The organism is Nocardiopsis codii, assembly GCF_036327455.1.
GTDB classification, from domain to species: Bacteria; Actinomycetota; Actinomycetes; order Streptosporangiales; family Streptosporangiaceae; genus Nocardiopsis; species Nocardiopsis codii.
In genome coordinates, this window is the sequence record NZ_JAUZMY010000002.1 from 345,203 (window position 1) to 401,919 (window position 56,717).

Consider the following 56,717-nt stretch of genomic DNA (forward strand, 5'->3'; position numbering starts at 1 on the left):
AGCGGCTGAGCGCCGCGGGCAGCGAGTCGAGCTGGTAGCCGTTCGCAGCCGGGTTGTTGGCCATGAAGGCGAACACGAACACGTTGCCCTCGCGGTCGTGGACCGTTCCGGCGAGGGTCGCCACCCCGTTGAGCGTGCCCGTCTTGCCGCGCACCAGTCCCGCCGCGTCGTGGGCGGACGAGCCCTCGGCGTAGCGCCCGGACAGGGTGCCGGTGGCGTGGGCCGTGGGCAGCCCGGTCACCGCGGCGCTCAGGTCGGGGCGTTCGCCGCCCGCGACCAGCTCCACCAGTTCCACCAGGGCGCGCGGCGTGATGCGGTTCTCGGTGCTGAGGCCGCTGTTGTCCGTCAGGGAGACGCCTTCGACGCCCAGGTCGGCCATGATCCGCTCGGTGGCCGCCGTGGCGCCGGAGAAGGTGTGCTCCTCCCCCGTCTCGATCGCGGTGATGCGACCCATGGACTCGGCCAGGATGTTGTCGCTGGCCAGCATCATGTACTCCACCAGGGAGGCCATCGACGCCGACTCCACCACCGCCACGGGCTCCCCGGACGCGGTGGCCTCCGAGGGCTCGCCCTCGACGGTGACGCCCGCCTCCTCCAGCTGTTCGGCGAAGGCCCGCGCCGCGTGTACGGACGGCTCCGTCGTACGCGAGCCGTAACCGCTGGCGCCGGGTGAGACCAGGCCGGAGTCGAGCGTCAGGGCGGTGACCGGGGCGGCGTTGCCCTCGGGGATGTAGTTGGGCTTCCAGCCCTGCGGGGTCTGCGGCCCGGCGAACAGCGAGTCGTCGTAGCCCAGGGAGACGGTGTCGACCCCCTCCGCGGCCAGTGCCTCAGCGGTGCGCGCCGCGAGCTCCTCCAGGGTCGCCACCTGCGGGTAAGCTGCGGAGTCGGCGGTCGCGGTCAGGGTCGTGTCGCCCCCTCCGCGCAGCACCACCCGGTTCTCGGCGGTGTCGAGGTAGGCCTCGGTGCGCAACACGTGGTCGGGGCCGACGGTGTCCAGGACGGCGATGGCCGTGGCGATCTTCGTCGTCGAGGCCGGGGTCACGGGTGCGTCCGCGTCCCTCTCGAAGAGTGTCCCGCCGGTCGCCGCGTCGACGACGAAACCGGAGAGGCCCTCCTCGAGCCCGGACGACGACATGGGATCATCGAGGATGTCCGCGATCCGATCCGGGTCCGCCGGAGTCGAGGCCGCGGGTTCCGCCGCCGCCACGCCCTCGGCGTTCGTGACCGGGTTGGGCACCGCGGGAAGCGGGCGTGCCTCGATCACGTCGAGGGTGACGAACCCGGCAATCAGCACGAATATGTTGAGCAGGGCCAGTGCGAGGAACCCCTCGCCTCGTACCCGTCGCACCCGGGGCACCTGCCCTTCCTTCGGTGTCGCGGCCTGACGTTGTTGTTATACGGCGACATTAGTCGCATTGGGAGCCGAGATCAGCATGGAATTCGACGTTACGATCGAAATCCCCAAGGGGGAGCGCAACAAGTACGAGGTGGACCACGAGACCGGCCGTATCCGTCTCGACCGCATGCTCTTCACCTCCACCACCTACCCCGCGGACTACGGTTTCGTCGAGGGGACACTCGGCGAGGACGGCGACCCCTTGGACGCTCTTGTCCTGCTCAAGGCCCCGACCTTCCCGGGCTGCCTGATCAGGGCCCGCGCCATCGGCATGTTCCGGATGCGCGACGAGGCCGGCGGTGACGACAAGCTGCTCTGCGTTCCGGCCACGGACCCGCGCCAGGAGCACCTTCGTGACATTCACCACGTCAACGAGTTCGAGCGCCTCGAGATCGAGCACTTCTTCACGGTCTACAAGGACCTGGAGCCCGGCAAGTCCGTCGAGGGGGCCAGCTGGGTGGGCCGCCACGAGGCGGAGCAGGAGATCGTGGCCTCGGTGAAGCGCGCGGAGGAGGCGGGGATGCACGGCGACAGCTCGCACATCTCCGACACCGAGGGCGACAAGTAGGCGTCGGCCACACGCGACTCGGCTTGTTGCGGCGGAGGGCCGGTGGGGGTGTCCCCACCGGCCCTCCGCCGTCGTGTGGAGGGCATGCCGGTGCCGACGGGCCCTGGGGACCCCCTGTATCCAGGAAACCGCGGTTCGAGCCGTCGCGGTAGGGGCTGTGGACGGCCCGGCACGCGCGGGGCGGAGGGCTTCTCCCCCGGGAATGGTCCCGTGCCGCTGCGGACGGCCACGCGCGGGACGGAGGGTCCCAGAGGCCGCGTCCGCCGGGGCGGGTGCGGGGCGGGACGGTCGGAGCCGCGGGCACGACGGGGCTGGAACCGGGCTCCTGTCGCGGGAGTACCGGACCGGGGGGAGCCGGGGGGGGCGGCCGTCGCGGGAGTACCGGACCGAAGGGAGCCGGGACGCCGGACCGAAGGAAGTCGGGGGTGGAGCGCCTGTCGCGGAAGCGCCGGACCGAAGGGGGCCGGGGGCGGAGCGCTTCTCACAGAACTGCCGGACCGGTGGACGGGACCGGCCGCGGGTCCGCTGGAGGGGCCGAGGCGCGGGGCCTGCCGACCGTGGCGAGGCGGGGCGGGGACCGGGGCACCGGGTTCACGGGTGCGGGGGCCACCGCAGAGGTACCGCGTCAGCGTCTGCTCTGCGGGATCGCCTCGCCGGGAGCCGACTCGGGGGCGTGGTCCCTGGCGAGCACGAACCCGGCGAACGCGACCAGCAGCAAGGCGCACACGACCGCCAGGGCGGCGGGGATCAGGGGCACCATCCCGCGCAGGCGGAGCGGGCCCTCGGGCTGCACCGGGAACCCGTTCCGGTCGAAGTGGTCGGCGCGCGCGGCCACGTGCGCCCGGTAGCCGTCGAGCTCGGGCCCGCTCATCCCGTTGAGCACCCGGACCGGCACCAGCGCCGTGTTCTCGGGCATGGACATCCCGTCGCCTCCCGGTACGAAGACCCGGTCGGCCGCGATGCGCCGTGCGCACTCCGCCTCGGCCAGGGCGTGCAGCCACTCCCCCAGGTACTCGGCGTCCGCCAGCCTGCCGATGTGCGCGCGGGCGGCGATCAGCGTGTCCCTGAGCACCACGTGCGCCGCGTCGCGGTCACGAAGGACCAGGATGCAGCGCCTGTAGAGCTCCTCCCCGTAGGCGTCGAGGAGCCTCGCGTAGGCGTCGGCCGACGGTATGCGACTGGAGCGCAGGGCGTGGAGGAGATCCTGGTCCGTCATAGACCAAGAATGTACGCGGCGTGAGGAACGGTGCCTCCCCCTTTGTCGAAAGACGTGCCGTTACCGCGCCCCGCCCGTCGAACCGAAGGAACCGGGGCGCACGAGTCCCTCAGTCCCCGTCCCGGGGGCGCCGGGGTTCCGGGGGGCGGGGGGTCCTGGGAGCGGTCGGGGACGGCCTCCGGTTGCGTACGCGCAACCACAGCAGCACGAAGGTGAGCACGGTCAGCGCGGCGACCAGGACGGACGCGCCCGGTCCGAGGAACCCGAGCGCCATCACCGCGGCGGCCGCGACGACGAGCGCGCGTACGAGCACACGCGCCCACAGCCCCGGTGTCTCGGGGTTCAACTGTGCCTTCTGGGGACGGATGCCATCACGGCCGCTCCTGTCACTACCGCTGGGGGATGGTGCCCGCTCCGGCGGTGTTCGCACGCCGTACTCGGGCTCCACATGTCACCACCGCGCGGCGCAGCCCGCAACACTCCCGGCGGAGTTCCGGGGTGAGGTGGCCGACACGCGCGATTCCCGACGATGGCTTGACTCCTCCCGGACTTTGCTGGTGTCCTTACACCTATGTATCCGCGCACCCGCACCGACGCCACGGCTCGCACGGCCCCCGGGGCCTCCTGCCACCTGGCCTGTGCGGCGTGTCCGTGTTGTCGTCGCTGAGCCGATTCTGAGGCGTCTCCGTACGCCGCCGCTCGACCGCGTGCCCCTCCGTGCAGCCCACCTCACCGTGTGGCCCGGACACGGGGCGCATCCCGCAGGGTGATTTCCGTCTCCACGCACGTGCGCGGGGACTCCGCACCTGCCGCCCGGCCCGCCGGGACCCACTGACGACATCCGCGCGTTCCCGCATACCCGGGCGCGCACACGTGAAAGATCCTCTCACGATGCCCCAGCGCACTCTCGCCGCCACTGCCGTTCTCCCCTCCGCCGACACCTCGGTGACCGCCGCGACGGCTCCCGCCGCCCGGCGCCCCTCCGAGCCCCGGACCGTGGCCGACGGCCCGGTCTCGCTGGAGGGGATCGGCGACGTGGTGGACGCCGGACGCCCTTCCGGCTACGCCCACCTGGGCGAACGCCGTCTTCCCACTCTGGGCCGCCTGGTGGCTGCCGCCCGGGGCGCCGCGTCGTCGCTGCGCCGCCCCACCCTGTGGCCGACCCGGCGGGGTCACTGGCAGCCCGCGCCCCGTGCCGCCCGCCGGCACGCGAACGGCCGGCTGCGGGTGACCACGGTGGCGCTCGAACCCAACAGCTTCGTGTCGGGTCCGGCCGATCACTCTGCCCGACCGCACGGCATGGAGGTCCTCTACCTGGTCAGCGGTCGCGCCCATCTGATCGCGTCGGCCCCCGACGGGCAGATGCGGTCGGCGTCGGAGCTGTCCGAGGGCCGGGCCCGGGTGGTCGGGGCGCACGGGGGTCCGTCCGGACGCGGGCACCACTTCCTGGTGAACACCGGTGACGAGGTGGCCGTCGTGGTCCGGGTGACCGCCTGAGCGCACACGCGTGCCCTTTGCCGAAGCCTCCGGCCCCGTGCCGCGGTTCCCGAGCCGTGCGGGCGCGGCCCCCGTGGACGGCCCCGGGCGGGATCGCTCAGTCATCCGAGCCCCGCTCGTCGGTGGCCGCGCGGAGCGCGGCGTCGACCGCCTCGACCGCCCGGAGAACCCCGGCCATGCGCTGGCCCTCCGCGAGGTAGGCGTTCATCACCTGGTCGAGCGCGTGCGGGGGCAGGTGGTCGCGCAGGTCGACCCGGGCGGTCCGGTACCCCTCCCGGGCTGCCTCCAGTGCCGCGGAGACGTACTGGCGGGCCAGCCGGGAGAGGGCGACGGGGTGACGACGCAGGACCCCGTGCAGCCGGTAGTCGGCGGGCACGTGGTCGAACAGCCACACGAGTGCGGTCTGTTCGAAGGAGTCCGACCCGGGCGGGTGAACACTCGCGGGCCAGTCCGGCGTCAGCGGCTGATCGGGCATGCTCCCCAGCATACCCTTTTGTCGAAAGTGTGTTCGATTCAGTGATGGGTCAGTCGGCGGCCTCCGACGCCTCGGTCGTCTCCTCCTCGGCGGACTCCCGCCTCTCCAACTCGACCCTGATGGCCTGCTCCGCCGCGTCGACGGCGGCTCTCGCGGTGATCGCGTTCGTGTGCGCGCGGTCGAGCTCCTCCAACAGAATGCAGTCGAAGGAGACCCTGGCGTCGTGGATCGCGGCTTCCAGCTGGCGTGATGCCTCTTCCAAACTCATGCCCCTCCCCTCCCCAGAAGAAGGCCCTCGCACACACGCGCCCCATCCGCACCGGCCTCACCGCCCCCGCTCCGACTGTCGCAGAGCCGCTCTACGATGGATCGTCGTCGCTGCTCACAGCAGTGGCGATCATCCGGCCGAGAGGAACCCATGCGCAACCGATACCCCGGGACATGCACCACCTGCCAGGTCGCCGTCGGCACCGGCGAGGGCGTCGTCATCAAGGGGGACGGCCGCTGGCTCACCTACTGCGCCGACCACGAGCCGCGCCCGGTGCCCCCCTCCCGCGGCGACCACACCGGCTGGCACACCACCCCCCTGCTGGGCTTCGACTCCGAGACCTCCTCACGCGACCCCGACACGGCCTTCCTGGTGTCGGCCGCGCTCGTGGACCGCGAGGGCAAGGCGCACACCTGGCTGGTGAGCCCCGGCGAGCGGGAGATCCCGGCGGGCGCCGTGGCGGTCCACGGCATCACCACGGAGCGGGCCCGCGCCGAGGGGCGCCCGGCCGCGGAGTGCCTGGAGGAGATCGCCCAGGCCCTGACCGGACAGCTCGCCTCCGGCCAGGGGCTGGTGGTCTTCAACGCCCCGTACGACCTCCGGGTCCTCTCGTGCGAGCTGCGGCGGTACGGCCTGGCTCCCCTGGAGGAGCGCCTGGGCGGCCCTCCGGCGCCCCTGGTGGACCCGTTGGTGATCGACCGCGGAGTGGAGCCCTACCGCAAGGGCAAACGCAACCTGGGCGCCATGTGCGAGTACTACGGGGTGCGGCTGACCGACGCGCACACGGCCTCGGGCGACGCCTCGGCCGCACTCGCCCTGGCCGAGGAGATCGGCGCCCGCCACCCGGAGCTCGCCTCGGCGGGCCTCCCGGAGCTGCACCGGCGCCAGGTCGACTGGGCCCTCGCCTACGCCCGCAACCGCCAGGAGTGGATGGACCGCAACAAGCCCGACCACGGGACCGTGGTCGACGGCACCTGGCCCTGAGCGCCCCGTCCCCTGATGTGCGGAACCCCGCCGAACGGGTACGCCCCCTGACGGAGCGCACACCTCACAGGGGGCGACATGGTCTATCTCATCCTGGTACTGCTGGCGATCTGGCTGGTCCTCACCATCCTCGGGGTGGTGGTCAAGGGGTTGGTCTGGCTCGCCGTCCTCGGCGCGATCCTGTTCGTCGCCACCGCCGTGTGGGGGTGGATCCAGAACCGGCAGCGCGTCGGATGACCCCCGTCACGGGAGTCCGCGACCGCCGCCGGGAACCCTCCGGGCCGCGCGCGCACCGGGTCTGCGGGCTCCCGGCGCAGGGCGGGCCCGACCTCTCAGGTCAGTACACCTAGGGCGTGTTCTGTGGATGCTTTCGGTTGACTCGGCGCTTGCGCCGATCGACGCGAGCGGCTTCCAGGCCATCTCTCGCAAGACGAGTAGCGCAGGTCAGCCCGGGTTTGGCTGTCCAAGCGCAGTCGGCGCGGCGAGAGGCAGCCTGGGGGACGCGAGCCCGGAATGATCCGCGGAACGCGGCCTAGCCCTCCAGGGCCGGGCGGGGCCCCGCCCCGTCGTCGCCGAACTCGGCGACGATCCGGCGGGCGCGCACATCGTCAGCACCCAGGCGTTCGCGGACCATCCGCACCGCCTCCTCGGCCCGCCCGAGGACGACCAGCTCGTGCACGCGGGTGCGCAGGGACGGCGGCAGCTCCTCCCGCGGTCGCGGCGCGGGAACGTACCCGCCGACGTGCTGATCCGGCTCCATCCGAGGCGAGCGTGCCGGAGGTTCCTCGACCACGAGCCGATCGTTCAGGTAGGACATCACACGCCGCAACGCGTAGGATCCCCCGGCCAGCACGATGATGGCTCCGAGCAGTGCGAACAGCATGAACATCAAGCTCATGGCGTGCACCTACCCACGTTTCCGGCGACACAGCCCCTCGCCCCGGGCACACGGGGTAATCATCCGTTGACCAAGGGCGGCGTCCTCGGAGCCGAAAAAGCCGACCGGGAGCGCTGCGGCGCCGCAGCCGGCGCGCGGGTGGCGAGCGCCCGGGAGCCGACCGACCGGAGCCGGCGGCCCGACCCCGGACACGCGTCAGGCCCGCCCGGGTTTCCCGGACGGGCCTGACATCGGAGCCGCCTATCGGAATCGAACCGATGACCTATTCATTACGAGTGAATCGCTCTACCGACTGAGCTAAGGCGGCACGACGCCGCGTGTCGTACGCGGCGAAGCGGTCCCCAGTCTAACGCCTTCCGACGGGTGCCGCGTACACGTTTGCGGTCATCTCGTCCTCCGCGCCGGGGCCGGGGACCGGGGCGCACGAGGCGCCTCGGTCCCGGCCGGTCAGGCGCAGGCCATACCGTCCTCGGGAACGGTCAGGTCGATCAGGTAGGCGTCCACGATGTCGTCGACGCACTGGTCGCCCATCCGGTAGGCGGTGTGGCCGTCGCCGTCACGGGTCACCAGGAACCCGGATTCCAGCTGACCGGCGAGCGCCTCAGCCCACACGTACGGGGTGGCGGAGTCCCGGGTGGTGCCCACCACCATGATCGGGTCGGCCCCCGCGCCGTCCAGTCCGGTGGTCGGGGTGACCGCCTCCTCCGGCCAGTACGCGCACGGCAGGGCGCCCCAGGCGAGAGTCGGGCCGAAGATCGGCGACTCCTCCCCGGCCTCGACCGCCGCCTGGACGTACGCGTCGACGTCGCGCGGACTCGGCGAGTCCGAGCAGTTCACCGCGATGAGCGCCGCCGTGGAGTTCTCGTAGGCTGCCGAGTCCCCGCGGCTGTACAGGTCGTCGCCGAGCTGGAGCAGCACGGTGCCGTCGCCATTGTCCATCGCCTCGGTCAGGCCCTCGCGCACCCGGGGCCACCAGCTCTCGGTGTACAGGGCGGCGAGGACGCCGAGTTCGGCGCGGGCCCGGTTGACCTCGCGGTCGTCGACGCTGTTGGACAGCGGCTCCGCCGCGGTGTCGGCCAGGAAGTCGCTCAGCGCGTCGACCCCGTCCTCCACACCGTCCCCGGAGCCGCCGAGCGGGCAGTCCTGCTGCCCCAGGCAGTCCTCGACGAAGGCCCGCAGCGCCGTCTCGAACCCGGTGGCCTGCGCCACGCTCAGGTCGAGCTGCTCCTGGCTGGGGTCCACCGCGCCGTCGAGCACGAGGGCGCGGACCCGGTCGGGGAACTCCTCCGCGTACTGGGCGCCGATGTGGGTGCCGTAGGAGGCGCCCAGGTAGGTCAGCTGCTCGTCTCCGACCAGTGCGCGCAGGATGTCCATGTCACGGGCGACGTTGACGGTGCCCATGTGGAGCATCAGCTCGGGCGCGTTGGCCTGGCAGGCCTCGACGAACCCGCGGCTGTCCTCCTCCAGCTCCGCCAGCTCGGCGTCGGTGACCTCGGACATGTCGCCGTCCCCCTCGACGTTGTCCACGCCTCCGAGGAACGCGTCGAGCCCTTCGCTGTCCAGACAGGTCAGCGGTGAGCTGCGGCCGACGCCGCGCGGGTCGAACCCGACCACGTCGAACCTCTCGCGCACCGCGTCGCTGACCGTGAAGGCCGCGTGGTCCACGTAGTCGTAGCCGGAGCCGCCCGGCCCGCCGGGGTTGACCAGCAGGGAGCCGATGCGGTCGCCGCCCTCGGAGGGGAACCGCTTGACCGCGATCTCGACCCGCTCACCGCCGGGCTCGTCGTAGTCCAGGGGCACCTCGTAGACCGCGCACTCCGCGCCGTCGGGCCCGCTGTCGCACTCGCCCCAGGCGAGTTCCTGGTCGGTGAAGTCGGCCAGTGCGGGGTCGGTGGTGGCGACGTTCCCCTCCTCGGGGGCGTCCTCCCCGCCCGTGCACCCGGTCGCCAGCAGCACCGCACCGGCCAGTGCCGCCGCCAGTGCCCCCCGAACTCTCGTCGCCACGGATGTCCGCCCTCTCGTTACCGCCGACCGGTGGTCGGCGCGTCGTCGGCGCCGCACCGGCCCGGCCGTGCGGCATGTCGTCCCACAGCCCAGGGGGCGTGTCCTTCGGAGCGTTGTCGCTCACGGCCGGGGGCCGTGTCTGCCTACGCCGGCCGCGCACTGCCGACCGGTCCCGGGGCGTCCCGCGTGAGCGGTCCTCCAGGGGTCCGGGGCGCCCGTCCGCGTCGGCCGGCGTACTGCCGGGGCGCCAGAGGCGGCCCGGGTCACGCGCCCCCACCGGCCAGGAGGGCGGAGGTCATGGCCTCCATGGCGATCTGGGGGTGCACGTTCGCCTCGATGCGCCCGCGGCACTCCATGATGGCGTCGATCCGTCGCAGTGTGGTCTCGGGGGCGCTGGATCGCGCCACGCGCTCCAGGTCTCCCGAGCGCTCGCCGGTGGACAGCTCGACCGCGGCACCCAGTTGGAGGGCCAGGACGTCCCGGTAGAAGGCGGCGAGGTCGAGCAGGGCGCGGTCGTAGGAGTCGCGTTTGATCCGGGTGGCCCTGCGCTTCTGCCTTTCCTCCAGGTCCTTCATCGCGCCGGCGGACCCCCGCATGGCCTTGGCCACGCCCTTGCCGGTGGAGCCCTCGCCGAACGCGGTTCTGAGCTCGTCCTTCTCCTTCTCGTCCAGGGCCGTGGTGAGGGCCTTGGAGTCCTCCTCGGCGATCTCGTACAGCCGGGCGGCGGAGGTGACGCACGCGCCGAGCCCGTCGAGCCGGGCGGGGATGGACAGCACCTCCTCCCGGCGCCTGCGCGCCTCGGGGTCGGTGGCCAGCTGCCGGGCCCGGTCGATGCGGCCCGCGGCGGCGACCGCGGAGGCCTGGGCGAGCACGGGGTCGATCCCGTCGCGCTGGACGAGGGAGGCCACCAGCTCCCGGGTGCCGGGGGTGGCGAGGGTGACCAGTCGGCAGCGGGAGCGGATGGTGACGAGGAGGTCGTCGGGCGCGGGCGTGCACAGCAGCCACACGGTGCGCGGGGAGGGCTCCTCCACCGCCTTGAGCAGGGCGTTGGAGGCGGCCTCGGTGGCGCGCTCGGCGTCCTCGAACAGCACGATCCGGAACCGGCCGCCGGAGGGTTTGGAGCCGGCCCGCAGCACCAGGTCGCGGGTGGCGGCGACACCGAAGCTCAGTCCGCTGGGGCGCACGTACAGCAGGTCGGGGTGGGTCCCGGCGAGGACCTGGTGGCAGGAGGGGCAGTGCCCGCAGCCGCCGTCGGGGCACTGGAGTGCGGCGGCGAAGGCCCAAGCGGCCTCCGAACGGCCCGAGCCGGGCGGCCCGGTGAACAGCCAGGCGTGGGTCATCCCCGTGCCCCGGCCCCCGGCGACGAGGTCCGACGCCCCGGCCACAGCCCTCCGGAGCTGGCCGACCGTGGCCTGTTGGCCGATGAGGTCGTCGAAGACCGTCACGCTTCCCCCCGAGAACCACCGCTGATGTCTGTTCTCAGGATAGGAGCCGCCACCGACGCCCGGGCCGTTGTCCACAGGCTCGCGCGGGTGGATAACGTGGTGCCGTCCCGGTCGAGCACGCCCGCTCCGCGTACGGCCACCGCGGCGGTCCCACCGGTCCTCCGCGATCCCACCCCACACCTTCACCCTGTCCCCGCAGAAGATCCGGAGCGATCCCCCTTGACGCATCCCCCCTCACCGCCCCCCGGCCCCGGCACGAACCCCGGCCCGGGTGGGGCTCCTCCCCTCTCCCCGACGACGGCTCCCCCTTCGGAGGGGGGTCGGGCCGACCCTCGTTCGCCCCGCCCGAACCCCCGAGAACCGGGATGCCCGCCTCCGACCGGATCGGCATCGTCGTCCTCGGCTGCGTGATCGTCGCCCTCGTCGCCCTCGTCGCGGTCGCGGTCGCCGTCCTCCTCCCGGGCTGACGGGTCCCCGGGCACGCCCCGTCCGTGCGCGCCCTCCTCCGGGGCCGGGAGCGCACGGACGCGGGGCGGCGGTTCTCGCGGCCCACCCGTGGGGCCGGGCCGGTGTCAGCGACCTCCTCGCGGATCCGGTCGGCGACGGCGCTCCCGACCGCGGGCCCGGGCCGGGCCCGCGGGCTCCCGGGCGGGCTGCGGCACGGAACGGGGGAGGCCCCGGCGGTCATCCGCCGGGGCCTCCCCCCGTCAGCGCGTCCCGGCCCTCCCGGGCCGGGCGCCGCCGCTCAGTCGTTCCTGATCACCGGGATCATGCCCGTGACCGCCTCGGCGCTGCTCGGCACCGGGTCGGGCAGGAGGGAGCGGACCCGCCGCTGGATCTCGCGGGTGACCTTGTCCTGCGGTTCGCGGGCGTCGAGCACCAGGTAGCGGTCGGCGTCGGCCTTGGCCAGGTCCAGGAAGCCCTTGCGGACCCTGGAGTGGAACTCCACCGACTCGGCCTCGATGCGGTCGGCGGGGCCGCCCAGGCGGGACAGCCCCTCCTCGGGGCGCACGTCCAGCAGCACCGTCAGGTCCGGGACGAGGCCCTGGGTGGCCCAGGAGCTGATCTCCCGGATGTCGTCGACGGACAGGTCGCGGCCCGCACCCTGGTAGGCGAGCAGGGAGTCCACGTAGCGGTCGCTGATGACGACCGCGCCGCGCCGCAGCGCGGGCAGGATCTCCTGCTCGACGTGGTCCGCCTTGTCTGCGGTGTACAGCAGCACCTCCGCACGCGGGGTGATGTGGGAGTTCTCCCGGTCCAGGAGCAGACCGCGCAGGCGCATGCCGAGCTTGGTCGCACCCGGCTGGCGGGTGCCGATGACCTCGAAGCCCTGCTCGCGCAGCCACACCGTCAGCTCGCGCACCTGGGTGGACTTGCCCGCGCCCTCGCCGCCCTCGACCACGATGAACGCGCCGGAGTGCGCGGACGGCTCCTCCTCGCCGTCACTGACCGCGACGCCCCGCAGGGCGGCGAGCAGTTCGGGGAGCAGGCCCGGGCCGGCGTCCGGGTGGTCCTTGTTCATCAGGCGGTAGCAGACCAGCGCCACGACGACGACCAGAAGGCCCGAGGCCATCAGGACGACACCGCCGCCGCGCAGGTCGTAGGTGAGCGGACCGACCGGGATCTCGTAGTCGCCGATGAGGCCGGCGGCCAGCGGGGCGAGCGCCATGGCGACCAGCAGCGCGACGCGGGCGGTGCCGTGCACGAAGGCGACCGCCGCCGCCCGGTTGTCGTCCTCGACCTCGTCGTCGATCATCGTCAGGCCGGTGGCCCAGGCGATGCCCGCCCCCACACCGAGGAGTCCGGTGAGGAGGGCGACGAGCACCGTGTCCGCGACGGCGCCCGCGAACAGCAGGGCCAGACCGGAGAGGGCGATGCTCAGGCCGAACAGGCGCCTGCGGCTGAACTGCTTGAGGATGCGGGGCCCGGAGATCGCCCCGAGGGCCATCCCCGCGAAGGCGGAGGCGAAGACGACGCCGAAACCGCCGTTGCCCGCACCCAGGGCCTCGAGGTGGACGCGCGCGACGCCGATGACGGCTGCGCCGCCCGCGATCGAACCGAGCAGGCCCGCCACGAGGCCGCGGGGCAGCGGCTCTCCGCCGGGGCGCCGGCCCGTCGCCACGACGCGCAGGATCCCGCTGTCGCGGGTGTCGCTCTCGCTGTCCCTGGAGGTCTTGTGCTTGGGGATCGGCAGCACGCCGACGACGATCGCCGCGACGAAGAAGGTGAGGCCGTTGAGGTAGAGGGCGATGTCCGCCTCGGGGCTCGCCATGGAGGGCAGCAGCGCGCCGAGCACGTTGCCGATCGAGGCGAGCGCCGCGAACAGCAGGGCAGCGACGGGGGCCGTGCCGTAGGTGGTGAGCAGGTTCAGGCGGTCGGCCTGGGCCACGAGCTTGCGGGGGACCAGGGTGGGGACGGTGGAGTCCTTGGCGGGAGTCCAGAACAGGGCGACGAGTTCCGCCAGCAACGTCGCGATGAGCAGCCACCCCAGGGCGAAGCCCGGGGAGAAGAGGCCCACGAGGGGGATCGAGACGTACAGGACGCCGCGCAGGACGTCGGTGACGACCATCGTCCACTTGCGGTCGAGGCGGTCCGCGACCGCCCCGGCCAGCGGGCTCAGCAGGATCGGCGGGGCGAGCTTGATCACCACGACGCCGCTGAGGGCCAGGTACTGCACGAGCGGGGGACCGCCGGCGGTGAAGATCGCCGCCAGGGACATCAGGGCCAGCAGGCTCAGCCAGTCGCCCAGGCTGGACAGGGAAAGCGAGATCCACAGCCTGCGGAAGGGTGTGATCGCGAGGACGTTTCGCGCCTCGACTGGCGCTCCGGGTGCAGATCTGCTCATAGCGCTCAAGATTATCGGTGAGGGGGAAAGGGAACGACGGACACGGGATCCGTCCCATGATTCGGTGGGTGACGCCAGGGAGCGCACACGATTCTGCGCCCTCGTGAGTCACGCCCACACTAGTACGGAAGATCATTTCCGAACAGGGGTGGAGACCGCACACCAGTGCGGACACGGAGATAGTACTCACCTGGGCACCCTTGCGGTGAATGCCCAGGTGATCGAGGTCTTCGGTTGTGGCCGGCGGAGATCCGCCGGCCGCTACAGGCCGTTCTCGTCCGCCGACTCCTTCGGGGAGGCCTTGGGGACGCCGGTCTTCTTGGCCGGGGTCTTCTTGGCGGCCGTCCGCGTGGTGGTGCCGGTCTTCGCCGCCGTCGTCTTCTTGGCGGCGGGCTTCTTGGCCGGGGCCTTCTTGGCCGCGGGCTTCTTCTTGGCGGGCGCCTTGGCGCGGCGTTCGGCCAGCAGCTCCGAGGCGCGCTCGTCGGTGATCGACTCCACCGCGTCGTCCTTGCGCAGGGAGGCGTTGACCTCCCCGTCGGTGACGTAGGGACCGAAGCGGCCGTCCTTGACCACCATCTTGGCGCCCGACACCGGGTCCTCGCCCAGCTCGCGCAGGGGCGGGGTCGCGGCGCGGCGACCGCGCTGCTTGGGCTGGGCGAAGATCGCGCGCGCCTCGTCCAGGGTGACCGTGAACATCTGCTCCTCGGTCTCCAGGGAGCGGCTGTCGGTGCCCTTCTTGAGGTAGGGGCCGTACCGCCCGTTCTGCGCGGTGACCTCGTCGCCGTCGATCTCGCCGACCACACGGGGCAGCGACAGCAGGCGCAGCGCGTCGTCCAGGGTGACGGTGTCCAGGCTCATCGACTTCAGCAGCGAGCTGGTGCGCGGCTTGGCCTTGGCCTTGGCACGCTTGGGCTTGGTCGCGCCCTCGGCCTCCTCCGGCTCCTCGATCACCTCGGTGACGTAGGGGCCGAACCGGCCGGTCTTGGCCACGACCGGGCGGCCCGTCTCGGGGTCGGTGCCGAGCTCGCGGTCGCCGCTGGGCTGGGCGAAGAGCTCCTCGGCCTTGGCCTCGGTCAGCTCGTCCGGCGCCAGGTCCTCGGGCACGTTCACCCGCACGCCGTCGCGGTCCAGGTAGGGGCCGTAGCGCCCTACGCGCAGCACGATGTCGGTACCGGGCAGGGGCAGGGAGCTGACCTCCTTGGGGTCGATCTCCGACAGGTGGTCGCCCACCAGCTCCTTGAGACCGGTCTCCCGGTGGCCCTCGGTGTCCTCCCCGCCGAAGTAGAAGCGGCGGAGCCAGGGCAGGCTCTCCGCCTCGCCGCGCGCGATGTCGTCGAGCACGTCCTCCAGGCGGGCGGTGAACTCGTAGTCCACGAGGTTGCCGAAGTGGCGTTCCATCAGCTGCACCACGGCGAAGGCCAGGAAGGACGGCACGAGAGCCGTGCCCTTCTTGAACACGTAGCCGCGGTCCAGGATGGTGCCGAGGATCGACGCGTAGGTGGAGGGGCGGCCGATCTCCCGCTCCTCGAGCTCCTTGACGAGCGAGGCCTCGGTGTAGCGCGCCGGCGGCCGGGTGCTGTGCCCCTCGGCCTCCAGGTTCTGGGCCTTGAGCGGGTCGCCCTCGGCCATCGCGGGCAGGCGCCGCTCACGGTCGTCCAGGTCCGCGGCCGGGTCGTCGGACCCCTCCACGTAGGCCTTGAGGAAGCCGTGGAAGGTGATGATCTTGCCGGTGGCGCTGAACTCGGCGACCTCACCGGTGGAGGAGGTGCCCTCGATCCGCACCGTGACGGACTCGCCGACCGCGTCCTTCATCTGGGAGGCGACGGTGCGCTTCCAGATCAGCTCGTAGAGCCGGAACTCGGGGCCGGACAGGCCCGTCGAGGCGGGGGTGCGGAAGGCTTCGCCCGCGGGGCGGATCGCCTCGTGCGCCTCCTGCGCGTTCTTGACCTTCTTGGCGTACACGCGCGGCTTGTCGGGGAGGTAGTCCCCGCCGTACAGGCTGCGCACCTGGGAGCGGGCCGCGTTGACGGCGCTGTCCGACAGCGTGGTGCTGTCGGTACGCATGTAGGTGATGTAGCCGTTCTCGTAGAGCCGCTGGGCGACCTGCATGGTCTGCTTGGCGGACAGCCCGAGCTTGCGGGACGCCTCCTGCTGGAGGGTCGTGGTGCGGAACGGGGCGTACGGCGAGCGGCGGTACGGCTTGCGCTCGACCGAGCGGACCGAGAACCCGGCGCCGGCCAGGCGCTCGGTGAGGCCGCGCGCCGTGGCCTCGTCCAGCTGGCGGACCTCGCGGTCGGAGCGCAGCGCCCCCTGCGGCGTGAAGTCGCGGCCGACGGCGATGCGCTTGCCGTCCACGGAGACGAGGGTGGCCGGGAAGGTCGTCGGCCCCTCGGGGACGCCCGCCTCCGTCGCGTCGAAGAGCGCCTTGATGTCCCAGTACTCGGCGGACGTGAACGCCATGCGCTCGCGCTCGCGCTCCACCACCAGCCGGGTGGCGACGGACTGGACGCGGCCCGCCGAGAGCTTCGGCATGACCTTCTTCCACAGCACGGGGGAGACCTCGTAGCCGTAGAGGCGGTCCAGGATGCGCCGGGTCTCCTGTGCGTTGACCAGGCGGGTGTTCAGGTCGCGGGTGTTGCTCGCCGCGCGCTGGATCGCGTCCTTGGTGATCTCGTTGAACACCATGCGGCGGACGGGGATCTTGGGCTTGAGCTCTTCGAGGAGGTGCCAGGCGATGGCCTCTCCCTCGCGGTCCTCATCTGTGGCGAGCAGGAGGAGGTCGGCGTCCGCCATGAGCTCCTTGAGCTTCCTGACGTGCGACTTCTTGTCCGCGTTGACGACGTAGAGCGGCTCGAAGTCGCCGTCGACGTCCACGCCGAGCCGGGCCCAGGACTCGCCCTTGTACTTGGCGGGGATCTCGGCGGCCTTGTTGGGCAGGTCACGGATGTGACCGATGCTGGACTCCACGACGTAGCCGCGCCCCAGATAACCGGCGATGGTCTTCGCCTTGGCGGGCGACTCGACGATGACCAGAGCGGTGCCCGTCCCCTGCCGTCCGCTGTCCTTCGAGCCGTTCTTGCCGGCGCTGCCCTTCGTGGGTGGCACGCTGTTCCCCTACGTCTAGCCTTACGTGATCTATCCGGCCGCGGTCTGTCGGTTCCCGTGGGACACCGACAGTAACCGAAACTCCAGGCACTCCCCCGTCGATGGGCGGGCGGGGCCCTCTCCGCGTGTGCGGGGTCCACCTCCCCGGGCAGCCGCCCGGCTCACACCCACCGGCATCCGCAGAATAAGCGCTTCGCGCACCGGTACCGGTCCGTAGCGTACGCGAGCTGTCCTGGCAACGCCCATCCGTTAACGGTCGCCGCCTTCGGCGAACACCCGGAACCTCTCCTGTAAGTGACTTCAGTCACACTTGAATACGTCTGAGTGGCGGCATTCCCCAGAATGCGGCGAGTCCTCCCGGAAATTCCCGGGAGGACTCGGCTCACGTCCTGAGCCTGCGTCGTCACCTCCACCCTCCCGCAGTCCACCGCGTTCCAAACGGAACGGGAGTGCGGAGGCGACTCAACGTGCTCTTCGGACGCACACGGCACCAGCGTGCCGGGGCGGGGGTCCCGTTCCCCGGGTCACCGTCGTCCTGTGGGATTCGGCACCTCGCAGTCCACCGCGTTCCAAACGGAACGAGGCGCCGTCATCCTCCAGGTCGGGCGGCGGGCCCGGGGGCGCTACCCCGCGCTCGTCGCTACAGGCCGATGCCCGCGGCGCCGAGCAGCTCGCCGACGACGTCGACGCTCGGAGCCGCCTCGGGCAGCTCGTCGGCGTGCTCGGGCGCGTGCTCACGGACGGCCTGCGCCGTGGTCTCGCTCAGGGTGTAGTCGACGGGCAGCATCTGCGAGACGGGGATCTCGGGCAGGTCCCTCACGACCGGGGCGGCGTCCAGCGCACCGGCCTGGTGCTCGGTCGCGCTCTGGTGCACGACCGCGGCGCCGGTGTCGGTGGAGCTGGCGCCCGCCAGGCTCGCCACGGCGGCGACGGCGTTGCCGGTCGCGTTGACGGGCACGTCCCCGTGGGCGACCAGCTGGTTGCCGCCCACCAGGGAGCCGTTGCCGGAGGTCGCGACCTCGGGCTCCTTCTCGAGGACCAGGGCGCCGGTGTCGGTGGCGGCGGCGCCCGCGACGCCGCCCACGGCGCCGATCGCGTTGCCGGAGAGGTTCACCGGGACGTCGAGGTGGGCGACCAGCTGGTTGCCGCCCAGGGCCGAGCCGTTGCCGGAGGTGGCGGCGGACTGGTGCTCACGCGGGGCCGACTGGCGCAGGATGCCCGCGTCCACGCCGGAGGTGTCGGGCAGGAGGCTGACGTTCGAGACGGCCTCGCCCAGCAGCTCCTCCACCGTGTAGTCGGCGGAAGCGGACTGGTGCTCGCGGCCACCGCCGTTGTACACCAGCGCGCCGGTGTCGGTGGCGGCGGCGCCCGCGACGCCGCCCACGGCGCCGATCGCGTTGCCGGAGACGTTCACCGGGACGTCCAGGTCGGCGACCAGCTGGTTGCCGCCCAGGATCGAGCCGTTGCCCGAGGTCGCGACGTCCGGCTCGTGGTCGTGGTCGTCGTGGCTGTGGCCCTGGTGCTCGACGTCGTAGCCGTCGTGGCCCTCGTGGCCCTGCTGGCGGTCGTGCTCGTGCTCGTCGCCGTCGTGGCCGTCGTGACCGTGGTGGCCGTGGTGCCCGTGGGCGACCAGCGCGCCGGTGTCGGTCGCGGCGGCGCCCGCGACGCCGCCCACGGCGCCGATCGCGTTACCGGTGACGTTCACGGGGACGTCGCCGTCCACGACGAGCTGGTTGCCGCCCAGGACCGAACCGTTGCCCGAGGTCGCGACCTCGTTGTGGTGGTGGTCGACGACCGCGGCGCCGGTGTCGGTGGTCGACGCGCCGGACGTGCCCAGGATGGCGCTGACGGCGTTGCCCGAGAGGTTGACCGGGATGTCGGCGTTGGCGACAGCCTGGTTGCCGCCCAGGACCGAACCGTTGCCGGAGGTCGCGGCGTCGGTGTCGGCGAAGGCCACGCCGCTGCCCAGAGCGACGAATCCGGCCGCCATGAGCACGGACTTCGCGGAGGTGCTGGCCCACTTGTGCATGTGGGGAGTCCTTTCGAGAACAGGTGTGGAAGAGAAGGTGTGCTTGTGCGTGCTGGTGCTCGGTCCACAGGCCGTTCCACATCCCTGGGTGGGGTGTGGGCCTTCGGCCAAGGCCGGGGATCATCCGGTCGGCCACGCACCTGGGCGGTGCGTGTCGGCCGGTTCAGGAGGGCGCGCCGCGGTCGCGTCCCGCTGGTTGCGGGTCGGACGCGCGCGCCCCGTCGATCAGCTCCGCCCTGGTGGGGCGGCGGCTGGCGTGAACCCCGCGCACATGGCCTCGGCCGGTGCTACGGGACTCGCGTCAGCCCCCGGGCCGCGCGAAGCGGCCCGGGAAGCCGATCAGACGCGGGCTCGGCGCCGCTTGCCGGCGACGACCAGGCCGATCCCGGCGGCGACCGCGGCGGCCGCGGCGGCGACCATGCCGAGCAGGCCGGTGGAGTCGGTGCCGGTGACAGCGAGTTCCGACGCGGGGGGCTGCTCGGACGACGGCCAGGAGAGCTGCTCGGACGTCTGCTGACCGGGCGCCTCCGCCGAGGAGGAGCCGGGGTGGCCGGGCGCGGCCTGCTCGTCCACCGGCGCCGGGCTCTCCTCGGAGAGCCCCTCGCGGTCCTCGGGAACCTCCTGGCCGGGGGTCTCACCCTCCGAGGACTCCTCCCCGGGGTCCCCTCCACCCGGCGTCTCCCCACCGGGGGTCTCACCCTCGGGCTTCTCCCCACCGGGGGTCTCACCCTCGGGCGACTCGCCTCCGGGGGTCTCACCCTCGGGGGACTCCCCACCGGGGGTCTCACCCTCGGACTCCTCGGGCTCCTCGTAGCCGCCCTGCGGTCCCCGGACGGAGGACGAGTCGGTGACGGAGGCTCCCGAGTCCGTGCACTGGGCGCCGGCGAGGCCGAGGATCGCGATCGCGTTCCCGCAGACGTTCACGGGGACGTCGAGGTCGGCGATGAGCTGGTTGCCCCCGCCGATGGAGCCGTTCCCGCTGGTGGCGGTGTCGGCGTAGGCGGCTCCGGCGGTGGTGGCGGCGGTGGCGGCGATGAAGCCGGCGGTCACCAGTGCGGCGATACGTGCTTGAGTCTCGTGGGTCATCGCGTGTCCTTTGTCAGCAGGAAGGTCGGCTGGCTACACGTGTGACCGCGGTCGGAGAGCTTCACGCTCTGGGAAAGCCGGGGTGAAGGCACGTCCGCCGGAGTCGGCAGGACGGCTGCGTGCGGGAGCGCACGGACCGGCCGCGGTCGAAGACGCGGCTAGTCGGGAGCGAAGCTGGGGTCGTCCGCGGCGTCGCGGACGACCAGGGTGGGGTCGCCGGGAAGGGCGACCCGCTGGGCACGGGGAGCCAGGTGGCCGGCCCGAGCCATGAGGAACCCGGCAGCGCCGGGAGCGGGGAAGGACGGGGCGGTGGCGCCGGTGGCGTCCGCTCCGGCCGAGTGGTGCGAGCCGCCGCCGCCGATGAGGCGGATGCGCTCACCGGGGTCGTCGTCGTGCACACGCTCGGCTGCCTCGAGGGCGGCCGAGCTCCAAGCGGTCGGTGCCGCGTGCACGCCGGTGTCCGCCGACGTACCGGGACGGGGCACCTGCGTGCCGCGACCGGACTCGGTGGAGGTGCGCTTGACCGCGGGACCGGCCGGGTCAGTCGTGAGTTCGTCCGTGGCGCCGAGAACGGGCAGGCCCAAGGGGGCCGTGACGTTCGCAGCCTCGCTGATCCCCCCGTGAACGGCGCGGGTGGACTCGGTCAGCCCTTCGGCGACCGTTCCCACCAGTCCGCCGTCACGCAGCGAATCGTCGGTGGACCGGACCACGTCCTGCCCTGTGCGGGCGATGCCGCCGACGAGGTTCCCCGCGCCGCGCGCGGTCCCGTCCACGGTGGAAGCGGTGTCGCCCACGACCCTGCCGGCCGCGGCTCCGGTCCTCGTGTCCTCCAGCGCCGACGTGACACCGGTCTCGTGCAGGGCGTTCGCGGGAAGCGCGGCGGCCTGGGGCACGACGTGGCCCGTCAGGGTCTCCGTGGCGGAGCCCGCGTGGGCGGCGGTGTCGGAGAGCCGGGTGCTCCGGATCTCCTGGGCGGCGGTCTGGCCGGTCTCCTCGGCGGTGTCGCCGAGGTCCATGACACGGTCGACCAGGCCGTCTGCTCCGGAGGCGGTCTCGCTGTGGGCGACACCGATCCCTCCGGCCAGCCAGGCGACGGCGACGATGCCGGACAGGAGCAGTAGGCGAGCGCAGGCACTCCGGGACACACAGGCAGCGCGACCGGTCGACACCAGCCACCCCCTGCCCGTGAGCACCATGATGCTCCTCGTTTCGCTACTGCTGGACGGTCCCGTGCGGCGGTGCCGCCACGGTCACACCGGTGCCGGTTCCCACCGCACGGAGGCGGGAGGAGAACCAAGACACCCTCGAACTCAAAGCAACCGTAGCATCACGTTGGGTGATGGCGCACCCGAACGAGAACCGCGCCGAGAAAGTTTCTCGACGCGGTTCACCAGGCAGGACACCGCAAAACGCGGCGAGGTCAGCTCAATCCGACGAAACGGTCCAGGACCCTGACGCCGAACTGGAGACCGTCCACGGGAACGCGCTCGTCCACCCCGTGGAACATGCCCGCGAAGTCCAGTTCCGGGGGGAGCTTGAGCGGCGCGAAACCGTAGTTGCGCACGCCGAGGCGGGAGAAGCTCTTGGCGTCGGTCCCGCCGGAGAGGCAGTAGGGAACGGCCTTCGCTCCCGGGTCCTCGGCCAGCAGCGACTCGGACATGGCGTTGACCAGTCCGCCGTCGAAGGGCGTCTCCACCGCGGGCAGGTGGTGGATGAACTCGCGGTCGACCTTCGGGCCGAGCAGTTCGTCGATCTTCGCGAAGTACGCGTCCTCGGTGCCCGGCAGGAATCGGCCGTCCACCTGGGCGGTGGCCTCGCCCGGGATGACGTTGGCCTTGTACCCGCCCCCCAGCACCGTCGGGTTGAGGGTGTTACGGAGAGTGGCGCCGATCATCCGGGCGATCGGCCCAAGACGGGCGACCGTGGCCTCGACGTCCTTCTCCTCGAAGGGGATGTCGAACTCCTCGCAGATCTCCTCCAGGAAGGTCCGCACGGTGGGGGTGAGGTGGAGCGGGAACTCGTGCCGGCCCAGCCGGGCCACCGCCTCCGCCAGCTCGGTGACCGCGTTGTCCCTGTTGGTCATCGAACCGTGCCCGGCGGTGCCGCGCGCGGTGAGCTTCATCCACGCGATGCCCTTCTCCGCGGTCTCCACCAGGTAGAGGCGCCGGTTCTCCTTGACCGTGAACGAGAACCCGCCGACCTCGCTGATCGCCGAGTCGCAGTCGGCGAACAGTTCCGGGTGCTCGGCCACCAGGTACTGGGCGCCCCAGGTGCCCCCCGCCTCCTCGTCGGCGAGGAAGGCCAGCACGATGTCGCGCGGAGGGCGGCGCCCCTCGCGCAGGCGCTGGCGCAGCATGGCGAGAACCATCGCGTTCATGTTCTTCATGTCGACCGCGCCGCGGCCCCACACGCACCCGTCGGCGACCTCGCCCGCGAAGGGGTGGTGGGTCCAGTCCTCGGGCGCCGCGGGGACGACGTCCAGGTGTCCGTGGATGAGCAGCGGAGGACGGGTGGAGTCCTCCCCCGCGATCCGGGCCACGACGTTGCTGCGCCCCGGGTGCTTCTCGTAGATCCTCGACTCGACGCCGACCTCGTCCAGCTTGGCGGCCACGTACTCCGCCGCCTTGCGCTCCCCCGGGCCCGAATGGTCGCCGTAGTTGGAGGTGTCGAACTCGATGAGCTCCCTGCACAGGTCGACGACCTCGACCTCCGCCGCGCTCAGGACCTTGTCTGGCTCTGCCATCTGACGCTCCCGTCCAGCCGCACCTTTTGCCCTGCTGTCCCCCCGACCCTGCCACGGCGGCCCCTCGGCGGAAAACCTGGTTCGTGGCACCCCAGACTTTTGCTATGGTTGACCTGTACGGCGCGAGGGCGCCGGACACCCGGTCCGGGTGGCGGAATAGGTAGACGCGCTAGCTTGAGGTGCTAGTGCCCGTTAAGGGTATGGGGGTTCAAGTCCCCCCTCGGACACACAACATCTCCCTACGGGGATCAGCGCAGCTTTCGTGCGGGCCGAGACGAGTCTCGGCCCGCACGCTGTTTTTCACGGGGTCACAGCGCATCCGCGGACCGGCCCCCGGGCGGCGCGGCTCCGGAGGGAGCCTGCGATCCCGGTGGCCTTCCTGTTCGTGCCGCTGTCCGGCAACCGGGTACGCGTGGCCGGTGACATCGGCAGCGCACCGGTCGACGAACCACACATGCATCGCGTCGTACTCCAACGCGGTGTCGCACTGCTCAGTGCGGCAGCCGGTCACAGCCGGTCGATGCTCACAGCCCCCGACTCCTCGGGAGATCCGGGCCGCTTCAGGGCGAAGGCGGCCCCGCTCGCCGGTGGCGACGAACTGCACGTGAGCGCCGGTACTGGTCCACGACGAGCGAGGCGAGCGGGGGAACGGACCGGTTCGGTCCGCGGCGGCTCGAATCGCGCCTACGTGCGGTGACGCTCGCCTGCACCGCTGCGGCGCGGAGGGACTTGGAGCGAACCAGCGTGCACGGCGGCTCGACCTCGGCGTCCTGGCCCGCGAGCCATCGCTGTGGGGCGTCGGGGCTGCCGGGCCGGCGCGGTCGACTGCTCCGTGGTCATGGTCGGGATCCCCTTGCGTCGTCGCGTTGCTGAGTTTTCGGCGCGGTACCTCTACGCGAGCGTGCTGTCGAGCTCCGGAGGTCGCCGCCGAGAAGATAGTGAACACTCACTTCATGCTGGTGGTGAGTGTTCACTGTCCAAGCCTGAAAAAGGTTGCCGGCGGGCTTGAAGGCCAGGGGCTTCACCCCTGACAAAGAACTCGCCCAGTCGGGCGATCAGTCAGGGTGCACCACTGCAGCCCTACCGGAATTCGTGCGTCCGGGTCCTCATCATGACACCACAGGAAAAGGAAACCACTTGGTCATATCGGACGGTCGCAAAGCGACCGCTTGCACGCAAGCTTCCACACTCCTGCCGTTGCGAAACGGTACATGGAGGGCCCACGCGAGTTCCAGCCCCGGAGGCGATGGCATGGAAATACGACCGTCAGGAGCCCGAAGCCAGAAAACGGTCCGCCCAGGCATCCCCTTCCGCGCGAGAAGGCAAGTTCATGGAGGCCGCCACCATGTACAACATGCCCGCGGCGAAGAAGTCGTGCGCCAGGTTCGTGCCGACTCCGGGCATTGCCTCGAATCGCTCGAACACGTCCTGCGTCCACTCCTGCATGAGGTCGCGAATGTCGGGATCATTGCCGGCCGCATATCCTTGAAGGAGGATGAGCATCAGCTCACGGTGCTCCATCAGCACACCCCAGGCATCGGACATTGTCTGGAGCGGATTCTCTTCGTCCTTTTCCCCCGGGATGAGCATATCTTTTTCAACCTGCGCGAAGGTCTGCCTCAGAACCGCCATGAAGAGTTCCTTCTTGGTGGAGAAGACACGAAAAAGATTGGGGTGGGAAATCTCCACTTCCTTGGCGATGGTCACCGTCGAACCGCCGTGCAGCCCTTTATGGCTGAACTCCTTCAAAGCCGCAGCGAGAATCTGCTCACGACGCAGCTCGATACTGACGCGCGGCCTTCGTTCCCTCCGAATTTCCGTCATGCTTGATAGTCTACACTCAGCAAATCTGGAGAGGCGAAACAGGACACGACTGCGCGTGCTTCCCGGGGCGGCTCCGCGCACCCACGATGGACGAGCGTCGCACGAGCGGCCCAGGGCGACGTCGCGAGACCGGATACAGCCGGCTTCGACATCCATGAGCGGCGTCTCCGTGGGGTGAACGCGGTGGTTCGGAGCAACCACCGCGTTCACTGCCCTCCGCACGAGCGCACTCCTCCCGCTGGACGGAGCGGAGGCTCAGCCGAGGGCGGCGATGCGGCGGCTTTCGAAGAAGGCCGCCAGGAGGTAGGCGATGCTCCCGGCGAGGGAGAGGACCCAGAACGGGCCGGGCGGGGGGAACAGGAGCGCCGCGGTGGCGATGAGGGCCAGCGCAGTGCCGAGACTGTAGTGGAGCACGTTGCGGCGGGCGGCGCCCTCGGCGATGTTGATCAGGCCGACGACGAACACCGCACCGGTGGGCCACAGGACGTCCTGGGCTTCGGCGGGGATGTCGAAGGTGGTGGTCAGTCCGGTGATGCCCAGGGTGAGGGCGATGAAGACGGTGGCCCAGGCGTTGCCCAGGAGCTTCTCCGAGAGGACGTCCGCCGGTCCGGCACCCTTCTGAGCGCGTTTGGCGGCCATGAGGGAGGACACCACTCCGGGCACGATGCCGCAGGCCAGCAGTGTCAGGGGCACCCACAGGGGCAGGGCCACGAGGGGGTCGGGGCCTCCGGAGACAGCGAAGGCGCCGTGCCCGAAGACGAAGGCGAAGGCGAAGCTGCGGTAGGCGAACCGGCTGTCGATCGGGCTGGGGCGAACGCCGCTCGCGGTGTCGTCTGCGGCGACGGAAGGTGTGGTGGACATGGTGAGCCTCCGGTCGGGGTCTCGTGTGCGCGCATGAGTCATGGTGGGCGAAGCCTGGAAAACGGAGGGACCGGGATGCCGGTCCACGCCCTGTGGCCCCGAGGGCGGGGGGCCACAGGACACGGGTCCGGTCAGGAAGCGGCCCGGCGGGTACTGGAGGGCCCGGAGGCCTTGTTCGGGGTGCCGCCACTCAGTTCGGCCGCCTCGCGCAATGCCTCGGCGATCGGCTGTGGGCGCAGGCCGAAGGTGGCGGTGGCCGCCGAGGAGTCCATGACGAACGGCGCCGAGAACTGATAGGCCGTGGTCTGGAACTCGCGCACCATCGGGACGAAGGAGCCGGTGGCTTTGAAGATCCAGTCGGGGAACTTGCCGATCCTCGGAGCCGGGGTTCCGACCGCCTCGCTGAATCGGTGGGCGAGTTGACGGACCGTCAGCGGATCCGCGCTGGGCACGTGCCAGGCACGGTTCCACGCCCGCTGTTCGGTGGCCGCGGTGATCAGCATCCTCGCCACGTCGTTGATCGAAGTCCAGGTGTGCGGTACGTCGAGCGGGGCGGGGACCAGGGCGCGGCTGCCGGACAGCAGCGGCTTGGCCAGGAAGAGGCTGAGGAGTGATCCGGCCTGGATGTAGTCGCTGGCGCGCACCTCGGTGACGGCGCGGATCCGACCGGCCTCCTGCGCGGCGAGGGCCTCCCGCCACATGTCGGCACGCACCTTCAGCTTGGGTTGGGTAGCGGAAAGGGGGGTGTCCTCGGTCATGGGGCCGGTGACGTCGCCGTACCCGTAGAGGCAACCGGCGATCACGAGGGGGGCTTCGGAGCGCTCGGCGGCGGTGAGCAGCGCGGCGCTCATCGGCGGCCAGTCGGTGAGCCAGCGGTGGTAGGCGGGATTGAGGCAGTTGTAGATCGCTGCCGCCCCGTCCGCGAGCTCGCTGAGGCGATCAGCGTCGTTCGCGTCGGCCGAGATCAGCTCGATCTGCTCATGGGTCGGCCCCCGGCCCGAGCGGCTGACGAGCCTCACGTGTTCGCCGAGGTCTGCGAGCTGGAGCGCGGTGGTCGAGCCGACCATGCCGGCGCCGACGATCAGGTGTGCGGACACAGGATGTCTCCCTGCGGGAAAGGAGAGCAGCGCTCTCGTACTGGATAGGGGAACTTCTGGTGATCGAGGACTTGCGGGGCCTGACCGCGTCGGGTCGCAGTCGGAGCCGTCGGGGACTACCGGCGTGAGGACGGCCCCTTGCCGGGACTGGTGGTGGTGCGCGGACCGTCTGTCGGGGCCGGGCTCCGTCGTCGCAGGGCAGAGCCCGCGAAGAACGATGCGAACCGTGCCGACGCGCGTAGGCGGCGTGTGAGGGTGAAGCCCTTCCCCGAGATCGACGTGCCCAGCCGGACCAGGTCGGCGGCGCCGATGGTGAGCACGAGGCGCCGGCTCTCGCCCGTCCCGGGGTCGAGGGGGGTGATCTCGGTGCGCAGGTGGGTCAGTCCGGTCAGGAGCTCGACGGGGTTGCGGGAGCGCACGGTCTTGGTTCCCGTGAGCTGCCACGCGTTGCCTTCGTCGTCGTGGAAGTCGAGCGCGTAGGACATGGCCTCGTGTCTTCCTCGCGGGAACAGGGACAGCGTTCCCGCGATGGGCGCCCGCGTGGCGACGTCCTCGACGTCGATCGAGCCCCGCATCGGCACCGTGTGCGCCTGGTCGGCGAGGAACGGGTCCATGCCGGGGATCTCCGCCTTCAGGGTCAGGACGACCCTGGGGTGCTTGCCCCGGCCCGTAGTCATACGTTCCTGGAAGACGAGGCCGTCGCCCTTGGTGGCGTTGCGGAGCTTGGACTGGGAGGTGAACGCGGCGTCCTCGGGGACGGGGGCGGGAACGACCGCGTCCCATTCGGGGGCGCGCCACTCGGGCTGTCCGGAGCGATGGATGACGGTCTCGATCGCGCGTTCCGAGGCGGCGAGGATCGTGGCGGAGGGGTTCACCCCGGTTGCGGCCGGCAGTACCGAACCGTCCATGACGAACAGACCCGGGTAGCCGTGCACCTCTCCTGCCTCGTCAGCGACCGAGGTGGCCGGGTCGGGACCGGGGCGTACCCCGCCCAACGGGTGGACGGTGATGGTGCGGCGCAGAACCGACCAGGTGAAGGGGTTGTACAGGCGCGCGTCCAGGAGCTTGGCGACCGCGGGGCCCACGCGCACCTGGGACCGGTACAGGGCCGCCTGCCACCGGTTGTCCCAGGCCAGCGTGGCGTCGCCGCCGGCGTCCAGCCGTAGCCTCCCCTTCCCGGAGTCCTTGCCCATCGCGAGGACGGCGAAGGTCTGGCGCGGGTTGGTGCCGCGGACCCTGCGCCGCCACCAGTCGCGTGCCTTCCTGGCCGGGAGGAGGCTGTCGAGCAGGTCGTTCAGGGGCGGCGGGAAGGCGCCGTCCTGGACCTGGTACCAGACGGGGCGTCGCCCTTCGGGAACGTCGAGCACCGTGTTGGTGGTGATGGTGGGTCCGGTCGTCATGTCCTCGCGGTCGCCGCGGAGTTCGGCCAGGGTGAGGAAGTCGCCGTTGCCCGAGAAGCCGTGGCCGAGGCTGCGGGAGAGGCGGGGCAGGGTGCCGTGGATGTCACGGGAGCGCAGCAGGAGCTCGTTGGTGGCCACCGCGCCGGCGGCGAGCACGAGTCTGGGGGCGGACCACTCGCGCCGCGGTGCGTCCGGGTCGGAGGGGGTCGAGGTGAACACCGTGTAGCCGTTGTCCCGCGGTTCGATCCGCTGGACCTGGGCGTCGGTGACGGCCCGCGCTCCAGCGTTCTCCGCGGCGGTGAGGTAGGTGTGGTCCAGGGTGTTCTTGGCCCCGTGGTTGCAGCCGATGACACACTCTCCGACGAACGCGCAGCCGCGGCGCTGCGCGCCGTGGACGTTGGGTCGCCAGGTGTCGGGGTCGCCGAAGGTCACCGCCAGGTTGGGCCGCACGGTGGCCTCGGCCTTGTCCGAATGCGCCAGGAGCTGTTCCAGGAGCTGGGTGCGGGGAGGGGTCTTCCCGGTCCGGGGGTCGTCGCCCACCGGCCCGACCCCCATCATGTGCGCGGCCAGGTCGTAGTACGGGTCCAGCTCCTTGCGGCGCAGGTGGTCCGGCCACCGGTGGTCCAGCGTCTCCTCGAAGGGGCGGGCGAAGACGTTCGCGTACACGAGTGACCCGCCGCCCCAGCCGGCGGCCTGGACACTGGCCATCGAGTCGAGCCAGCGGATGTCGTAGAGCCCCCGGTCGAGCTCCCACAGCCAGCCGTCGTCCAGCTTGGACGCGCGGGGGAACTCTCCGAGCCCCCACCGTCGGCCGCGTTCGAGGACGATGACGGAGAACCCCGCCTGCGCGAGGCGGGCCGCGGCCACCGCGCCGCCGAAGCCGCTGCCGACGACGATGGCGTCAGCGTCGTATTGACTGGTCATGAGCTTCTTCTCCAGGTTGTGTGTCATCGGGGGACGGTGCACGACACGGCCGAACCGTTCTCTCTCCGCACCGGTCGGCTGCCGTGCGCGTGCGGGTCCGGGGCTCTTACACAGGTGAGTTCCTCGGCTTGCGGCCGCCAATGATAGTGAGTGCTCGCTATCAATAGGTCAAATGTCAGGAACTTTCCAGGGCCCGGCCCTGGAGGCCAGAAGCCTCCCCGCCCACGCCTCACCCTCGGCGCGGGCCGACAGGTCCATGCAGGAGGCCACCGTGTACAGCATGGCCGTGGCGAAGAGGGGGTTCTCCGGCTCGGCGCCCGCTTTCGCCAAGGCCTCCATGCGACCGAAGGTCTCCCGCGTCCACCGGTACATCCGATCGTGGATGTCCGAGTCCTCGCAGGCGGCGTACCCCTGAATCAGCAGAAGCATCAGTTCGCGCTTCTCCATCAGAGACCTCCAGACCGTCACCGCGACCTGGAGCCGGTCACCCCCCGCCGCCCGGTCCGCGACGGCCAACTCCTGCTCGATCGTGGCGAACGCCTGCTCCAGCACCGCGAGGAAGAGCCTCTTCTTGGTGGGAAACGTTCGGAAGAGGCCCGGATGCGAACTGCCTGCCGTCTCGGCGATGGTCACGGTCGAGCCGCCGTGGAATCCCTTGTGGCTGAACTCCGTCAGTGCCGCAGCAAGGATCTGCTCTCGGCGCGGCGCGCCCTGGCCCTGCACCTCTCGCTCTGTCGTCATGTTTGATAGTTAACAGTCACTACAAAGCGCGCGTCAACCCCGCACCCCGAGTCGCACACCAGGACTCCCCCGGACGACTGCGCGCCGCTGAACTGGCCGTTCGTGGCGCGGCCATCGACTTTCGGCGCCGATAAGGAGAGGGCCCTTCTTTGCACAGAAACGCCCCCTGGGGCTCGGATCGCAGCCGTGAACTGCGAATTTGCGCTCGCCGACCACAACTGGAGCACACCCGAAGGAAATTCGGTGACGTGCGTCACCTTTCCTCCGGCGAGGGCGTGATGATGCACCGGGCAACCCGACACGGGGGACTCCGGCCTCGCGACCGCCGCCCAGCTCACTCCGAGCCGACCCCTGGCGCGCGAACGTCGACTTCGACCCCGCCCCCGTCCCGCGAGGCACGAGTTGACACCCATCTCGTAGTGACTGTTAACTATCAAACATGACGACAGGGCGGAGACCACGAGTCAGCATCGAGCGGCGTCGCGAGCAGGTCCTCGCCGCGGCGCTGAGGGAGTTCAGCCACAAGGGATTCCATGGCGGCTCGACCGTGACCATCGCCGAGGACGTCAAGTTCCCCCACCCGAACCTCTTCCGAGTCTTCTCCACCAAGAAGGGGCTCTTCATCGCGGTGCTGGAACGCACGTTCGCGACGATCGAACAGGAGATGCTCGTTCGCGGCGAGGACGCCGACAACGACCAGCTGTGGGCGATGGCGAACGGCTGGGGCGCCCTCATGGGGAACCGCGAGGTGATGCTCATCCTGCTTCAGGGCTACGCGGCCTGCGAAGACCCCGACATCCGCGACCTGATGCACCGGTGGACACAGGATGTCTTCAAGCGAGCCGAAGCCCTCCCCGGGGTGGACTCCGACCTGGCGCACGACTTCTTCGCCGCCGGCATGCTGTACCTGGTCGCGGCCTCCATGGACCTGCCCGGCCGGGCCGGAGACGACCCGTGGGCCGAACGGTTTCTGGCCTCCGGCTCCTGACCCTGGTCAGGTCTGACCCCTCGGCCCCTTCCGGCCTTTTGATAGTGACGACTCACTATCTATTCGGACTGCAAGCCCACCCCCTCTCCGGACAAGGAAAAGGCGAGATGAGCAACGACACCGCCCGCATCCCCCCACTCGCCCGCTCACGGGTTCCGCGCGGTGTGGCGATGGCCGGGCTGGCGACCTCCATGTTCCTGGTCGTTCTCGGCACCGCGATGGTCAATCTCGCCGGCCCGGCGATCCGCCAGGGCCTGGGGCTCTCGGCGGCCGAACTCTCCATGGTCGCGAGCAGCTATCTGGTCGCCCTGGCGGGCCTGCTGCTACTCGGAGGCCGTCTCGCCGACGTGCTCGGAGCCCGCAGGGTGTTCCTTGCCGCCATGGCCGTCTACCTCACGGCATCGGTCCTTTGCGCCTTGGCCGCAACCGGCCCGATGCTGATCGCCGGGCGGGTCGGGCAGGGAATCGGAGCCGCGGCCCTGATGCCTTCCTCGTTCGCGCTCATGCTCTCCCTCTACACGTCCGCCGCGGAACGCACCCGTGCGATGGGCCTCTGGGGCGTCATCTCGGGCATCGGCAGTCTGCTCGGGGTGTTCTTCGGCGGCTCGCTGACCGACGCACTGGGGTGGCAGTCGGTGTTCTGGGCCCCGCTGGCCTTCGGCGTCCTCAGCGCGATCGTCGTGTGGTGTTCGGTCCCACCGGCACCGTGCCGGCCCGGACGATTCGACGTCCCGGGCGCCGTGACGATCACCCTCGGCATCTCCGCCCTCGCGCTCGGCATGATCACCGCCTCGGAGGCCGGTTGGGGCGCGCCGAGCACACTGATCAGCCTCACGGTCGGCCCTGCCTCCCTGGTCGCGTTCGTCCTTGTCGAACGGCGCTCCGCACACCCCCTCGTCCCGCTCGACGTCTTCCGCAAGAAGCCGGTGGTGACCGCGAGCGCGGTGCTGATGCTGATCGGCGCCACCCTGGCGAGCCTGCTCTTCTTCCTGCCCCTGTACCAGCAGGAAGTGCTCGGGATGAGCGCATTGTCGACCGGCCTGACCCAGGCCCCCATCGCCCTCATGATGATCGTCGGCAGTGGCTCGGCCCCCTGGGCGGCCAGGCGGGTCGGGCCCGCCCGAGCACTGCGAGCGGCTCTGGTCCTGCTCCTTCTCGGTCTGCTGTGGCTGGTCCTGAACCCGACCACCACCGGCTTCACCCCGCACCTTCTGGGCGCCTTCTCACTGATCGGCGCGGGTCTCGGACTCGGTTCCGTCAACGCCGTCACGATGGCGGTGCACGACAGCGGAGAGGGCGAAGGAGGCCTGCTCAGCGCGCTCGTCACCACCGCACAGCAGTTGGGTGGCGCGATCGGGCTCGCGGCCTTGGCCGGGGTGGCCATCGGAACCGCGGGGGCGAGCGGGGGCATCGCGTTCACGACCGTCTTCCTGGGCCAGTGCGCACTCGTCTTCGTGGCGCTCGCCCTCTCGTTCGCATCCGCTCCGGGGAGGGACCGCCTTCGGGCCGCCTCCCCACGGCCCTGACCCCCGACAGGAACTCCGCCGAGGAACAAGCCCCGGCGGGACCACGAAACGGAGAGTTCGCCATGACCAACCCCACCGTGCTCGTGACCGGCGCGACAGGAACCGTGGGCTCCGCGCTGTCGCCTGCTCTGAAGGCCCGCGGCGCCACCGTCCGCGCGATGATCCGCAGCCCTTTCAAAGCCGTGCCCGGTGTCGAGAACGTCGTCACCGACCTGACCGGAGCACCCGCGCGCGACATCGCCGACTTCGCTCACGACCACGCCGGCGCCTTCACCCGGGGCTGAACCACCCCACCCAGACCACCCCACCCAAGCCTCACCACTCAGGTGAACACCCAAGGAGAGAGAATTCCATGATCTACCACTGCATCCGGTTCACCATCCGGCCCGACGTCCCCAAAGAGACCGCGGACGCCATCGTCCAGGGCATGACGGGACAGAACACGGACGACCCGACGGGGGTCTTCGGCCGCGACTTCGGCGGCGAGTACGAGTACGGCGCCGTCAACGCCGCCCAGGACCTGGAGACCTACGAGAAGATGATGAACGACCCGGCGCACCTGGAGGTCGACCGGATGGGGCTTCCGCTGATCTCCAAGTTCGCCTCGTTCGACATCACCGACGACCCGGACCCGGAGATGGGCGAGAAGATCGCCGCGATCCACCAGCGCCGGTTCGACGCCCACCCCGACCTCGTCGAGCTGATCGACAACCTCGACGAGTACCTCGGCAGCGCCGCACCCGGCAAGCACGCGGCCTGACCGACCGCGACCACGAGGCCGTTCACCCGCACCACTCGCTGACTTCCGGCATCGTGCCGGTGAAGCGGTGAACGCCCTCGCACAGTGAGCGCGAGGCCACGGATCACCTCCCTGATCCGGGCCTCGCGCTCACTCGGTCCGGCCCCTGTCGAACAGGGCGGGTACACGGCCGGTCAACGCGGGTCGGGAGTCCGCACCAACTCGTCGTAGGCGGCTCGTTCGAACTCGAGGTATCCGCCGTAGGACGCGGGGTCGATGAAGGGCAGCACCTGGGTGGCCCAGAACCCGCCGATGCCGTTCTCCCGATCGATCCAGTAGTAGAGGTTCGCCAGTCCCGCCCATCCCTGGGCGCCCGCCGGTCGTCCCGTCGGGGTCGCCTCCTGGTTGATCATGAAGGCCAGGGACCATGACTTGCGGACGCCGGGGTAGAACTCGCCGTCGTTGGTCGCCGTGGGGATCGCACTCCGGAACGGGGTGACCTCCACATGGTCCGGGAGGTGCCGGCGGACCGCGTCGCGTACCGTCCCGGCCTCCAGCACGCGTCCGTGGTCTCCGACCCCGTCGTTCAGCCACATGCGGATGAACCTGAGGTAGTCCCCCACGGTTCCGTACAGTCCGTGCCCGCCGGATTCGATCTCGGGTGAGGTGGGCGGCTCGACGTCCAGGGGCACCAGGTCGCCCTCCCGCGTGCGCAGGTGGGTGCCCACGAGTGCGCGGCGCTGCTCGGGGCCGGGCACGAAGGTCATCGTCGTGATCCCGAGCGGTGACAGGACCTCACGGGCGAGGACCTCGCCGAGGCTCTGTCCGGTGACGCCCTCGACGACCCGGCCCACCCAGTCGATTCCGGTCCCGTACTCCCAACGGGCTCCGGGATCGAACAGGAGCGGTGTGTCCAGTGCCGCCCGGGTGGAGGTCGCGATGGGCGGCTGCCGCTCCTCGCCCACGAGACGGGCGTAGTCGGCGTTGAAGTACTCGTACCCGAGCCCGGAGGAGTGCGTGAGCAGCTGACGGGTCGTGATCCGACTGGCGGGGGGCCGAAGCATCGGTTCGCCGGTCCGGTCGAAGCCCGCCAGCACCCGCAACCGCTCGAGGTCCGGGGCGTATCGGCCGGCTGGGGCGTCCAGGTCGAGCCTGCCCTGTTCGACGAGGCGCAGTGCCGCTGTCGCCGTGATCGCTTTTGTCGTCGACAGGAGGGCCACCGGTGAGTCTGGGGTCACCGGCTCGGCGCCATCGACTCGTCGGACCCCCTCCGCGCTCAGGTACAGGGTCTGGTGCTCGTCGGTGACACCGGCGATCACGCCCGGCACCCCGGGCATGGAACTCACGGTTCGACGGAGCACGTCGTCCGCCTTGGCTTTGAAGCTGCCAGTCATCGTTGTTTCCCTCTCATGCAGGACCCAGCAGTCGGCGTTGCGAAGGCGGCGCCATCACCCGTGCCGAACCATCGGTCCCGGAGTCGACGCCAACCAAATGATAGTGATCATTCACTATATTAGGGGAACGGGTCGCCCCCACTGGCCGGGGAGCACACCCGACGACTCCCCACCGCCACGAAGATCCCTGAGCAGACCCCTCTGACCTGGGAATGCCTGTCGGCGCAGTTCCCTGCAACACCTGAACCACCCCGACACGACAGAGTCCACCGGAGGCCGCGCGCCATGGCGAGAGCCGTGCCCCCTCCGCGCAATAAATGAGTACACTCATTATTGATCATCCTCATTAAAGTTGGGTATGGCGAGACCGGGAGAAGAACGGCCTACGGCGCACAGGACAGCGGCATCCGCAACCTCGGCGCCTCGGCCACCCGCCATGCCCGTGGCGGCCAGGAGGCGGAACCGGCTTCCCGAAGCGCAGCGCGTTCGTCGCCGCGCCGGTCCTCTTCGCGCGATGCGCGGGGGGCCGCGCCACCGCACCCGGCATCACGGAGAAGGGCAACAGCGCATGAGAGCGTTCGTCATCACCAAGTACAAGGAGGAGCCGCGGGCGGCTGAGGTCTCCGAGCCGAGCGTCGGGGAACATGACGTGCTCGTGCGGGTGGAGGCCGCCGGCGTGAACCAGCTGGACGAGAAGATCCGCGTCGGTGAGTTCAAGCAGATCCTGCCCTACCGCCTCCCGCTGATCCTGGGACACGACGTCGCCGGAACCGTCATCGATGTCGGCGCCGAGGTCCGGGGCTTCGAACCCGGCGACCAGGTGTACTCCCGACCCGACAAGGACCGGATCGGCACCTTCGCCGAACGCATCGCCGTCGCCGAGGCCGACCTGGCCCTCAAGCCCTCGTCGATCTCCATGGTGGAGGCGGGTTCACTACCGCTGGTCGCGCTCACCGCCTGGCAGGCACTCGTCGAACGCGGCAACGTCGGGCCGGGGCAGAAGGTCCTCATCCACGCGGGCGCGGGTGGCGTCGGGTCGATCGCCATCCAGCTCGCCAAACACCTCGGTGCGCACGTGGCGACGACCGCTGGTGCCTCCAGCGCCGGCTTCGTCCGTGAGCTGGGTGCGGACACCGTCATCGACTACCGCAGCCAGGACTTCGAACAGTTGCTGGACGGCTATGACCTGGTCCTGGACAGCCTGGGCGGCAAGAACCTGGAGAAGTCGCTGCGAGTGCTCCGGCCCGGCGGCAAGGCGATCGGGATCTCCGGACCGCCGGACCCGGACTTCGCCCGGGAGATCGGCCTGAACCCGCTGCTGCGCCTGGCGATCACCGGTCTGAGCGCGGGGATCCGCCGCCAGGCGAAGAAGCTCGGCGTGACGTACGAGTTCCTGTTCATGCGCGCCGACGGCAACCAGCTGCGCCGGATCAGCGCCCTCGTCGACGCCGGGAAGCTGCGCCCCGTCGTGGGGAGGGTGTTCCCCTTCGAACAGACGCCTCAGGCCCTCCAGGCACTGGCTCGGGGAGGCGTCCGCGGCAAGACAGTCATCAGCCACACCTGATCCCTCACCAGGACATCGTCCATCACCGTCGGGGCATACCGCCCGCGCACCATCAGGGGAGCCGTCATGAGCGACACCAGCGACGAGTCGGTCAACACCTTCTACACGAAGGCGCCGACCCGCACGATCACCGCGGACGGGGTGACCTACGCCTACCGGGAACTCGGGCCCAAGGGTGACATCCCCGTTGTGTTCTTCACGCACCTGGCCGCGACTCTGGACAACTGGGACCCGCGCATCGTCGATCCCGTGGCCGGGGAGCGGCACGTCATCGCGTTCGACAACCGCGGTGTCGGCGCGTCGACGGGAGAGGTGCCCGACACCGTGGAGGCGATGGCCGCCGACGCGGTCGCCTTCATCAGGGCGCTCGGGTTCGAGGAGATCGACGTCTTCTCCTTCTCCCTCGGCGGCATGGTCGCCCAGGTGCTGGTGCGCGAGTACCCGGAGCTGGTCCGCAGACTCGTCCTCACCGGCACGGGGCCCGCCGGGGGCAAGGGCATCGACAAGGTCGCCGGAACGACCTACTACGACATGGCGCGGGCGGCCCTGACCCGGTCGGACCCGAAGGAATACCTGTTCTTCAACCGCAACACAACCGGAAGGAGCGCCGGGAGGGCCTTCGTCGAGCGACTTGGGGAACGCACGGCGGACCGTGACAAGCCGATCAAGGTCAAGGCCCTCCGGACCCAACTGAAGGCGATCACGAGGTGGGGGCGTTCGGAACCCGCCGACCTGTCGGGGATCACCCAGCCCACCCTGATCGCCAACGGGGACAACGACCGCATGGTGCCCTCGGTGCTCTCCGAGGACCTGCACCGCCGTATCCCCGACTCGGAACTGGTCGTCTACCCCGACTCCGGCCACGGAGGCATCTTCCAGTACCACCGGGAGTTCGCCCCCGTCGCCGTGGAGTTCCTCACCCGCTGACGCCACGGGAGTCCCCGCACTCCGCCCTCGAACGGTCGGAGTGCGGAAGGGACGCGTGGCCGAACACCTTGCACGACGACGGCCCTCCGGCCATGGCGAAGGCGCCGCAGCCGTGCGTCACGGCGGCGGCGCCGACGCGGGGGTACTCAGGACTTCGTCGCGCCGAGCTGCGGGTAGAGGGCCTCGATCGGGGCACTGAGCCCTGCCTTGACCTGGACGGAGACCTCGTCGGCGAGAACCTCGTACTGCCCGGCCTCGGTGGCGTCGAACACGGCGCGCACCAGGTCTGCGGGGTCGGTCTTGGGATCGGTGGTGTGAGCGGCCATCGGGGTGTCGACGTAGCCCACGTGCACTCCGACGACGTGCACTCCCTCGGGAGCGAGCTCCAGGCGCAGGGAGTTGGTCGCGGACCACAGGGCGGCCTTGGTGGCGCTGTAGATGCCCGCGACGGCGTACCAGCTCAGCGCCGAGTGGATGTCGATGATCGCCGATGCCTTCTTCGCCGACAGGATCGGGGCGAAGGCGCGGGCGAGGAAGAGCGGTCCCAGGAAGTTGGTCTCGACGTTGGCGCGGATCTCCTCGTCGGTGTGCGTGAGGATGCCCGGGCTGGACACCGAGGCCCCGGCATTGTTGACCAGCACGGTGACGTCACCGGCCGCCGCGACGGCCTCCTGGACGGAGGCCTGGTCGGTGACGTCGAGACGAAGGGGGACGACGCGCTCATCGTCCCAGGTCCGGGGCCTGCGCGCGGTGGCGTAGACCTTGCTCGCGCCGCGTGCCAGGGCCTGGTCGACGAACTGCGTGCCGATACCTCCGTTGGCCCCGGTGACCAGGACGACGGATCCGTCGAGTGTGGGCATTTTCGCTCTCCTTGCTGTTCGCCGCGTACGGGTTGCGGTGGGCCGAGGATCGAGGTGTGCCCGGGTGGTGACACCGAGTGCCGCCGGCGCCCGGTGTCCGGTCGTGAGCGTCGCTCCGAGACCGGCCGTGAGCGCTCCACCCCTGCGTGGGAGACTGAACCCGGGCATATCCGAACCCAGACATTAATGACTATGCTCATAACTGAGCACGGTCAGTCTCTATTCCCCAAGGAGGGGCGATGCCATCCGCCTCCCGGGCGCAGGGGCGACGCGAGCGCAACAAGCAGCAGAAGCTCGAACGCATCACCGCCGCGGCCAGTGAGCTCTTCGCTGAGTACGGGGTCGACGAGGTCACCACCCAGCAGATCGCCGAACGCGCCGACATCGGCACGGGCACCCTGTTCCTCTACGCCAAGAGCAAGGGCGAACTGCTTCTGCTGGTCCAGAACTCCCACTACTCCGAGTCCCTGGATCGGGGGATCAGGGACGCCGAGGACACCGTGGACACACTGGACGCCGTGATGGCCATCGTGCGCCCGATCGTGGAGTGCAATCGCAGACAGATCGAGAACGGGCGCACCTACCTGCGCGAAATGGTGTTCGGCGACCCCGAGGAGCCCCGTCACCGTGACGCCCTCATGATCACGGCCCGGACCGAGGCGGCCATCGCCGCCGTGATCGGCCGCGACACAGGAACCGAGGCCGCGACACTGGCTCGCATCGTGTCGGCCGTCATGTTCGTCAGCATGGCGGCGTCGGTGAACACGGCGTCCGGCGTGGAGGCGATCGTCGGGGACATCCGCAGCCAGATCGCCGCCGTGCTCCCCGGCACCGACAGCGCCCCCGCCTGAACACCCGCCGGTCGGCCGCTCGGCGGAGGGGCGGGCGCGATCCCGTGCGCGGCATCCCCCGATGCCACACCGCACCGCGAGTGACCCAGGTCACGTCACCCGAGCTTGAGTGTGCCGTAACGGCATGGTCTTTTCTGGACCCATCAGCCGATCAGCACACGCTCACCCCCTCGGGAGGACGGAATGACCACCGACCGCACCGCCGACACCGCCGAGAACGCCCCCACCGCCGAGCAGACCCCCGGGACCGAACAGCCGGTCAGCACCAAGCAGGCGGTGCTGGACCAGCTGGGCGGAACGTCCGGGATGGTCTACACGACCCTGCCCGTCGTGGTCTTCGCAGCAGTGGTGCCCTTCGCCTCCCTGGCCGCCTCGATCGGGGCCGCGATCGCCATCGCCGCGGTGCTGGCGGTGTTCCGGATGTGGCGCGGGGAGAAGCTCACGGCCGCGCTGGGAGGCGTCTTCGGCGTCGCCGTGGCCGGGGGCGTCTCGGCGATGACCGGGTCGGCCAACGACTTCTTCCTGATAGGGATCTGGGCGTCCTTCGCCGGGGCCGTCCTCACGCTCGTCTCGCTCGTGCTGCGCCGCCCCCTGACCGGGGTCATCTGGAACGCGGTGCACGGGGGCACCCACCCCTGGCGCCAGGACCGGCCCACCCTGCGCATCCACGACCTGGCCACCCTCGCCGTCATGGCGCTGTTCGCCGGCCGGTTCATCGTCCGCCAGTGGCTCTACCTCGCCGACTCCACCACCGGCCTGGCCATCGCCGACACCGTCACCGGCATCCCCCTGACCGCCCTGGCCGCCGTCGTCGTCATCTGGGCCTTCCGCCGCTCCACCAAGCGCCTCATCAAGAACACCGACAAGGCTCCCCGGAGCGCCTGACCGGCCCACCACCCCGGTCCATCAGATGCCGGCCCCCGCCCCACGGCGGGGGCCGCATCCGTGCACGGAGCCGCCCACGCGCGCGTGCCGTCCGGAAGCCGGCGAGGCCGGGGAGCATCCGCATCACCGGTCCCGCCACCGACCGCGCGAGGGCGGTGGCCGGGGCTCCGCCCGGGCCCGCGCCCCCCGCACCGCGGATCGGACCACGCGACGGAGGGACGGAGGGACGGAGCCCCGCCCGACCCCTGATCACCCCCACTCCCAGGTCTTTGACCTGGGAGTTCCCTGCTCTCCTGGTCAGCGTTGCTCCTGGGGAACAAAGACCGACCTGTCGGGCGATCCGGACAGCGGTGAAGCGGAAAACGGTGAAGCTGGCCAGCCAGGTCGCCGACAGGGGCCCCACCAACGGGAAGTCAGCTCCCGAGCGTGGTATGACAAGCACAGAAAGTAGTGATACCGGCCGAGGCGGGGCTCCCGCTCTCGGCCCCACCTGCCCTGACCAGTCCCTTCGCGGCCACTCTCGACAGCTGTCCGGCGCCCGACCCGCCCGAGGCGCGGCACAGCACACGCGGACCGTTCGGCAGCCCGTCCCGCGGCCGGCCCCATGCGGCATCCCTGAACTCGTGGAGACACCCTTGACCCAGACCTGCCGTGCCTCGGCGACGCCAAGGCCCGTCACCCCACAGCCCAGCCGATCCCAACAGGCCCTTCACGGGAGCCGCGGCTCCCGCCCGCGTGCGCACCACGGCACCGACCGCGGCCCCGTCTGCGGGGGGAGGCGTCATGAGGCGTGAGGCCGTCATCACCGGAGTCGGCGTGGTGGCCCCCGGGGGCGTCGGCGTCACCGCGTTCTGGGACCTGCTCACCGCGGGACGCACCGCCACCCGCGGCATCACCCTGTTCGACCCCGCGGGATACCGCTCCCGCATCGCCGCCGAGGTGGACTTCGAGCCCGCCGCCCACGGGCTGGACGAGCGCCAGACCGCGCGCATGGACAGGTACACCCAGTTCGCCGCCGTCGCCGCCGCCGAGGCCCTCGCCGACAGCGGGCCGCCCCTGGCCGACATCCTGCCCTGGCGCGTCGGCGTGAGCATGGGGACGGCGGTCGGCGGCACCACCCGCCTGGACCGGGAGTACGCGGTGATGAGCCGCGGCGGCTCCGAATGGGTGGTCGACCACACCGCCGCAGAACCCCACCTCAACCTGGCACTGATGCCGAGCACGCTCTCCGGGGAGATCGCCGAGCTGGTCGGCGCGCGGGGCCCGGTGCGCACGGTCTCCACCGGGTGCACCTCCGGGCTGGACGCGGTCGGCTACGCCGCGCAGGCCATCGAGGACGACCTCGCCGACGTGGTCGTGGCGGGGGCTGCCGAGTCACCGGTCTCACCCATCGCCATGGCCTGCTTCGACGCCATCAAGGCGACGTCGGACAGCAACGACGACGCCGAACACGCGTCCCGGCCGTTCGACCGCCACAGGAACGGCTTCGTCATGGGCGAGGGCGCCGCCGTGCTCATCCTGGAGGAGGCGTCGGCGGCGCGGCGTCGCGGCGCCCGCATCCGCTGCCGGGTGGCGGGCTTCGCGAACCACGGCAACGCCTTCCACATGACCGGCCTGCGCCGCGAGGGGACGGAGATGGCGCGCGCCATCACCACCGCGCTCGACCAGGCGCGGCGTCCGGCCACCGACGTGGACTACGTCAACGCGCACGGGTCGGGGACCGTGCAGAACGACCGGCACGAGACCGACGCGGTCAAGCGCGCCCTGGGCGAGCACGCCCGCCGGGTGCCGATGACCTCGATCAAGTCGATGGTGGGGCACTCGCTCGGGGCGATCGGCTCGATCGAACTCGTGGCCTGCGTGCTGGCCATGGACACAGGCGTCGTACCGCCCACGGCCAACCTGGCCACGCCCGACCCCGAGTGCGACCTCGACTACGTGCCGGCGACCGCCCGCGAGCAGAGGACCGACGTGGTGCTGTCCGTGGGCAGCGGCTTCGGAGGATTCCAGTCAGCGGTCGTCCTGGACCGGGGAGAGTGAGGAGAGCCATGACCACGGTGATCACGGGGCTGGGCACGGTCTCACCGGCGGGAACGGGAACCGAGGCCTACTGGTCCGCGCTCGTGGCGGGGCGCACGCTCATCGCGCCGCTGCCCGACGTCGGCGCCCGGGGACTCCCGGTCCGCGTCGGCGGCAGGGTGCCCGACTTCGATCCGCTCGACCACATCGAGGGCCGCTACGTCGTCCGGACCGACGCGTTCAGCTGGTTCGCGATGGTGGCCTCGGACGAGGCGCTGCGGGACTCGGGGGTCGACACCGCCGCCGACCCCTTCGCCACCGGGGTGCTCATCTGCAGCGGCAGCGGCGGCAACGAGTTCGGGCAGCGCGAGCTCGCCGCCCTGTGGGGCAAGGGTCCGGGCTACGTCGGCCCCTACCAGTCCATCGCCTGGTTCTACGCGGCCAGCACCGGCCAGGTGTCCATCAGCAACGGCCTCAAGGGCATGTGCGGAGTCCTCACCACCGACGAACCCGGCATGCTCGACGCCCTGGACCAGGGCTCGCAGGCACTGCGACGCGGGACCTCGGCGATGCTGGTCGGCGGCAGCGACGCCGCACTCGGGTCCCCGTTCGCCCTGGCCACCCAGCTGGGCAGCGGTGTGCTCAGTGAGAGTGACGACCCCCTCTCGGCGTACGTGCCCTTCACGGAGGAGGCGAGCGGCTTCGTCCCGGCCGAGGGCGCGGCCGTCGCACTGGTGGAGGACCTGGCCACCGCGCGGGCGCGCGGGGTCCGGGTACGGGCCGTCGTCGCGGGCCACGCGAGCACGTTCGGCGGGGTCGGCGCCTTCGACCCTGGCGGTGAGGGCCTCCTGCAGGCGGCCCGGGAGGCGATGCGCCGCGCAGGGGTCGGCCCGGAGGGGGTGGACGTCGTCTTCGCGGACGCCGTGGGCACCCCGAAGGCCGACGCCGACGAGGCCGCCGCGCTGCGGCAGCTCTTTCCCGACGGTGTGGCCGTGACGGCGCCCAAGGCGGGCTTCGGACGCGCCTACGCGGGGGCGGGCGCCCTGGACGTGGCCGCCGCCGTGCTGAGCCTGGAGCACCAGGTCGTTCCTCCCACCCCGCACGTTCCGGACGCGCCCCTGGGCCTCGACCTGGTGGTCAGGGTCGCCCGGCCCGCCCGTCTGCGTGCCGCGCTGGTCCTGTCGCGGGGCCTGGGCGGCGGGACGTCGGCTCTCGTCCTCCAGCACCCCGACCACGTCTGACACACGAGATCAAGGAGATCCATGGCCGACAGCCGCATCACGATCGAGGAACAGGTGGAACTGATGTCCGCCTGCGCCGGGATCAGGACCGACGTCGAGACGGCGTCCACGCACACCTTCGACGAGTTGGGGGTCGACTCCCTGGGCGTCCTCGGCATCATCGCCGAGATCGAGCGCCGCACCGGCCGCAAGCTGGGGGCCGACGCGGAGCTGGTGCCCTCGCCCGCCGCCCTCGTCGCCCTCGTCAACGAGGACTCATCCGCCTACGTGGAAGGAGCGTGACGGCCGTGCCCTCACGTACCGAGAACAGCATCGTCATCGACGCGCCCTACGACCTGGTCTGGGAGATGACCAACGACCTGGGCTCGTGGACCGAGTTCTTTCCGAAGTACGCCTCGGTGGAGGTCCTCGAACGCGAGGGCGACACGGTCCGGTTCCGGATCACCAAGTTCCCCGACGACCAGGGTCGCGTGTGGAGCTGGGTGTCCGAGCGCGTCATGGACCGCGCCAGGGGCGAGGTGCGGGCGCGTCGCGTGGAGACGGGTGCGTTCGAGTTCATCAACCTGCACTGGACCTATGAGGAGGTGCCGAGCGGGATCCTCATGACCTGGCGCAACGAGTTCACGATGAAGGCGGACTCCCCTCTCAGCGACGAGCAGATCACCGCCAACATCACCCGGGAGGCGCCGATCGAGATGGGGCTGATCAAGGACAAGATCGAGGCGAGGGCGCTGGCGGAGTACCCGGTCGGCTGACCGGGTCGGGGAACCCCTCCGGGGGCCTTCGGACCGGGACGGGCATCGACGCCGTCCCGGTGCCGGAGGCCCCTCCGTGTTTCCCCGGGGAGCCCACCGCGGGCCGCCCGGTGGCGGATCCGCTCCGGGGGGTCAGCGGCGGCGCTCGGGGACCCGCGCCAGCACCGCCTTCTGCAGGGCCTCCAGCGGGCCCGCCCGGAACCGGCGGAGCCACAGCGTCGAGACGGCCAGGAGCAGCGCGCACAGAGTGGCCCACAGGCCCATCACCCACCAGGGGCCGGCGTCCGCGAGGCGGGGCGCCAACCCCAGGCCGAAACCGTAGAGGACCAGCACGCAGGCGAGGTTCTGCGCCACGTAGCCGCTCATGGCCATCCGGCCGAGCGACGACACCGCCGTGACGGCGCGGCCCCCGGGGTTCGCCCGGTCCAGCACCCACCCGACCAGGCCGATCACGCCGAGCGCCACCACGGGGGCGGCGACGTAGCGGTCCAGGAGCGCCAGGTCGGGACCGGCCAGGGACGTGGCCAGGTTGAACGGCACCCCGACGCCGAGGCCCCACGCGAGCAGGCGTCCGCGGACACGGCGGCCGGTGTCGTCGGCGCCGAAGGCCCCGGCGCGGAACAGCCGCACGCCCAGCAGGAACATGAACACCATCAGGGCGAAGGTGATGATCGGTTCGGCGCGGAAGAGGAGTGCGTGGTCGAGCCGGAAGGCGATCTGGTCCGCATAGCTCCCGTGGGCGTAGAGGTCCACCACCTCGGGCGGGGTCTCCCCGCCGAAGGGGGCGGGGTCGAGGACGAGCGCCGCCGTGAGGAGCCCGATGAAGGCCGCGTGCACGGCGGCCGCCGTCCACATCACGGCGTTCTGCGCCCGCTGGGAGCGGGTCAGCAACCAGGCGACCACGAGGGACGTGACCGCGTACCCCATGAGCACGTCGGCGGCGAAGACCAGCGTGAAGTGCACGAGCCCCTCGGTGAACAGGAACAGCGCCCGCCACATGTAGGGGCCGGGCCACCGCCCGCCGCGCCTGGCCGCGGAGCGGAACTGGATGGCCAGCCCCACACCGAACAGCAGGGTGAGCAGGGCGAGGAACTTGCCGTTGGCGAGGAAGAGGAACAGCCCCTCCCCCAGGGAGGCCGCCGAGGGGGACTCCGCCACGTCGGCGAGGGTGCCGAGCGAGTCCGCTCCGAACAGCAGACCGGCCTCGGAGCCCGGCGCGGTGAACAGCCACACGTTGGTGGCGAGGGTGCCCATGATGGCGACGCCCCTCAGGACGTCGAGCAGGGGGAGGCGCGCGCCCGCCCGGACGGGTGCGGTGGTCTGCGGATCGGTGGTGGTCATACGGATCGCCTTACGCTCGGGCGGACGTGGGTCACGAGCTCTCAGGGGCCGTGAAGAGCCGGTCGACGTAGGTGGCGAGTGAGGTGCGGATCGCGTCCTCGGCGAAGTCCCCGCCGGTGACGAGGTGGTGGAGGGTCAGGCCGTCCACGAAGGCGACGAGGGCGGCGGCCTCGGCGCGCGCGTCCAGGGACGGCGGCAGCTCGCCCAGCCTGCGGCCCTCGCCGAACGCGTGCGCGAACGCGTCGAGGAGCTGCTGTGTCGTCGTCCTGTGCAGCCGGGACATCTCCGGGTCGGCCATCGTGACCGGGAGGAACTCCAACCAGACGGTGAGTTCCAGGCGCCGCTCGTCGTCGAGGGGGAGGAGGGTCTCGGAGGCGCGGAGGGTCCAGTCGCGGACGGAGGCGGGCCCCGCCCCCTCGGCGAGGGCCAGCAGGCGCGCCTCGCCCTGCTTGTACATGTACTCCACTCCGAACCGGAGCAGCTGGGACTTGGTGCGGAAGTAGCTCTGTACCAGCCCGACCGAGACTCCGGCCTCGTCGGCGACGTCGGCGAGGGTGGTCCTCGCAAGCCCCCGCCTCCCCACCGAGCGCAGGAGTGCGTGAGCGACCTGCCGTCGCCGCTGTTCGTGGTCCGCCGTCCTCGCCATGAAAAAATAATACGGCACTATTTTAAATGTGGCGACCGTGTCCGGTCCGGCTCCGGCCACCGGCAGGGCCCCTGCGCCCCGAACCGATCGCGCCTCGGGGCCGGTGACGCCCGACACCGACTCCGCGAACGCCCGGGACCTGGGGTTGTGATGCAATATCAACGGGTTCGTGAATCCGTGAGGGCTCCCGAGACCGGCAACAGCACATCGACAGAGGGAGGTTGGTCCCCCATGACCGACCGCGCGTACGTGATCGCAGGATCGGAGGCCACCGGCGGCGCCGGCATCCAGGCCGACCTCAAGGCCTTCCAGGAGCTCGGCGTCTACGGCATGGGGACGATCACCTGCATCGTCTCCTTCGACCCGAACAACGGTTGGGGCCACCGGTTCGTCCCCGTCGCCCCGAACGTCATCGCCGACCAGATCGAGGCCGCGACCGCCTGCCACGACCTCGACGTGGTGAAGATCGGCATGCTCGGCACGCCCGACACCATCGACGTCGTCGCCGAGGCCCTCCAGCGGCAGCCGTGGCGGCACGTGGTCCTGGACCCGGTCCTGATCTGCAAGGGCCAGGAGGCGGGTGCCGCCCTGGACACCGACAAGGCGCTCACCGCGCAGATCCTGCCGCTGGCCACGGTGATCACGCCGAACCACTTCGAGGCGCGCACCCTCGCGGGGATGGAGAGCATCGACTCGGTGGACGACCTGGTCGAGGCCGCCCGCCGCATCCACCAGCTCGGTCCGAAGCACGTCGTCGTCAAGGGCGGCACGGAGCTTCCCGGCCCGGACGCGGTGGACGTGTACTTCGACGGCGAGGAGGTGACGGTCCTCAGCGCCCCGAAGATCGGCGAGGAGCGCGTGAGCGGCGCCGGCTGCACCTTCGCCGCCGCGATCACCGCCGAACTGGCCAAGGGCGCCGAGGTGGGCGCCGCCGTCGCAACCGCGAAGGCGATGGTCCGCGAGGGGATCAGCAGGCGTCTGACCACGCACGCGCCGTTCGCCTCGGTCGTGCCGGTCGCCCCGCGCGACTGACCCGGCCGTCGCCCCCAGCGGAGTGCCTTCGCACACATTCGTCCCTTTTGAGCCGGTTTTTTTCGCGAATCATGGTTGGAATCCCTCACAGCGGTGAGGGCAGAGACCAGGACCGAATGCCGAGCAGGAGGTTGGAATGTCCGAGAGCAACCGCGCCAGCAACAAGGCCGACGAGTACAAGGGCAAGGCCAAGGAGACCCTCGGCAAGGCCACCGGTAACGAGCAGTGGCAGGCGGAGGGCAAGACCGAGAAGACCGCGTCCAAGCTCAAGCAGGCCGGCGAGAAGGCCAAGGACGCCCTCACCCCGGACGACAAACCCAAGGACGTGTAGCTCCGGCGCCAACGGCGGCGGTGGGGAGGCTCAGCCTCCCCACCGCCGTGTGTGTGCGGGTCCGTGCGGCGCTCGGCCCCGTCTCCGGACGCCGGCGTCTCCGGAGCACGGTGAGGGGCGGCGGGGCACGGCCCACCGCACTATCCGTCGACGCGCTCCCCCCGGGTCTCGCGCCCGCGCAGGGACAGGGCGACCGCGCCGATCACCGTCAGCAGGACGGCGAACCCGCCCCAGACCATGTCGGCGCCGATCAGCATCTCCCCGCCCTCGGCCCCCGGCGTGCGGCCGCCGTCCCGGCCGGTGACGGTCACGACGAGCAGGACGACGACGGTCGCCGCGACGGCCAGCCGCGCACCGAGCCGGGCGAACGCCCTGATCCCGCGTCCGCCTCCCAGGTCGCGGAGTGTGAAGCGCTCGTCCGCGCGGAGCGGCGCCAGCAGCCGGGCCAGGAGCAGCAGGGCGACGGGGAGCTGGAGGGCCCACACGACGGTGCGGAACCAGCCGTCGAACCACACGTTCGTGCCGTAGAGCAGCGTGTGCCAGACGCTCAGCGCGTACACGACGATGACGAACCTGTGCAGCGCCCGCCACGTGCGCGTCCCGGTCCAGAACCGGACGTAGTAGGCGAGGCTGAGCGGTACGGCCAGGTAGAGGGCGATGAGCCCGATGAGGATGGCGACCTGGCCGGTCCCCGTGGCGTAGCCGCCGGGCACGAACACGTCCACGAACGCGGAGAGCAGGCGGCCTCCCCAGGCCAGCCCCTCCTCGTTGCCCCGCACCAGTTCGAGGAAGAACGCGAACGCGTGGGCGAACATCAGGCCGATGGTGGTGAGGCTGGTGACGCGGTGCCAGCGTTCGATGCGGGCGTGCGGGACGGGGGCCCGCGCCAGGGGGGCGGTGGAGCGGAGCAGCCCGAGCATGACGGTGATCCAGGCCCAGAGGAGCCCGGACCAGCCGAAGGCCTGGCAGAGCCAGTAGAGCCAGTACTCCCTCGCGTCGGACAGGTACGGCATGACCATGAGCGTCATCGAGGTTCCGGCCTCGATGCGGACGTAGACGACGAAGAAGATGACAAGGGTGACGACAAGGGCCGCGGAGCTGTCCGGAATGACGCGCCGCAGGTCGGCGCGGAGTGCCGCGCCGTCGATCCGGGAGGGTCTGCGCCCGGGGCGGGCGCGTTCGGGTTCGGTGGTGTCGGTCATGGGCGGGGGGCGCCTTTCGTGAGCGGGAACCCCTATGACAGCAGCGTTCCCCGCCCCTTGCCCACCCCTGTTCCCGCGCCGTCCGGGGGTCGGCGCCACCTCGGAGAACCCGAGCCGGAGCCGGTGCCGTCCGGCGGCCAGCCGGTGCGCGGGCAGCACGCCGGGACCGCAGGACGCCGAGCCGATGCCCTGGTGGTCCGTGTCCAGGTGCAGGTGGACCCGCCCGTCCGGCACCAGTTCGTGCGGGTGCCGGGCCGCGTCGAGGGCGGCCGTCGCCCACCGGCGGGCCGAGAGGCCGAAGGCCGGGTCTCCGTCGATCCGCAGGCCCGACCCGTCCGCCGCCCGCAGGACGGCCCACCTCACGTCCGCCCGGTTGCCGTTCTCCTGGGGCCGCAGGTAGGGGGTCTGGAGGCCGTCCACCGAGCTGGTGAACCGGCCGACCCGCGCGGCCTGGTCCACGTCGCGGTAGGCCTCGCCCGGTCCGCGCCCGAACCACTCGACCCCGCCCAGGAAGGCGGGCACGGCCATGCGCACGCCGAAGCGCGGCAGGGTGCAGGGCCACTCCCCCTCGGCCTCGGCGTCCACGGTCAGGACCAGGCGCCCGGCCTCCGCGGTCCAGCCGTAGGCGACGAGCATCCCGAAGTCCCCGCCCGCGGGGGCCAGGCGGTCGCGGACGACGTACGCGTCGCCGTCCCATCCGGCGGAGAGGCGGCGCGAGGTGAGCCGGTCGAGCCCGGCCTCCCGCCACGGGACCTCCACGGACACACCGTGGCGTGCCTGGTCGTTGTCGGTCGGGGCGCGCCACAGGTCCACCGCCGGGGACTCCACCGGCAGCCCGCCGACGGAGCACAGGGTGCCGGTACCGGCGTCGAGGATCCCCGGCCCGAGACGGAACAGGGCGTTCGCGGCGCCGACGGCGGGCACGGGGTCGCGCCGGACCGCGGACTCCCCTTCCGGGCCGTCACCGGCCACCGGCGGTGGAGCGGGGGCCGGCGTCCGGTCGGACAGGGCGGACACCTGCGCGGGCTCCCCGGAGGGGAGTCGCGCCTGGCCCCAGGCCAGTTCGTGCCCGGCCGGGGCCCACGGCTGGTCGGAGCCCAGGTGGACGGACACCGTCAGCCACGCCTCGCCGCCGCCCGGCGGCGCGGGCGCCGCGGGAAGGGGCACTCTCGTGCCCGTGCCGGGGCCGAGCACGGGCACGGCCAGTTCGCCCTCCCCGAACGGCACGCCCTCCTCCTCCGCGCGCCACCGGAAGACCAGGCCGGACGTGTCCCGGAAGTCCCAGGTGTTGGTGACCTCCACCGTCCCCGCGGCGGGGTCGGGCACGACCCGCACGGGTTCGACGGTCTTCTTGTAGGCGTGCAGCCCGGGGCTGGGCGTGCGGTCGGGGAGGAGGAGGCCGTCCGCGACGAAGTTTCCGTCGTGCACCACCTCGCCGAAGTCGCCGCCGTAGGCGAACCACTCGGTTCCGTCCGGTTCGCGGCGGCGGACCCCGTGGTCGATCCACTCCCAGACGAACCCTCCCTGGATGCGCTCGTGCCGCGCGAACAGCTCCTGGTACTCCTCCAGTCCGCCCGGCCCGGCGCCCATGGCGTGCGCGTACTCGCACAGGACGAACGGCATCCCCCTCCGGTGGGGGTCGGCCCCGGGGTCGCCGGTCGTCTCCTCCTCCCTCCGGCCGATCGCGTCCACCTCGTCGTGCGGCGGGTACATGCGCGAGTACACGTCCACGTAGGAGCTGTCGCGGTCGCCCTCGTAGTGGACCGGGCGGGAGGGGTCGTGCCCGCGCACCCAGGCGGCCATGGCCTCCAGGTTGCGCCCGGTCCCCGACTCGTTGCCCAGGGACCAGAGGACGACGCTGGGGTGGTTGCGGTCCCGGCCCACCGTCCGGGCGATCCGGTCCAGGTAGGCGTCCCGCCAGCGCGGGTCGTCGGAGGGGTTGCCGCGCCACCCCACCAGCTCGAAGCCGTGGGTCTCCAGGTCGCACTCGTCCACGACCCACAGGCCCAGCTCGTCGCACAGGTCGAGGAAGTCCGGGTGGGGCGGGTAGTGGCTGGTGCGCACGGCGTTGACGTTGTGCTGTTTCATCAGCAGGACGTCCTCGCGCATGGTCTCCCGGGGCACGGCGCGTCCGTGGTCGGGGTGCCACTCGTGGCGGTTCACCCCGCGCAGCAGCAGCGGCTGCCCGTTCACGCGCAGCAGGCCGTCGGAGACCTCCACCGTGCGGAAGCCGACCCGCAGCGGGGCCCGCTCCCCCGGGGCGGCGACGACCGCGTCGTAGAGGCGGGGTATCTCGGCCGACCACGGCTCCACCGCGCCGACCGCGTGCTCCACACCGACAGCGGCGTCCACCAGGCCCAGCTCGGGGACGCTGACCAGCGCGTCGGCCGATCCCGCCACGTCGACGCGCAGGGTGCCCGTGCCGTCGGCGTGGTCGTAGGCGGCGTGCACGGTGACGTCGCCGAGGCCCTGCTCGGGGAGGGCGACCAGGGTGACGTCGCGGAAGATCCCGGACAGCCACCACATGTCCTGGTCCTCCAGGTAGCTGGCCGCCGACCACTGGTGCACGCGGACCGCCAGGACGTTGCGCCCGGGGCGCAGCAGGTGGCCGGCGTCGAACTCGGCGGCCAGGCGGCTCCCGGTGGAGAAGCCCAGCTCGGTGCCGTTCAGCCACGCACGGAAACAGGAGTCCACCCCGTCGAAGCGCAGCACGGCCGCCCCCTCCGGCCAGTCCCCGGGCAGGTCGAACTCCCGCCGGTGGTCGCCGGTCGGGTTCTCGTCCGGCACGTGCGGGGGGTCGACCGGGAAGGGGTAGACGACGTTCGTGTAGGCGGGGGTCCCGTGTCCGTGCAGCTGCCAGTGGGCGGGGACGGGCAGTCCCTCCCAGTCGGAGTCGTCGTAGTCCGGCGCCTCGAAGCCGTCGGTGTCGCCGTAGGCCCGGGGAAGCAGGCGGAACCGCCATGTGCCGTTGAGGTCCAGTGCGGGCGCGTCGCTGTCGAAGCGGGCGCGCGGCGCGCGGGTCCCGGCGGAGGGGGCGAAGTCCTCCAGGTAGGCGGGCTTGCGGGTCGCGGGCACGTCAGACCTCCGTCAGGTGCAGGAGCAGGGCTTGGGACGGGTTGAGGTTGGGCAGCTGCACCCCCGCACGGGTGAGCACCGCGCCGGACACGGTGGCCTCCCCCTCGGCGCACCACGCGGGGAGCGCGTGCTGGAGGGTCGAGGGCAGCCCCGCGTCCCTGCGCCACACCAACCGGTAGGTGCGGTCCTCGCGCAGTCCCGGCAGCCGCACCCGTCCCGGGAGGGCACGCGCCGACGTGGCCAGGCGGGCGTACCGGAAGACCGCCTCCCCTCCGTCGGGGGAGACGACCCCGTCGAGCTGTTCGGAGGGGTCGGGCGAGTCGGCGTGCACGGGGTCGCCCGAGTGCAGGAGGGGGCGCAGCTCCTTGTGGAGGGCGATCCACGAGGTCAGGGCGCCGAGTTCGTCCTCGGTGCACCGGGTGATGTCCCATTCGAGGCCGGTGTGGGAGAGGAGGGCGGCGAGGCAGCGGAACGACAGGTCCGCGGCCCTGCCGGTGGTGTGCGACACGGGTCCGCCCACGTGGCTGCCGACCAGCTCGGGAGGGAGGAGCAGGGAGGTCCAGCGCTGGAGGGCCAGGCGCTCCAGGGGGTCGTTGCAGTCGGAGGCCCACACGCGGTCGGTGCGCTCCAGGATGCCCAGGTCCACGCGGGCGCCGCCGGAGGAGCACGACTCGATCTCCAGGTCCGGGTGGCGTTCGCGCAGCCGGTCCAGGAGCTCGTAGACGGCGAGGGTCTGGCGGTGCGTGCCCGCCGCGCCGGTCGGGGCGTGCACGGGTTCGAGCAGGTCGCGGTTGTGGTCCCACTTGAGGTAGTCGGGCCGGTACTCCGTGATCAGGGCGTCCAGGTGCTCGAACACGTACCGGAAGGCCTCGGGCCGGGACAGGTCGAGGAGTTGCTGGCTGCGGCTGGGCGGGGGCAGGTGGCCCTCGGCCGCGAGGATCCACTCGGGGTGGGCGCGCAGCAGGTCGGAGTCGGGGTTGGCCATCTCCGGCTCGACCCACAGACCGACCTCCATCCCCAGGGAGCGGACGTGGTCGAAGAGCGGGTGGAGGCCGTCGGGCCACACCCCGGTGTCCACCGTCCAGTCGCCCAGCCCGGCGGTGTCGTCCCGGCGGCCCCGGAACCAGCCGTCGTCCAGGACGAACCGCTCGACGCCGATGCGGGCGGCCGTGTCGGCCAACCGCCTGAGCTTGTCGAGGTCGTGGTCGAAGTAGACGGCCTCCCACGTGTTGAGGACGACCGGGCGCGGCTGGGCCGGGTGGCCCGGCCTGGCCCGCAGCCACCGGTGGAAGCGCGACGACATCCCGTCCAGTCCCCGGTCGGACCAGGAGAGGAACACCCAGGGCGTGGAGTAGGACTCGCCCTCGGCGAGCCGGACCTCTCCGGGGTGGAGGAGTTCGCCGCCCGCGATGACCGCGTCGGCGTGTCCGGCCCCCTCGGGCAGGCGTTCGGCCAGGTGGACGTGGTCACCGCTCCAGGCGGTGTGCATCCCCCACACCTCTCCGTGCCCGAACCCGAAGCCGGGGGACCCGGCCGTGAGCAGGAGGGTGGAGTCGTGCCCGGTACGGCCCCGGCGTGAGGCTCGCATGCGCGTGCCCATGGAGAGGTCCTGCCGCTGGGGCGCGCGTTCGCGGCACCAGCGCCCGGTCAGGTCGAGGACCTCGGCGGCCTCGCGGGGCAGGGGCATGGTCACCCGGAGGGTGTCCAGGGTCCACGGGGCGCCGGCGGTGTTGGTGACCGTGTTGCGGGCGCGGACCAGCCCGGAGGCCTCCAGCCTCAGCTCGCAGCGCAGCTCCAGCCCGTCCGTCACGGCGCGGACGGTGACCGCCCCGCCCGTGCCGCTCCCGCCGTCCGGTGCCGCCCCCTCCAGGGGGTCGACGTCCACGGACCGCACGGTCCACGCGGGGAAGGTCACCCGGCCCTCGTGGTGTCCGGCGATCCCGGGGTGGCCGCGCCACCCCTCCCCCTGGGTGGGCACCAGGGAGACCCAGGTGGGGACGTCGACCCCGTTGTGGGCGGCGGGCGGCGCCGAGGCCGCGGCGATCCCGGTGTCGTCGGGCAGGTCCGCGCCCCAGTGCAGGACGTGGGGAAGTCCGTCGTCGGGGACCCCGACGACCAGTGCGGTTCCCGCCGCGTTCAGGCGAATGGTGCGGTACGTCATCCCTTGCTCGCTCCCAGGGTCAGTCCGGCCACGAAGTGGCGTTGCAGCACGAAGAACACGACCAGTGTGGGCAGGGCGACGATGACCGACCCGGCCGACAGCAGGTTGTAGTCGACGAAGAACGCGCTCTGGAGGTTCTGGAGCGCGGTGGTGATGGGCAGCTTGTCGCCGCTGGACAGCAGCGCGAGCGCCCAGAAGAAGTCGTTGTAGATCCAGGTCACGAGCAGCGTGGCCAGGGCCGCGAGGCTCGGACGGCACAGCGGGAGCACCACCTTGCGGTACTGCTGGAAGACGGTCGCCCCGTCCACCCTCGCGGCCTCCAGCAGCGACGTGGGCATCGCCTTCATGAAGTTGCTCAGGACGAACGTGCAGAAGCCGATCTGGAACGCGGTGTGGATGAGGACGACCCCGAGGTGGCTGTCGTAGAGCGACCCGGACTCGCTGATCCAGTAGGGCAGGGGGATGGCGTTGTAGAGGCGGAACAGCGGGACGAGGAGGGCCTGCGGCGGCAGGAGGTTCGCGGCGAGGAACACCGCGAGCATCACCAGGTTGAAGCGGCGCGAGTAGCTGGAGAGCACGAACGCCGCGCACGACGACAGGAACAGGGTGAGCAGCACCGCGGGGACGGTGATGACGAGGGAGTTGAGGAAGTAGCCCGGCAGTTCTCCCTGCGTCCACGCGTCGGCGTAGTTGTCGAGGGTGAACCCGCCCAGGGACAGGTAGCCGTGCAGGGCCGTGTAGTCGTAGTCGCGGAACGAGTTGACCACCGCCCACAGCACCGGGAAGAGCCAGGCCAGCGCCGTCACGACGAGGAACGCGTGCAGCAGCGCCCGTGCCGGGCGGATCCGTCGGCGGGCGGGGCGTCCGGGCGCGGGGCTCCGGGCCTCCCGGTCCGGGGACTCGTCCGGGGACTCGGGGAGGGTCGTGGCGGTCACCGGTGGGCCCCTCTCAGCATGGTGGACACGTAGACGACGATGAAGACCAGGGAGATCACCAGCATGACCACGGCCAGCGCGGAGCCGAAGCCCACCCTGCTGGCCTCACCGATGACGTTGGAGGTCACCAGCGCGGATATCAGCTCCAGGCCGTTCCGGCCGCGGTTGATGATCCACACGATGTCGAAGGCGCGCAGCGCGTCGATGACGGTCACGACGACCACGACCAGGTTGACGGGCAGCAGGGCCGGGAACACGACCCGGGTGAAGGTGCGCACCGGACCGGCGCCGTCGATGGCGGCGGCCTCGCGCAGGGACGGGTCGACGGCTTTCAGCCCGGCCAGGTAGAGCAGCATGATGTACCCGGTGTGCCGCCATCCGGCCGCGACCAGCACCGCGTAGAGGTTGATGTCGGGGTTGCCGAACCAGTCGACGGCGGGCGCGTCGGACACCAGGGCGAGGAAGGCGTTGAGCAGGCCCTGGTCGCGGGAGTAGATGAGCTGCCAGACGAACCCGATCAGGGCGAGCGAGAGCACCACCGGCAGGTAGAAGATGCTCCGGTACACCGATCCGCCGCGCATCTCCCGGTCGAGCAGCACCGCCAGGAACATCCCGAGCAGTGTGGGGACCGTGAACAGGACCACCAGCCACACGAGGTTGTTGCGCAGCGCCGGCTCGAACGGCGGGTAGATGGTGAACGCGTCCGTGTAGTTCTGGACGCCGATCCACTCGATGGTCTCCAGGCCCCCGATGCCGTCCCACCGGGTGAACGACAGCAGGACCGTGGCCATGGCGGGCAGCCACACCAGGCCGACCACGAGCAGCGCGGGAACACCGAGCATCAGGGCGAGGGCGGCGCGGTCGCCGCGCCCGTGCCGGGGACCCGTCCCCGGGCGCCGGGCGCGTCCCGTGCGCCGCGTCGGACCGGTGGGCGGGGCCGGCGGGCCGGCGGACCGGACGGCAGGGGGCGGTGGGGGGCGTTCGACGCCATGCCTGTCTCCTTCACTTCTGGTTCACCGGCCGAAGATCGACAGCTTCTGGCGCTGGATGGTGTCGGTCAGGTCGGCGATGTCGTCGGGTTGGCGCAGGAAGCGCTGGAGGGCGGGGATCATGACGACGGACGCGAAGTCGGGCCGGGTGTCGCGGTCCATGTACTGGGTGAGCGCCCCTGCGCTCGCGACCATGTCGTTGACCTTCGCGTCGAGCGGGCTGAACCCGCCGGTACCCGCGTCCAGGTGGGTGGGGAGCGCCTGCGGGTCGATCGCGGTGTAGATCTCCTGCGCCTCCAGGGAGCCCAGGTGGCCGAGGAGCTCGTGGGCGCCCTCCGCGTTGCGCGGGTCCCCGGAGACCATGAACCCGTCGATGGGGGCCTCGACCACGTCGGCCCCGATCTCGGGGTCGAACTCGGGGAAGGCGAAGCAGTCCAGGTCGTCCAGGTCCTCTCCCTCGGGGAAGACGTGGGTGATGAACATGCCGCACAGCATCATCCCGGCCTCGCCCCGGACCAGGGCCGTCTGGGCCTCGTTGATCCCCCGCCCCAGGGGGTCGGGCTGGTGGTGGGGCAGGAGTTCGGCCCAGGCGCCGAAGACGCTCCTGACCTCGGAGGAGTCCCAGGAGTGGTCGCCGTCGAGCAGTTCCAGGTGGAACTCGGGGCCGTTGAGGCGCAGGTTGAGGTGGTCGAACATGCCCATCGCCGGCCAGCCCTCGCGGATGCCGGAGGCGAGGGGTTCGAGTCCGTCGGCGCGCATCCGCTCGCACAGCGCGACGAACTCCTCCCGGGTGGCGGGGACCTCGTAGCCGTGGCGCTCGAACACGCTCCGGCGGTGGAAGACCGCCCAAGGGGCGGTGGAGTCGGGGACCATGTACTGCCTGCCGTCGGGGGCCGTGCACAGGCTCCTCACCTGGTCGGTGAAGGCGCCCTCGAAGCGGCGGCTCCAGACGTCGGAGACGTCGCTGATCAGGCCCCGTTCGGCGAAGAAGCGCATCCGGTACCCCGCGAACCATCCGATGACGTCGTCGGGGGTGCCCTGGAGGTAGTTGTTGACGCTCTCCTGGAAGGAGGTGGAGTCGAAGGTGTTGACCTCGACGGTGCGGCCGGAGGCGGCCTCGTACAGCCCGAGGCTCTCCTCGACGGCCACGCGCTGGGCGGGGTTGGCACGGTTGGAGGCCATCGTGACCACGGTCGGGTCGTCGCGGCTCCCGGTGCCGCACCCGGCGAGGCCGGGCAGGGCCAGGAGTGTCCCGGCCCCGGCCAGGCCGCCCAGCAGGGCGCGGCGCCGCAGGCCCGGTGGTCCCGGAGGTCTGTGGTGCATCGAGGACTCCTTCGAACAGATGTGAAGGCGATCACAGTCCTCCATATGTTCGGGATGACACTCCCTCTTGTCAACACTTATCAACTTTTCCGAACAGAGAACCACGTTTGTTTCTCCCTATTGACACAAACGTGGAACCTGCAACACTGGATCAAACACGTTTCAACATTTCCACTCATCGCTTGGGGGACGGATGCTGGCCGCGCAACGGCAGGAGCTGATCCTCGAACAGGTCAGGCGGACCGGGGGCGTCCGGGTCGCCGACCTCGTCGAGAGCCTCGCGGTCTCGGACATGACCGTCCGGCGCGACCTCGACGTCCTGGAACACCGCGGCTCCCTCCGCAAGGTGCACGGCGGCGCCGTCGCACCGGAGGGCGCCCGCACCGAGGAGCCGGGCTTCGAGGCCAAGTCCACCCGCCAGGAGGACGAGAAGCACGCGATCGCGCGCGCCGTCGCCGACCTCGTCGAACCGCACAGCGCCGTCGGCCTGTCGGCGGGCACCACGACGGCCCTCGTCGCCGAGTACC

The 56,717-nt window shown here is 71.3% G+C and carries 47 protein-coding genes, 2 tRNA genes and 1 pseudogene (2 of these 50 running past the window's edge); 20 read left to right on the forward strand and 30 right to left on the reverse strand.

From position 1 onward, the window contains the following. Positions 1-1,357: the 5' portion of a D-alanyl-D-alanine carboxypeptidase/D-alanyl-D-alanine endopeptidase gene (gene dacB / locus Q8791_RS03410; protein WP_330090056.1), read on the reverse strand. It extends 14 nt beyond the left edge of the window; 1,357 of the gene's 1,371 nt are visible here — the first part of the coding sequence; it begins with the start codon at positions 1,355-1,357; its stop codon lies beyond the left edge, outside the window. A 76-nt stretch (positions 1,358-1,433) separates the two neighbouring features. Between dacB and Q8791_RS03415 the strand changes: the two genes are divergently transcribed. Next, on the forward strand, positions 1,434-1,964 hold the full coding sequence (locus Q8791_RS03415) for an inorganic diphosphatase (RefSeq protein ID WP_330090057.1): 531 nt from the start codon (positions 1,434-1,436) through the stop codon (positions 1,962-1,964). A gap of 625 nt (positions 1,965-2,589) precedes the next feature. Here Q8791_RS03415 and Q8791_RS03420 read toward each other — a convergent pair. Both Q8791_RS03420 and Q8791_RS03425 read right to left on the reverse strand, forming a co-directional pair. Beyond that, positions 2,590-3,180 carry an RNA polymerase sigma factor gene (locus Q8791_RS03420; RefSeq protein WP_330090058.1) on the reverse strand — a complete coding sequence of 197 codons (591 nt, stop codon included), beginning with the start codon at positions 3,178-3,180 and terminating at the stop codon, positions 2,590-2,592. Positions 3,181-3,289: 109 nt separating this feature from the next. Next, complete coding sequence (locus Q8791_RS03425; RefSeq protein WP_330090059.1) at positions 3,290-3,526, reverse strand: hypothetical protein; 237 nt, start codon at positions 3,524-3,526, stop codon at positions 3,290-3,292. Positions 3,527-4,071: 545 nt separating this feature from the next. Here Q8791_RS03425 and Q8791_RS03430 point away from each other — a divergent pair. Next, positions 4,072-4,677, forward strand: a complete 606-nt coding sequence (locus tag Q8791_RS03430; protein WP_330090060.1) for a cupin domain-containing protein — start codon at positions 4,072-4,074, stop codon at positions 4,675-4,677. Between the two features lie 97 nt (positions 4,678-4,774). Here Q8791_RS03430 and Q8791_RS03435 read toward each other — a convergent pair whose 3' ends face one another. Together Q8791_RS03435 and Q8791_RS03440 are read right to left on the reverse strand one after the other, a co-directional pair. Continuing rightward, a complete protein-coding gene (locus Q8791_RS03435; RefSeq protein ID WP_330090061.1) occupies positions 4,775-5,164 on the reverse strand; it encodes a hypothetical protein in 390 nt (129 codons plus the stop codon). Positions 5,165-5,201: 37 nt separating this feature from the next. Beyond that, entirely contained in the window at positions 5,202-5,420 is a 219-nt protein-coding gene (locus Q8791_RS03440) for a hypothetical protein (RefSeq protein ID WP_330090062.1), read from the reverse strand. A 150-nt stretch (positions 5,421-5,570) separates the two neighbouring features. On the opposite strand from Q8791_RS03440, the gene Q8791_RS03445 reads away from it, so the two are divergent. Beyond that, the gene (locus Q8791_RS03445) at positions 5,571-6,404 is read left to right on the forward strand and encodes an exonuclease domain-containing protein (protein ID WP_330090063.1); all 834 of its coding nucleotides are present in this window, start codon (positions 5,571-5,573) and stop codon (positions 6,402-6,404) included. A 78-nt stretch (positions 6,405-6,482) separates the two neighbouring features. Beyond that, positions 6,483-6,641, forward strand: a complete 159-nt coding sequence (locus tag Q8791_RS03450) for a hypothetical protein (protein WP_330090064.1) — start codon at positions 6,483-6,485, stop codon at positions 6,639-6,641. A 295-nt stretch (positions 6,642-6,936) separates the two neighbouring features. Here the strand turns inward: Q8791_RS03450 and Q8791_RS03455 are convergent, their stop codons facing one another. From Q8791_RS03455 to Q8791_RS03500, 10 genes are all read right to left on the reverse strand, one after another. Then, positions 6,937-7,302 carry a hypothetical protein gene (locus tag Q8791_RS03455; RefSeq protein ID WP_330090065.1) on the reverse strand — a complete coding sequence of 122 codons (366 nt, stop codon included), beginning with the start codon at positions 7,300-7,302 and terminating at the stop codon, positions 6,937-6,939. 234 nt (positions 7,303-7,536) lie between these two features. Then, positions 7,537-7,609: transfer RNA gene (locus tag Q8791_RS03460), tRNA-Thr, on the reverse strand. Between the two features lie 140 nt (positions 7,610-7,749). Next, the gene (locus Q8791_RS03465; RefSeq protein ID WP_407941947.1) at positions 7,750-9,306 is read right to left on the reverse strand and encodes an alpha/beta hydrolase; all 1,557 of its coding nucleotides are present in this window, start codon (positions 9,304-9,306) and stop codon (positions 7,750-7,752) included. A gap of 263 nt (positions 9,307-9,569) precedes the next feature. After that, the gene (locus Q8791_RS03470) at positions 9,570-10,751 is read right to left on the reverse strand and encodes a DNA polymerase III subunit delta' (RefSeq protein WP_330090066.1); all 1,182 of its coding nucleotides are present in this window, start codon (positions 10,749-10,751) and stop codon (positions 9,570-9,572) included. Between the two features lie 745 nt (positions 10,752-11,496). Further along, on the reverse strand, positions 11,497-13,596 hold the full coding sequence (gene tmk, locus Q8791_RS03475; RefSeq protein ID WP_330090067.1) for a dTMP kinase: 2,100 nt from the start codon (positions 13,594-13,596) through the stop codon (positions 11,497-11,499). Between the two features lie 261 nt (positions 13,597-13,857). Continuing rightward, complete coding sequence (topA, locus tag Q8791_RS03480) at positions 13,858-16,701, reverse strand: type I DNA topoisomerase (RefSeq protein ID WP_330090068.1); 2,844 nt, start codon at positions 16,699-16,701, stop codon at positions 13,858-13,860. A 640-nt stretch (positions 16,702-17,341) separates the two neighbouring features. After that, the gene (locus Q8791_RS03485; RefSeq protein ID WP_330090069.1) at positions 17,342-18,730 is read right to left on the reverse strand and encodes a hypothetical protein; all 1,389 of its coding nucleotides are present in this window, start codon (positions 18,728-18,730) and stop codon (positions 17,342-17,344) included. Positions 18,731-19,069: 339 nt separating this feature from the next. Beyond that, the gene (locus Q8791_RS03490; protein ID WP_330090070.1) at positions 19,070-19,816 is read right to left on the reverse strand and encodes a chaplin family protein; all 747 of its coding nucleotides are present in this window, start codon (positions 19,814-19,816) and stop codon (positions 19,070-19,072) included. Positions 19,817-19,974: 158 nt separating this feature from the next. Beyond that, positions 19,975-21,012 (reverse strand): hypothetical protein, encoded by a 1,038-nt coding sequence (locus tag Q8791_RS03495; RefSeq protein WP_330090071.1) that lies wholly within the window; start codon positions 21,010-21,012, stop codon positions 19,975-19,977. Positions 21,013-21,236: 224 nt separating this feature from the next. After that, the gene (locus Q8791_RS03500; protein ID WP_330090072.1) at positions 21,237-22,559 is read right to left on the reverse strand and encodes a M20/M25/M40 family metallo-hydrolase; all 1,323 of its coding nucleotides are present in this window, start codon (positions 22,557-22,559) and stop codon (positions 21,237-21,239) included. Between the two features lie 142 nt (positions 22,560-22,701). Between Q8791_RS03500 and Q8791_RS03505 the strand changes: the two genes are divergently transcribed. Beyond that, a tRNA-Leu gene (locus tag Q8791_RS03505) sits at positions 22,702-22,786 on the forward strand. 1,039 nt (positions 22,787-23,825) lie between these two features. On the opposite strand, the gene Q8791_RS03510 is transcribed toward Q8791_RS03505, so the two are convergent. The 5 genes from Q8791_RS03510 to Q8791_RS03530 all read right to left on the reverse strand — a co-directional run bounded on the left by Q8791_RS03510 (position 23,826) and on the right by Q8791_RS03530 (position 29,406). Continuing rightward, entirely contained in the window at positions 23,826-24,383 is a 558-nt protein-coding gene (locus Q8791_RS03510) for a TetR/AcrR family transcriptional regulator (protein WP_330090073.1), read from the reverse strand. 255 nt (positions 24,384-24,638) lie between these two features. Beyond that, positions 24,639-25,244 (reverse strand): ABC transporter permease, encoded by a 606-nt coding sequence (locus Q8791_RS03515; protein ID WP_330090074.1) that lies wholly within the window; start codon positions 25,242-25,244, stop codon positions 24,639-24,641. Between the two features lie 131 nt (positions 25,245-25,375). Further along, positions 25,376-26,341: an NAD-dependent epimerase/dehydratase family protein gene (locus tag Q8791_RS03520; RefSeq protein WP_330090075.1), complete on the reverse strand. Its 966-nt coding sequence runs from the start codon at positions 26,339-26,341 to the stop codon at positions 25,376-25,378. Positions 26,342-26,457: 116 nt separating this feature from the next. Continuing rightward, positions 26,458-28,692 (reverse strand): GMC family oxidoreductase, encoded by a 2,235-nt coding sequence (locus Q8791_RS03525; protein WP_330090076.1) that lies wholly within the window; start codon positions 28,690-28,692, stop codon positions 26,458-26,460. Between the two features lie 141 nt (positions 28,693-28,833). Beyond that, a complete protein-coding gene (locus Q8791_RS03530; protein ID WP_330090077.1) occupies positions 28,834-29,406 on the reverse strand; it encodes a TetR/AcrR family transcriptional regulator in 573 nt (190 codons plus the stop codon). A 439-nt stretch (positions 29,407-29,845) separates the two neighbouring features. Between Q8791_RS03530 and Q8791_RS03535 the strand changes: the two genes are divergently transcribed. From Q8791_RS03535 to Q8791_RS03550, 4 genes are all read left to right on the forward strand, one after another. Then, a complete protein-coding gene (locus Q8791_RS03535; RefSeq protein ID WP_330090078.1) occupies positions 29,846-30,394 on the forward strand; it encodes a TetR/AcrR family transcriptional regulator in 549 nt (182 codons plus the stop codon). 107 nt (positions 30,395-30,501) lie between these two features. Then, positions 30,502-31,920: an MFS transporter gene (locus Q8791_RS03540; RefSeq protein ID WP_330090079.1), complete on the forward strand. Its 1,419-nt coding sequence runs from the start codon at positions 30,502-30,504 to the stop codon at positions 31,918-31,920. Between the two features lie 62 nt (positions 31,921-31,982). After that, entirely contained in the window at positions 31,983-32,204 is a 222-nt protein-coding gene (locus Q8791_RS03545; RefSeq protein ID WP_330090080.1) for an NAD-dependent epimerase/dehydratase family protein, read from the forward strand. Between the two features lie 68 nt (positions 32,205-32,272). Then, a complete protein-coding gene (locus Q8791_RS03550) occupies positions 32,273-32,680 on the forward strand; it encodes a Dabb family protein (protein WP_330090081.1) in 408 nt (135 codons plus the stop codon). 173 nt (positions 32,681-32,853) lie between these two features. Here the strand turns inward: Q8791_RS03550 and Q8791_RS03555 are convergent, their stop codons facing one another. After that, a complete protein-coding gene (locus tag Q8791_RS03555; protein WP_330090082.1) occupies positions 32,854-34,053 on the reverse strand; it encodes a serine hydrolase domain-containing protein in 1,200 nt (399 codons plus the stop codon). A 568-nt stretch (positions 34,054-34,621) separates the two neighbouring features. Here Q8791_RS03555 and Q8791_RS03560 point away from each other — a divergent pair. Further along, the gene (locus tag Q8791_RS03560) at positions 34,622-35,617 is read left to right on the forward strand and encodes an NADP-dependent oxidoreductase (RefSeq protein ID WP_330090083.1); all 996 of its coding nucleotides are present in this window, start codon (positions 34,622-34,624) and stop codon (positions 35,615-35,617) included. Positions 35,618-35,683: 66 nt separating this feature from the next. Next, positions 35,684-36,544: an alpha/beta fold hydrolase gene (locus Q8791_RS03565; RefSeq protein ID WP_330090084.1), complete on the forward strand. Its 861-nt coding sequence runs from the start codon at positions 35,684-35,686 to the stop codon at positions 36,542-36,544. A 146-nt stretch (positions 36,545-36,690) separates the two neighbouring features. On the opposite strand, the gene Q8791_RS03570 is transcribed toward Q8791_RS03565, so the two are convergent. Beyond that, complete coding sequence (locus Q8791_RS03570) at positions 36,691-37,404, reverse strand: SDR family oxidoreductase (RefSeq protein ID WP_330090085.1); 714 nt, start codon at positions 37,402-37,404, stop codon at positions 36,691-36,693. 239 nt (positions 37,405-37,643) lie between these two features. On the opposite strand from Q8791_RS03570, the gene Q8791_RS03575 reads away from it, so the two are divergent. From Q8791_RS03575 to Q8791_RS03600, 6 genes are all read left to right on the forward strand, one after another. Then, positions 37,644-38,255 (forward strand): TetR/AcrR family transcriptional regulator, encoded by a 612-nt coding sequence (locus Q8791_RS03575; RefSeq protein WP_330090086.1) that lies wholly within the window; start codon positions 37,644-37,646, stop codon positions 38,253-38,255. Between the two features lie 183 nt (positions 38,256-38,438). Further along, positions 38,439-39,140, forward strand: a complete 702-nt coding sequence (locus Q8791_RS03580) for a DUF3159 domain-containing protein (protein WP_330090087.1) — start codon at positions 38,439-38,441, stop codon at positions 39,138-39,140. Between the two features lie 783 nt (positions 39,141-39,923). Beyond that, positions 39,924-41,180, forward strand: coding sequence for a beta-ketoacyl-[acyl-carrier-protein] synthase family protein (locus tag Q8791_RS03585; protein ID WP_330090088.1), 1,257 nt, complete (start codon positions 39,924-39,926; stop codon positions 41,178-41,180). Positions 41,181-41,188: 8 nt separating this feature from the next. Continuing rightward, positions 41,189-42,400 (forward strand): beta-ketoacyl synthase N-terminal-like domain-containing protein, encoded by a 1,212-nt coding sequence (locus Q8791_RS03590; protein ID WP_330090089.1) that lies wholly within the window; start codon positions 41,189-41,191, stop codon positions 42,398-42,400. A gap of 21 nt (positions 42,401-42,421) precedes the next feature. Next, positions 42,422-42,682 carry an acyl carrier protein gene (locus Q8791_RS03595; RefSeq protein WP_330090090.1) on the forward strand — a complete coding sequence of 87 codons (261 nt, stop codon included), beginning with the start codon at positions 42,422-42,424 and terminating at the stop codon, positions 42,680-42,682. Then, positions 42,679-43,155 carry an SRPBCC family protein gene (locus Q8791_RS03600; RefSeq protein ID WP_330090091.1) on the forward strand — a complete coding sequence of 159 codons (477 nt, stop codon included), beginning with the start codon at positions 42,679-42,681 and terminating at the stop codon, positions 43,153-43,155. Before Q8791_RS03595 ends, Q8791_RS03600 begins: the two co-directional genes overlap by 4 nt. Positions 43,156-43,287: 132 nt before the next feature. Here Q8791_RS03600 and Q8791_RS03605 read toward each other — a convergent pair whose 3' ends face one another. Next, positions 43,288-44,496: a DUF418 domain-containing protein gene (locus Q8791_RS03605; RefSeq protein ID WP_330090092.1), complete on the reverse strand. Its 1,209-nt coding sequence runs from the start codon at positions 44,494-44,496 to the stop codon at positions 43,288-43,290. 31 nt (positions 44,497-44,527) lie between these two features. After that, on the reverse strand, positions 44,528-45,142 hold the full coding sequence (locus Q8791_RS03610) for a TetR/AcrR family transcriptional regulator (protein ID WP_330090093.1): 615 nt from the start codon (positions 45,140-45,142) through the stop codon (positions 44,528-44,530). A gap of 231 nt (positions 45,143-45,373) precedes the next feature. Between Q8791_RS03610 and thiD the strand changes: the two genes are divergently transcribed. Further along, on the forward strand, positions 45,374-46,174 hold the full coding sequence (gene thiD / locus Q8791_RS03615) for a bifunctional hydroxymethylpyrimidine kinase/phosphomethylpyrimidine kinase (RefSeq protein WP_330090094.1): 801 nt from the start codon (positions 45,374-45,376) through the stop codon (positions 46,172-46,174). A 136-nt stretch (positions 46,175-46,310) separates the two neighbouring features. Further along, positions 46,311-46,505, forward strand: coding sequence for a CsbD family protein (locus Q8791_RS03620; protein WP_330090095.1), 195 nt, complete (start codon positions 46,311-46,313; stop codon positions 46,503-46,505). A gap of 140 nt (positions 46,506-46,645) precedes the next feature. Here the strand turns inward: Q8791_RS03620 and Q8791_RS03625 are convergent, their stop codons facing one another. From Q8791_RS03625 to Q8791_RS03650, 6 genes and pseudogenes are all read right to left on the reverse strand, one after another. Continuing rightward, entirely contained in the window at positions 46,646-47,707 is a 1,062-nt protein-coding gene (locus tag Q8791_RS03625) for a ferric reductase-like transmembrane domain-containing protein (RefSeq protein WP_330090152.1), read from the reverse strand. A 93-nt stretch (positions 47,708-47,800) separates the two neighbouring features. Beyond that, positions 47,801-50,782: pseudogene (locus tag Q8791_RS03630) on the reverse strand (glycoside hydrolase family 2 TIM barrel-domain containing protein); the annotation flags it as partial. A gap of 1 nt (position 50,783) precedes the next feature. Then, on the reverse strand, positions 50,784-52,943 hold the full coding sequence (locus Q8791_RS03635) for an alpha-galactosidase (protein WP_330090096.1): 2,160 nt from the start codon (positions 52,941-52,943) through the stop codon (positions 50,784-50,786). Further along, positions 52,940-53,878 (reverse strand): carbohydrate ABC transporter permease, encoded by a 939-nt coding sequence (locus Q8791_RS03640; protein WP_407941948.1) that lies wholly within the window; start codon positions 53,876-53,878, stop codon positions 52,940-52,942. The genes Q8791_RS03635 and Q8791_RS03640 overlap by 4 nt, the downstream gene beginning before the upstream one ends. Continuing rightward, the gene (locus Q8791_RS03645) at positions 53,875-54,720 is read right to left on the reverse strand and encodes a carbohydrate ABC transporter permease (RefSeq protein WP_330090097.1); all 846 of its coding nucleotides are present in this window, start codon (positions 54,718-54,720) and stop codon (positions 53,875-53,877) included. The genes Q8791_RS03640 and Q8791_RS03645 overlap by 4 nt, the downstream gene beginning before the upstream one ends. 171 nt (positions 54,721-54,891) lie before the next feature. After that, a complete protein-coding gene (locus Q8791_RS03650) occupies positions 54,892-56,190 on the reverse strand; it encodes an ABC transporter substrate-binding protein (RefSeq protein ID WP_330090098.1) in 1,299 nt (432 codons plus the stop codon). A gap of 193 nt (positions 56,191-56,383) precedes the next feature. Between Q8791_RS03650 and Q8791_RS03655 the strand changes: the two genes are divergently transcribed. Next, on the forward strand, positions 56,384-56,717 hold the 5' portion of the coding sequence (locus Q8791_RS03655; protein WP_330090099.1) for a DeoR/GlpR family DNA-binding transcription regulator. The gene runs 461 nt beyond the window's last position; the window shows 334 of its 795 coding nt (coding positions 1-334); its start codon is at positions 56,384-56,386; the stop codon falls past the right edge of the window.

What these genes read in the sequence shown, in the direction of transcription:
- thiD (WP_330090094.1), top strand. Translation starts at nt 45,374, where the DNA reads ATGACCGACCGCGCGTACGTGATCGCAGGATCGGAGGCCACCGGCGGC.
- Q8791_RS03450 (WP_330090064.1), top strand. Translation starts at nt 6,483, where the DNA reads ATGGTCTATCTCATCCTGGTACTGCTGGCGATCTGGCTGGTCCTCACC.
- Q8791_RS03500 (WP_330090072.1), bottom strand. Translation starts at nt 22,559, where the DNA reads ATGGCAGAGCCAGACAAGGTCCTGAGCGCGGCGGAGGTCGAGGTCGTC.
- Q8791_RS03530 (WP_330090077.1), bottom strand. Translation starts at nt 29,406, where the DNA reads ATGACGACAGAGCGAGAGGTGCAGGGCCAGGGCGCGCCGCGCCGAGAG.
- Q8791_RS03495 (WP_330090071.1), bottom strand. Translation starts at nt 21,012, where the DNA reads ATGGTGCTCACGGGCAGGGGGTGGCTGGTGTCGACCGGTCGCGCTGCC.
- Q8791_RS03585 (WP_330090088.1), top strand. Translation starts at nt 39,924, where the DNA reads ATGAGGCGTGAGGCCGTCATCACCGGAGTCGGCGTGGTGGCCCCCGGG.
- Q8791_RS03605 (WP_330090092.1), bottom strand. Translation starts at nt 44,496, where the DNA reads ATGACCACCACCGATCCGCAGACCACCGCACCCGTCCGGGCGGGCGCG.
- Q8791_RS03555 (WP_330090082.1), bottom strand. Translation starts at nt 34,053, where the DNA reads ATGACTGGCAGCTTCAAAGCCAAGGCGGACGACGTGCTCCGTCGAACC.
- Q8791_RS03490 (WP_330090070.1), bottom strand. Translation starts at nt 19,816, where the DNA reads ATGACCCACGAGACTCAAGCACGTATCGCCGCACTGGTGACCGCCGGC.
- Q8791_RS03415 (WP_330090057.1), top strand. Translation starts at nt 1,434, where the DNA reads ATGGAATTCGACGTTACGATCGAAATCCCCAAGGGGGAGCGCAACAAG.
- Q8791_RS03435 (WP_330090061.1), bottom strand. Translation starts at nt 5,164, where the DNA reads ATGCTGGGGAGCATGCCCGATCAGCCGCTGACGCCGGACTGGCCCGCG.
- Q8791_RS03455 (WP_330090065.1), bottom strand. Translation starts at nt 7,302, where the DNA reads ATGAGCTTGATGTTCATGCTGTTCGCACTGCTCGGAGCCATCATCGTG.
- tmk (WP_330090067.1), bottom strand. Translation starts at nt 13,596, where the DNA reads ATGAGCAGATCTGCACCCGGAGCGCCAGTCGAGGCGCGAAACGTCCTC.
- Q8791_RS03550 (WP_330090081.1), top strand. Translation starts at nt 32,273, where the DNA reads ATGATCTACCACTGCATCCGGTTCACCATCCGGCCCGACGTCCCCAAA.
- Q8791_RS03430 (WP_330090060.1), top strand. Translation starts at nt 4,072, where the DNA reads ATGCCCCAGCGCACTCTCGCCGCCACTGCCGTTCTCCCCTCCGCCGAC.
- Q8791_RS03540 (WP_330090079.1), top strand. Translation starts at nt 30,502, where the DNA reads ATGAGCAACGACACCGCCCGCATCCCCCCACTCGCCCGCTCACGGGTT.
- Q8791_RS03535 (WP_330090078.1), top strand. Translation starts at nt 29,846, where the DNA reads ATGACGACAGGGCGGAGACCACGAGTCAGCATCGAGCGGCGTCGCGAG.
- Q8791_RS03560 (WP_330090083.1), top strand. Translation starts at nt 34,622, where the DNA reads ATGAGAGCGTTCGTCATCACCAAGTACAAGGAGGAGCCGCGGGCGGCT.
- Q8791_RS03650 (WP_330090098.1), bottom strand. Translation starts at nt 56,190, where the DNA reads ATGCACCACAGACCTCCGGGACCACCGGGCCTGCGGCGCCGCGCCCTG.
- Q8791_RS03620 (WP_330090095.1), top strand. Translation starts at nt 46,311, where the DNA reads ATGTCCGAGAGCAACCGCGCCAGCAACAAGGCCGACGAGTACAAGGGC.
- Q8791_RS03565 (WP_330090084.1), top strand. Translation starts at nt 35,684, where the DNA reads ATGAGCGACACCAGCGACGAGTCGGTCAACACCTTCTACACGAAGGCG.
- Q8791_RS03525 (WP_330090076.1), bottom strand. Translation starts at nt 28,692, where the DNA reads ATGACACACAACCTGGAGAAGAAGCTCATGACCAGTCAATACGACGCT.
- Q8791_RS03570 (WP_330090085.1), bottom strand. Translation starts at nt 37,404, where the DNA reads ATGCCCACACTCGACGGATCCGTCGTCCTGGTCACCGGGGCCAACGGA.
- Q8791_RS03440 (WP_330090062.1), bottom strand. Translation starts at nt 5,420, where the DNA reads ATGAGTTTGGAAGAGGCATCACGCCAGCTGGAAGCCGCGATCCACGAC.
- Q8791_RS03625 (WP_330090152.1), bottom strand. Translation starts at nt 47,707, where the DNA reads ATGACCGACACCACCGAACCCGAACGCGCCCGCCCCGGGCGCAGACCC.
- Q8791_RS03515 (WP_330090074.1), bottom strand. Translation starts at nt 25,244, where the DNA reads ATGTCCACCACACCTTCCGTCGCCGCAGACGACACCGCGAGCGGCGTT.
- Q8791_RS03595 (WP_330090090.1), top strand. Translation starts at nt 42,422, where the DNA reads ATGGCCGACAGCCGCATCACGATCGAGGAACAGGTGGAACTGATGTCC.
- Q8791_RS03420 (WP_330090058.1), bottom strand. Translation starts at nt 3,180, where the DNA reads ATGACGGACCAGGATCTCCTCCACGCCCTGCGCTCCAGTCGCATACCG.
- Q8791_RS03545 (WP_330090080.1), top strand. Translation starts at nt 31,983, where the DNA reads ATGACCAACCCCACCGTGCTCGTGACCGGCGCGACAGGAACCGTGGGC.
- Q8791_RS03590 (WP_330090089.1), top strand. Translation starts at nt 41,189, where the DNA reads ATGACCACGGTGATCACGGGGCTGGGCACGGTCTCACCGGCGGGAACG.
- Q8791_RS03445 (WP_330090063.1), top strand. Translation starts at nt 5,571, where the DNA reads ATGCGCAACCGATACCCCGGGACATGCACCACCTGCCAGGTCGCCGTC.
- Q8791_RS03635 (WP_330090096.1), bottom strand. Translation starts at nt 52,943, where the DNA reads ATGACGTACCGCACCATTCGCCTGAACGCGGCGGGAACCGCACTGGTC.
- Q8791_RS03510 (WP_330090073.1), bottom strand. Translation starts at nt 24,383, where the DNA reads ATGACGGAAATTCGGAGGGAACGAAGGCCGCGCGTCAGTATCGAGCTG.
- Q8791_RS03645 (WP_330090097.1), bottom strand. Translation starts at nt 54,720, where the DNA reads ATGCTCGGTGTTCCCGCGCTGCTCGTGGTCGGCCTGGTGTGGCTGCCC.
- Q8791_RS03580 (WP_330090087.1), top strand. Translation starts at nt 38,439, where the DNA reads ATGACCACCGACCGCACCGCCGACACCGCCGAGAACGCCCCCACCGCC.
- Q8791_RS03575 (WP_330090086.1), top strand. Translation starts at nt 37,644, where the DNA reads ATGCCATCCGCCTCCCGGGCGCAGGGGCGACGCGAGCGCAACAAGCAG.
- Q8791_RS03485 (WP_330090069.1), bottom strand. Translation starts at nt 18,730, where the DNA reads ATGCACAAGTGGGCCAGCACCTCCGCGAAGTCCGTGCTCATGGCGGCC.
- Q8791_RS03610 (WP_330090093.1), bottom strand. Translation starts at nt 45,142, where the DNA reads ATGGCGAGGACGGCGGACCACGAACAGCGGCGACGGCAGGTCGCTCAC.